Annotated in this window: 42 protein-coding genes, 4 tRNA genes and 9 pseudogenes (1 of these 55 running past the window's edge); 35 read left to right on the forward strand and 20 right to left on the reverse strand. The window is 43.2% G+C overall.

The window, feature by feature from the left end; translation table 11 throughout:
* From G7Y90_RS06595 to G7Y90_RS06635, 9 genes and pseudogenes are all read left to right on the forward strand, one after another.
* Positions 1-455: the final stretch of an FHA domain-containing protein gene (locus tag G7Y90_RS06595; protein WP_250163723.1), read on the forward strand. 700 nt of this gene lie to the left of the window's left edge; 455 of the gene's 1155 nt are visible here — the last part of the coding sequence; the start codon falls outside the window, past its left edge; its stop codon occupies positions 453-455.
* Between the two features lie 214 nt (positions 456-669).
* Positions 670-2164, forward strand: a pseudogene (gene trpE, locus G7Y90_RS06600) (anthranilate synthase component I).
* 176 nt (positions 2165-2340) lie between these two features.
* Positions 2341-2416 (forward strand) — tRNA-Thr (locus G7Y90_RS06605).
* Positions 2417-2483: 67 nt separating this feature from the next.
* Positions 2484-2567, forward strand: a tRNA-Tyr gene (locus tag G7Y90_RS06610).
* 84 nt (positions 2568-2651) lie between these two features.
* A tRNA-Gly gene (locus G7Y90_RS06615) sits at positions 2652-2725 on the forward strand.
* 117 nt (positions 2726-2842) lie between these two features.
* Positions 2843-2917 (forward strand) — tRNA-Thr (locus G7Y90_RS06620).
* Between the two features lie 517 nt (positions 2918-3434).
* Positions 3435-4610, forward strand: a pseudogene (tuf, locus tag G7Y90_RS06625) (elongation factor Tu).
* A 186-nt stretch (positions 4611-4796) separates the two neighbouring features.
* Positions 4797-4940 carry a hypothetical protein gene (locus G7Y90_RS06630; RefSeq protein ID WP_250163724.1) on the forward strand — a complete coding sequence of 48 codons (144 nt, stop codon included), beginning with the start codon at positions 4797-4799 and terminating at the stop codon, positions 4938-4940.
* A 6-nt stretch (positions 4941-4946) separates the two neighbouring features.
* On the forward strand, positions 4947-5150 hold the full coding sequence (locus G7Y90_RS06635) for a GNAT family N-acetyltransferase (RefSeq protein ID WP_250163725.1): 204 nt from the start codon (positions 4947-4949) through the stop codon (positions 5148-5150).
* A gap of 193 nt (positions 5151-5343) precedes the next feature.
* On the opposite strand, the gene G7Y90_RS06640 is transcribed toward G7Y90_RS06635, so the two are convergent.
* The 3 genes from G7Y90_RS06640 to trxB form a co-directional block, all read right to left on the reverse strand.
* The gene (locus G7Y90_RS06640; RefSeq protein ID WP_045447676.1) at positions 5344-5778 is read right to left on the reverse strand and encodes a MerR family transcriptional regulator; all 435 of its coding nucleotides are present in this window, start codon (positions 5776-5778) and stop codon (positions 5344-5346) included.
* Positions 5779-5874: 96 nt separating this feature from the next.
* Entirely contained in the window at positions 5875-6684 is an 810-nt protein-coding gene (gene aat, locus G7Y90_RS06645; RefSeq protein WP_250163726.1) for a leucyl/phenylalanyl-tRNA--protein transferase, read from the reverse strand.
* Positions 6685-7707: a thioredoxin-disulfide reductase gene (gene trxB, locus G7Y90_RS06650; RefSeq protein WP_045456114.1), complete on the reverse strand. Its 1023-nt coding sequence runs from the start codon at positions 7705-7707 to the stop codon at positions 6685-6687.
* A 587-nt stretch (positions 7708-8294) separates the two neighbouring features.
* On the opposite strand from trxB, the gene G7Y90_RS06655 reads away from it, so the two are divergent.
* The 5 genes and pseudogenes from G7Y90_RS06655 to G7Y90_RS06675 all read left to right on the forward strand — a co-directional run bounded on the left by G7Y90_RS06655 (position 8295) and on the right by G7Y90_RS06675 (position 13368).
* Positions 8295-9530: a DNA translocase FtsK 4TM domain-containing protein gene (locus G7Y90_RS06655; RefSeq protein ID WP_250163727.1), complete on the forward strand. Its 1236-nt coding sequence runs from the start codon at positions 8295-8297 to the stop codon at positions 9528-9530.
* On the forward strand, positions 9503-9856 hold the full coding sequence (locus tag G7Y90_RS06660) for a hypothetical protein (RefSeq protein WP_250163728.1): 354 nt from the start codon (positions 9503-9505) through the stop codon (positions 9854-9856). Before G7Y90_RS06655 ends, G7Y90_RS06660 begins: the two co-directional genes overlap by 28 nt.
* A 211-nt stretch (positions 9857-10067) precedes the next feature.
* Positions 10068-11663: pseudogene (locus G7Y90_RS06665) on the forward strand (DNA translocase FtsK); the annotation flags it as partial.
* A 215-nt stretch (positions 11664-11878) separates the two neighbouring features.
* Positions 11879-12880, forward strand: coding sequence for an amidase (locus G7Y90_RS06670; protein ID WP_250163729.1), 1002 nt, complete (start codon positions 11879-11881; stop codon positions 12878-12880).
* 17 nt (positions 12881-12897) lie between these two features.
* A complete protein-coding gene (locus tag G7Y90_RS06675; RefSeq protein WP_250163730.1) occupies positions 12898-13368 on the forward strand; it encodes an amidase family protein in 471 nt (156 codons plus the stop codon).
* Between the two features lie 97 nt (positions 13369-13465).
* Here the strand turns inward: G7Y90_RS06675 and G7Y90_RS06680 are convergent.
* The 9 genes and pseudogenes from G7Y90_RS06680 to dapC all read right to left on the reverse strand — a co-directional run.
* A pseudogene (locus tag G7Y90_RS06680) lies at positions 13466-14291 on the reverse strand (DODA-type extradiol aromatic ring-opening family dioxygenase); the annotation flags it as partial.
* Between the two features lie 141 nt (positions 14292-14432).
* Positions 14433-14904 (reverse strand): annotated as a pseudogene (gene rlmH / locus G7Y90_RS06685) (23S rRNA (pseudouridine(1915)-N(3))-methyltransferase RlmH).
* 129 nt (positions 14905-15033) lie between these two features.
* Entirely contained in the window at positions 15034-15582 is a 549-nt protein-coding gene (locus tag G7Y90_RS06690) for a DUF421 domain-containing protein (protein WP_201553054.1), read from the reverse strand.
* Between the two features lie 147 nt (positions 15583-15729).
* Entirely contained in the window at positions 15730-16245 is a 516-nt protein-coding gene (locus tag G7Y90_RS06695) for an ABZJ_00895 family protein (protein ID WP_250163731.1), read from the reverse strand.
* A gap of 43 nt (positions 16246-16288) precedes the next feature.
* Positions 16289-16747: a D-alanyl-D-alanine carboxypeptidase gene (locus G7Y90_RS06700; RefSeq protein WP_250163732.1), complete on the reverse strand. Its 459-nt coding sequence runs from the start codon at positions 16745-16747 to the stop codon at positions 16289-16291.
* A 119-nt stretch (positions 16748-16866) separates the two neighbouring features.
* Complete coding sequence (locus G7Y90_RS06705; protein WP_250163733.1) at positions 16867-18306, reverse strand: D-alanyl-D-alanine carboxypeptidase; 1440 nt, start codon at positions 18304-18306, stop codon at positions 16867-16869.
* 119 nt (positions 18307-18425) lie between these two features.
* Positions 18426-19031, reverse strand: a complete 606-nt coding sequence (locus G7Y90_RS06710; protein ID WP_201553060.1) for a 3'-5' exonuclease — start codon at positions 19029-19031, stop codon at positions 18426-18428.
* 34 nt (positions 19032-19065) lie between these two features.
* Positions 19066-21006, reverse strand: coding sequence for a DUF294 nucleotidyltransferase-like domain-containing protein (locus G7Y90_RS06715; protein ID WP_250163734.1), 1941 nt, complete (start codon positions 21004-21006; stop codon positions 19066-19068).
* Positions 21007-21163: 157 nt separating this feature from the next.
* Entirely contained in the window at positions 21164-22432 is a 1269-nt protein-coding gene (gene dapC, locus G7Y90_RS06720) for a succinyldiaminopimelate transaminase (protein ID WP_201553079.1), read from the reverse strand.
* Positions 22433-22689: 257 nt separating this feature from the next.
* Here dapC and G7Y90_RS06725 point away from each other — a divergent pair, with 257 nt between their 5' ends.
* The gene (locus tag G7Y90_RS06725; RefSeq protein ID WP_193007864.1) at positions 22690-23361 is read left to right on the forward strand and encodes a hypothetical protein; all 672 of its coding nucleotides are present in this window, start codon (positions 22690-22692) and stop codon (positions 23359-23361) included.
* Positions 23362-23466: 105 nt separating this feature from the next.
* Here the strand turns inward: G7Y90_RS06725 and glnD are convergent.
* Positions 23467-26227: pseudogene (glnD, locus tag G7Y90_RS06730) on the reverse strand ([protein-PII] uridylyltransferase).
* A gap of 214 nt (positions 26228-26441) precedes the next feature.
* Positions 26442-27231 (reverse strand): annotated as a pseudogene (map, locus tag G7Y90_RS06735) (type I methionyl aminopeptidase).
* Positions 27232-27541: 310 nt separating this feature from the next.
* On the opposite strand from map, the gene G7Y90_RS06740 reads away from it, so the two are divergent.
* The 15 genes and pseudogenes from G7Y90_RS06740 (at position 27542) to G7Y90_RS06810 (ending at position 44462) form a co-directional block, all read left to right on the forward strand.
* Complete coding sequence (locus G7Y90_RS06740; RefSeq protein ID WP_201553099.1) at positions 27542-28618, forward strand: esterase/lipase family protein; 1077 nt, start codon at positions 27542-27544, stop codon at positions 28616-28618.
* A gap of 74 nt (positions 28619-28692) precedes the next feature.
* Positions 28693-29805 (forward strand): lipase secretion chaperone, encoded by a 1113-nt coding sequence (locus G7Y90_RS06745; RefSeq protein WP_201553102.1) that lies wholly within the window; start codon positions 28693-28695, stop codon positions 29803-29805.
* A gap of 311 nt (positions 29806-30116) precedes the next feature.
* Complete coding sequence (locus tag G7Y90_RS06750) at positions 30117-30605, forward strand: META domain-containing protein (RefSeq protein WP_055125201.1); 489 nt, start codon at positions 30117-30119, stop codon at positions 30603-30605.
* 252 nt (positions 30606-30857) lie between these two features.
* Complete coding sequence (locus G7Y90_RS06755; RefSeq protein ID WP_250163735.1) at positions 30858-31862, forward strand: beta-propeller domain-containing protein; 1005 nt, start codon at positions 30858-30860, stop codon at positions 31860-31862.
* 180 nt (positions 31863-32042) lie between these two features.
* Positions 32043-32708, forward strand: a complete 666-nt coding sequence (locus G7Y90_RS06760; protein WP_250163736.1) for an OB-fold-containig protein — start codon at positions 32043-32045, stop codon at positions 32706-32708.
* Positions 32709-32925: 217 nt separating this feature from the next.
* A complete protein-coding gene (locus G7Y90_RS06765; RefSeq protein WP_250163737.1) occupies positions 32926-34206 on the forward strand; it encodes a flotillin family protein in 1281 nt (426 codons plus the stop codon).
* Positions 34207-34240: 34 nt separating this feature from the next.
* Entirely contained in the window at positions 34241-34390 is a 150-nt protein-coding gene (locus G7Y90_RS06770) for a hypothetical protein (RefSeq protein WP_250163738.1), read from the forward strand.
* Positions 34391-34465: 75 nt separating this feature from the next.
* Entirely contained in the window at positions 34466-34999 is a 534-nt protein-coding gene (locus G7Y90_RS06775) for a hypothetical protein (protein ID WP_250163739.1), read from the forward strand.
* Positions 35000-35592: 593 nt separating this feature from the next.
* Positions 35593-37460 (forward strand): annotated as a pseudogene (locus tag G7Y90_RS06780) (DNA repair ATPase); the annotation flags it as partial.
* 2478 nt (positions 37461-39938) lie between these two features.
* Complete coding sequence (locus G7Y90_RS06785) at positions 39939-41183, forward strand: hypothetical protein (RefSeq protein ID WP_250163947.1); 1245 nt, start codon at positions 39939-39941, stop codon at positions 41181-41183.
* A gap of 56 nt (positions 41184-41239) precedes the next feature.
* Positions 41240-41548: a hypothetical protein gene (locus tag G7Y90_RS06790; protein ID WP_250163740.1), complete on the forward strand. Its 309-nt coding sequence runs from the start codon at positions 41240-41242 to the stop codon at positions 41546-41548.
* 312 nt (positions 41549-41860) lie between these two features.
* Positions 41861-42037 carry a DUF2256 domain-containing protein gene (locus G7Y90_RS06795; protein ID WP_250163741.1) on the forward strand — a complete coding sequence of 59 codons (177 nt, stop codon included), beginning with the start codon at positions 41861-41863 and terminating at the stop codon, positions 42035-42037.
* 44 nt (positions 42038-42081) lie between these two features.
* On the forward strand, positions 42082-42228 hold the full coding sequence (locus G7Y90_RS06800; protein ID WP_201553123.1) for a DUF2256 domain-containing protein: 147 nt from the start codon (positions 42082-42084) through the stop codon (positions 42226-42228).
* Between the two features lie 40 nt (positions 42229-42268).
* Positions 42269-44083: an ATP-dependent nuclease gene (locus tag G7Y90_RS06805; protein WP_201553126.1), complete on the forward strand. Its 1815-nt coding sequence runs from the start codon at positions 42269-42271 to the stop codon at positions 44081-44083.
* Positions 44067-44462 (forward strand): UvrD-helicase domain-containing protein, encoded by a 396-nt coding sequence (locus G7Y90_RS06810; protein ID WP_250163742.1) that lies wholly within the window; start codon positions 44067-44069, stop codon positions 44460-44462. The genes G7Y90_RS06805 and G7Y90_RS06810 overlap by 17 nt, the downstream gene beginning before the upstream one ends.
* On the opposite strand, the gene G7Y90_RS06815 is transcribed toward G7Y90_RS06810, so the two are convergent.
* Complete coding sequence (locus G7Y90_RS06815; RefSeq protein ID WP_502937406.1) at positions 44463-44915, reverse strand: IS630 family transposase; 453 nt, start codon at positions 44913-44915, stop codon at positions 44463-44465.
* Positions 44882-45232 (reverse strand): IS630 transposase-related protein, encoded by a 351-nt coding sequence (locus G7Y90_RS06820; RefSeq protein ID WP_250163743.1) that lies wholly within the window; start codon positions 45230-45232, stop codon positions 44882-44884. Before G7Y90_RS06820 ends, G7Y90_RS06815 begins: the two co-directional genes overlap by 34 nt.
* A gap of 278 nt (positions 45233-45510) precedes the next feature.
* Between G7Y90_RS06820 and G7Y90_RS18915 the strand changes: the two genes are divergently transcribed.
* Entirely contained in the window at positions 45511-45807 is a 297-nt protein-coding gene (locus G7Y90_RS18915) for a UvrD-helicase domain-containing protein (RefSeq protein ID WP_502937407.1), read from the forward strand.
* Here G7Y90_RS18915 and G7Y90_RS06825 read toward each other — a convergent pair whose 3' ends face one another.
* Both G7Y90_RS06825 and G7Y90_RS06830 read right to left on the reverse strand, forming a co-directional pair.
* A complete protein-coding gene (locus G7Y90_RS06825) occupies positions 45808-46332 on the reverse strand; it encodes an IS630 family transposase (RefSeq protein ID WP_201541007.1) in 525 nt (174 codons plus the stop codon).
* On the reverse strand, positions 46307-46657 hold the full coding sequence (locus G7Y90_RS06830) for an IS630 transposase-related protein (RefSeq protein WP_201541006.1): 351 nt from the start codon (positions 46655-46657) through the stop codon (positions 46307-46309). The genes G7Y90_RS06825 and G7Y90_RS06830 overlap by 26 nt, the downstream gene beginning before the upstream one ends.
* Before the next feature lie 489 nt (positions 46658-47146).
* Here G7Y90_RS06830 and G7Y90_RS06835 point away from each other — a divergent pair, with 489 nt between their 5' ends.
* Complete coding sequence (locus tag G7Y90_RS06835) at positions 47147-47848, forward strand: hypothetical protein (protein ID WP_250163744.1); 702 nt, start codon at positions 47147-47149, stop codon at positions 47846-47848.
* A 96-nt stretch (positions 47849-47944) separates the two neighbouring features.
* Here G7Y90_RS06835 and metH read toward each other — a convergent pair.
* Positions 47945-51624: pseudogene (gene metH / locus G7Y90_RS06840) on the reverse strand (methionine synthase).
* Positions 51625-52288: 664 nt separating this feature from the next.
* Here metH and G7Y90_RS06845 point away from each other — a divergent pair.
* The 3 genes from G7Y90_RS06845 (at position 52289) to G7Y90_RS06855 (ending at position 54943) form a co-directional block, all read left to right on the forward strand.
* A complete protein-coding gene (locus G7Y90_RS06845; RefSeq protein WP_045447723.1) occupies positions 52289-52843 on the forward strand; it encodes a fasciclin domain-containing protein in 555 nt (184 codons plus the stop codon).
* Between the two features lie 356 nt (positions 52844-53199).
* Positions 53200-54150 carry a fasciclin domain-containing protein gene (locus G7Y90_RS06850; RefSeq protein ID WP_250163745.1) on the forward strand — a complete coding sequence of 317 codons (951 nt, stop codon included), beginning with the start codon at positions 53200-53202 and terminating at the stop codon, positions 54148-54150.
* A 187-nt stretch (positions 54151-54337) separates the two neighbouring features.
* Positions 54338-54943, forward strand: coding sequence for a fasciclin domain-containing protein (locus tag G7Y90_RS06855; protein WP_250163746.1), 606 nt, complete (start codon positions 54338-54340; stop codon positions 54941-54943).
* Positions 54944-55301: 358 nt separating this feature from the next.
* Here G7Y90_RS06855 and G7Y90_RS06860 read toward each other — a convergent pair whose 3' ends face one another.
* Entirely contained in the window at positions 55302-56846 is a 1545-nt protein-coding gene (locus G7Y90_RS06860) for an alanine/glycine:cation symporter family protein (protein ID WP_250163747.1), read from the reverse strand.
* Positions 56847-57671: the final 825 nt, after the last annotated feature.

The following is a 57671-nucleotide window of genomic DNA, read 5'->3' on the forward strand; positions in this document are numbered from 1 at the left end:
TGTCTAACACAACTGAAGCGGCACCAGTCGCTGCTGCAACTGTAGCAGATGCACAACCTGCTGTAAGTCAGCCAGAAGCCGTCACAGCGACAGAGGTGGCATCGACAGCACCTGCGCATGATACGTCATTAGTAGAGCAGTCAGCTGTACATGAAAAGCCAGCAGTTGAATCAGAGCATGACAAAACGACTAAAACTGCTCTACAAGAAGAAGCAGATCCCGACATTCTACGAGCCAAGCAGGCGGCAACCGCACAGTTTTCTGGCACTGCCAATCTAGGTCAATCTCGTGATCTTGGCACAGAAGGTAATAATGCGATGGATCAGGCTATCAGTAATCCAGCCAATGCAGGACAGGCAGAGAAAAAACCAAGCGGTGGTTGGTTCATTTGGGTGTTTATTGCCATCATCATTATTGCGTTAGCATTGTGGTTATTTAACATGGGCGGTGCGTAACCAAGTACTGACCAGTGCATTTGACATGCTCTAACCCAAGCGGGCTTTGGTATAATTGTTAGCCAACTGTTAGCTACTATCGGCTAATAATCCGGCAACCCTCACGAATATGTCACTTTGATAGCGTCAACATTCAATAGAGTGTTGACGCTATATTTTATTTAACAGTCTGCTGTTTTATCTTTTGCCAATGTTTTGTTAAGAGAGCATTATTATGATGAACTTTGAAGAATATCAAGCTTTTAAAGACCGTGGCTTTAGTCATGCTCCACTGATAAAAAAACGTCTAATGGATGCACAGACACCAGTATCTGTATTTTCTAAAGTACGTGATTTAAACGGCTCTGCATATTTATTTGAGTCTGTCGTAGGCGGGGAGCGTTGGGCTCGATATTCGATGATTGGTTTAGGTAGTGATCTCATTTTGCAGTATGCCGATGGTAATATGACCGTCAAAAAAAATGACCATACCGATGTCGATGCAGTCGCTGACCCGTTTGACTATATTCGTCAGCTAATGGCGCAGTATAAGATGCCAACAGTCGAGGATATTGCAACGCTACCGAGCTTTAGCGGCGGCTTAGTAGGTTACTTTGGCTATGACATGGTGAGGGTTATCGAGCCAAGCGGGGTTTATCAATGCCCCCAATCCGATGACAATGCCGGATATGTGGCTGATGCTATCAATGAGCGTGATTGTTTTTGACAGTTTAGAAAATACGTTATCTATCATCGTTTATGCTGATTGTCACACTGAAGATGGTTATAGCAATGCCATCCGCGAGCTAGAAAAAATTGAAGAAAAACTGGCAGAAATGCCAAATCTGAGCGCACCCGTAATGCCGACGCCGACATTTACCTCACAAACAGGCGCGCAGAAATATTGTCATGATGTCAATAAAATAAAGGATTACATTTTAGCAGGCGATGTCATGCAAGTCGTTCCTGCGCAGCGTTTGACGGCCGATTATACTGGCGACTCATTAGCAGTTTATCGTGCCCTACGATTTTTAAATCCATCGCCTTATTTATTCTTGGTACATGGTTACACCCTCGATGATCACAAGCGTTTCGACATTATTGGGGCATCCCCTGAGATATTATCACGTATCGAAAATGGTAAAGTGACGGTACGACCATTGGCGGGTACTCGTAGACGCGGACAAGATGAAGCGGAAGATTTAGCGCTTGAAGAAGAGCTGCTGAGTGATAAAAAAGAGATCGCCGAGCACTTGATGCTTATCGATTTGGGTCGTAATGATATTGGCCGCGTTTGTGAATATGGCAGTGTCAAAGTCACCGAAAAGATGTTTGTCGAGCGTTATTCGCAAGTGATGCACATTGCTTCTAATGTTGAAGGGACGATATTGCCCAATAAGGATGCGTTGGATGTTTTTTGTGCGACGTTCCCCGCTGGTACGCTATCAGGTGCGCCCAAAATACGCGCAATGCAAATCATTGACGAGATAGAGCCAGTCCGCCGAACGGTATTTGGCGGCTCAGTCGGTTATCTGGGCTGGCATGGCAACATGGATAACGCCATTGCTATTCGTACTGCTGTGATGCGCCGTGGTAAAATTCATATCCAAGCGGGTGCTGGGGTTGTTGCTGATTCTATTCCAGAAGCAGAGTGGGAAGAGACCAACAAAAAAGCATTGGCGTTGGTCAAAGCGGTAAAGATGGCGTGTAATGGTTTACGGATTCGCTAGGGACTCCAGTCATAAAACACAGTATGCGGTTATTGTGGAAAAACAGCCTATTTTTTTATTTAAAAAAATCATTACAATCAATTAGTTTATTTTTTATTGAAATAATCAAAAAAGGCAAAAAAGGGCTTGCGTCTTTCAAAAAATTTGATAGAATAGCCACCACTTTAAGAGAACAAGCCGACTTAGCTCAGTTGGTAGAGCAACTGACTTGTAATCAGTAGGTCGCCAGTTCGATCCCGGCAGTCGGCACCATCTCTCTTAAAGTAGCTTTTTATGAATCTGTCTTAAACTAAAGCCATTTTTGTTTAAAGCAACCTAAGGTGGGATTGGGGAGCGGTCAAACCCAACAGACTGTAAATCTGTCGCGAAAGCTTCGAAGGTTCGAATCCTTCTCCCACCACCATACTTTTTTAAGTTTGTCATAGCGCCAAGCATACTCTTTATACTTAATGACTCTCGATTAGAGTCCTCTTGAATAAGAGTAATTGCGGGTGTGGTATAATGGTAACACCTTAGCCTTCCAAGCTAATGACGCGGGTTCGATTCCCGCCACCCGCTCCATATACAACATCGCAAAGATTATCAATAAATCATCACGACAGTCAGTTTTAGTATTGCTGTATCGTGATATTTTTTTTAGTAAATCCATAAGTTGTTTTTTGTGGTTATTAAAAACATGCTCATATAGCTCAGCGGTAGAGCACTCCCTTGGTAAGGGAGAGGTCTTGAGTTCAATTCTCAATATGAGCTCCATTTTGTTTAAACCTCTTGTGTTTGCTTTGCCATCTTTAAACAGTTCGTGTCGATATCGAAATTACAAATATTGAAAATTATAAATTACAGTGTAGCAAATAATATTTAAGGGTGACACTGAGGTGTTGCCTTTTAGTGCTGTCAATTTATCAAGCTATCAATACATGAGTAATTATCTAAAAGTATCTAAGACAAAATTATTTAAGATAAAAGTATCTAGGTTCGGCAGGCTCCAATATTATTAATGATTTACACTAAGATAAAGTAGTGCAACAGCGATAATGTAATATCCTGCAATGTTCACTAGATTAAAAAATACGTATAATGCTTAAACCTATGTGTGCAGCATTGAAATGCATGATCTGAGCACATATATACAGTCGTAAAGTGATCAAACAGTTTTAGTAGATAAGCCATAGCGTCAACGGTTTGATGGTTCTGTATGCATCATGAGCCGTCAAACAGCTATTCACGATCTTTGATTGATAAAGATTCACCAAAAAAAGAGGAAATACCCATGGCAAAGGCCAAGTTTGAACGCGTAAAGCCACACGTCAACGTCGGTACAATCGGACACGTTGACCACGGTAAAACAACCCTAACAGCTGCCATCGCAACTGTAGCAGCAATCACCTCTGGGCGAAGCAAAGACTACGCGTCTATTGACACAGCACCAGAAGAAAAAGCACGTGGCATCACCATCAAACTCACAGTAGAATATGACACCCCAGCACGTCACTACGCTCACGTCGATTGCCCAGGTCACGCCGATTATGTTAAAAACATGATCTGGTGCCGCTCAAATGGACGGCGCAATCCTAGTCGTATCAGCAACTGACGGCCCAATGCCACAAAACCCGTGAGCACATCTTGCTTTCACGTCAGGTTGGCGTACCGTACATCATCGTATTCATGAACAAATGTGATGTTGTTGATGACGAAGAATGCTAGAACTCGTAGAAATGGAAGTTCGTGAACTTCTTAATGACTACGACTTCCCAGGTGATGATACAATCATCCATGGTTCAGCGACTGAAGCCCTAAAAGGCTCACAAGAAAAGTACGGCCAACCAGCGGTTGTAGAACTTCTTAACGTTCTTGACACCTACATCCCAGAGCCAGAGCGTGACGTTGACAAAGCATTCCTAATGCCAATCGAAGACGTATTCTCAATCTCAGGCCGTGGTACTGTGTAACAGGTCGTGTTGAATCTGGTATCGTACGCGTAGGCGACGAAATCGAAATCGTCGGTATCCGTGACACTCAAAAAACCACCTGTACTGGTGTAGAGATGTTCCGTAAACTGCTTGACGAAGGTCGTGCAGGCGAAAACTGTGGCGTACTACTACGTGGTACTAAGCGTGAAGACGTCCAACGTGGCCAAGTACTCGCTAAGCCAGGTTCAATCACGCCGCACACCAAGTTTGACGTGAAGTATATGTTGAGCAAAGAAGAGGGTGGTCGTCACACACCATTCCTAAACGGCTATCGTCCACAGTTCTACTTCCGTACTACTGACGTAACTGGCGCAATCCAATTACAAGACGGTACTGAAATGGTAATGCCTGGTGATAACGTTGAGATGGGCGTAGAGCTTATCCACCCAATCGCTATGGACAAAGGTCTTCGCTTCGCAATTCGTGAAGGCGGCCGTACTGTAGGCGCTGGTGTTGTTGCTAACGTACTAAACTAATCTATCAGTCTCAGTAATGAGATTGTAAGTTAGTCAAAAAAAAGCCATCCTTGTTTAAGGGTGGCTTTTTTTGGTTACAAAACAGATAACGGCATAATCAATATTATAATGATAAATATTTGAAATACAGTAAGTGCTATTGTATTTGGGTTTGTATAAATAATAGTAAAAGGATACATAATGTTGATGATAAAGATTTTATCAACCCAAAGTGTAGATTTTGAGCAAGTGCTGCAAGCAGTAGCGGATATTGAAGCCATCGTTCAACCGCAAGATGCTTGGGGCTATCAGACATTGGTGGAATCACTCAAGATAGCATGCATCTGCTGATCGTTTATGAGCAAAAAGACAATATTAATTAATACTACTGTGACAGGCTATTGTTTATATCAAGTGATTTTTGAACAAGCGGAGATTTTACGTATTGGCACTCATCCTGATTATCAACGTCAAGGTATTGCCTCACAAATTTTTGCCAGATTGAATACAGAATTGAGAAAGCATCAGGTGGAGAGCCTTTTATTAGGTGCGCGCAGATAATACGCCTGCGATAGCCTTATATGAGCAGCAAGAATTTGCTCTCATTCATAAGCGTAAAGGGTATTACCAAACTCCCCATCAACCAGCTATTGATGCCCTGATTATGCAGCGCCTGTACGTCCGAGAATAATGAATGGTATCGAATGGAGCCAAATAAACCCGCAGAATAGTAGATGGGTCGGCACTTTTATCATTATTGGGTGGGTATTTTCTTTTTACAGATTTCAATATTGAGTTTATAGTCATTATCTACTTTCATACGCTCAAGAACATCGATGCGTTCGCTTAATAGTTCTACCATGAGGCTGATATTGGCTTGCTGTTTTTGTATTTGCGCCAATTTTTGCTGAGTAAGCATCAGTTGTAAATCAACATCCAATTGACCATCGTAATAATCATTCAAGCTGTCTCTGATTTCAGTGAGTGTAAAGCCAATCGCTTGCGCACTTTTGATTAGCTCAATACGTTCGATACATTCTGGATGAAACTCGGTATATAAACGCGAGCCTGCCTGACGCTTACGAGATTTTAGCAAGCCCAGTTGGTCATAATGACGAACGGTATCTTTGGTTGTTTGAGCTTTTGTTGCCAGTGTTCCAATCAGTAAGAACGATGTGTCGGGTGCCATGATAACCTCGTCGGTAGGTAGCAGTTGATAAGGTACGAGTTAATAAAGTAGCGATTAACAAACAGACATAAGCTATCAATCACTTAGTCATCGTATTTATTTTAAGATAAGCTGCCAAGGTTCTATGGTATCAAGTAACGATACGGCGAGTGGTTTATGAGAGTTATTTTGCCATTTGACAGTGCTATTAGCCGTTAACAGATCCAATTGAGTCAAAAAGTCAGCACGCGGTAGCGTGGTTGCACCCAAGCTCATCAAATGCTCATTTGGTAGCTGACAGTCGACCAGCGCCACATGGCTTTGTTCACATAAGCGCATTAAACCCCAAAATGCGAACTTTGAGGCGTTAGAGGCGATATGAAACATCGATTCGCCAAAGTAAATGCTACCTATTTTTAGACCATAAAGCCCGCCAATGAGTTGCCCTTTATCATTCCAAACTTCAATGCTATGTGCAAATCCTTGTGCATGCAGTTCGGTATAAGCCTCAATCATTTCTTCATGAATCCAAGTATGTTCGCCCTCGGGCTGTTCATTATTGAGGCGATCACTGCGCGGTAAACTACAGGCATGAATAACGTCATCAAAAGCTTGATTCAGGGTTAATTGCCAACGCTCGCGGATGGCTTGCTTACGCAGCGACTTGCTTGGCTTATAATTGGTTGGCACCATCACACAGCGCGGCTCTGGGCACCACCATGCAATTGGTTCATCTTCATTAAACCAAGGAAACAGACCTTGCGCGTAAGCAGAAATTAATGTTTCGGCTGCCAAATCTCCTCCGACAGCGACGATGCCAATGCCGTCAGGATCAACCGTTAAAGGGTCAGGAAAGTCATAACGCCCAAGACTTTTTAAGGTCTCAGGCGTGATGTGCTCATTGTTGTATTGAGAGAAATTACCCATTTAGGCTTCTTTATCAGCAGTCAATGTTGACGCATAAGTATGGTCAGCGGCTGTGGCTTCGCCAATCGCATCCAAGTATTTTTCAGCATCTAGCGCGGCCATACAACCCGTACCAGCAGAAGTAATTGCTTGACGATAGACATGGTCTGCGACATCACCTGCGGCAAATACACCTTCGATGCTGGTTTGTGTGGCATTGCCGTCTAAGCCGCTTTTGACAATAAGATAGCCGTCTTTCATATCCAGCTGACCTTTAAATAAGTCTGTATTCGGCTTATGACCAATCGCGACAAACATGCCAAACACGTCTAACTGTTTGGTGCTGCCATCAATCATAGATTCGATGATTACGCCATTGACGCCCATGTCATCGCCGACGACTTCTTTGACTTTATGATTCCACTCGATTTTAATATTACCGTTTTTGACTTTTTCAAACAGTTTATCTTGGAGGATTTTTTCAGAGCGTAAGCTATCACGGCGATGCACCAAGGTCACTTCAGCAGCGATATTTGATAAATATAGGGCTTCTTCAACAGCAGTATTACCACCACCGATGACGGCAACTTTTTGGTCTTTATAAAAGAAACCATCACAAGTTGCACACGCTGATACGCCTAGGCCACGGAATTTGGTTTCTGATTCCAGTCCTAAATATTGTGCTGATGCACCAGTCGAGATAATAAGCGCATCACAAGTGTAGCTACCATTATTACCCGTCAGCTCAAAAGGTCGCACGTTTAAATTGACTTCATTGATATGGTCATAAACCAATTCAGTACCAAAGCGCTCGGCATGGGCTTTCATGCGATCCATCAATGCAGGACCTGTTAAGTCATGCGCATCGCCCGGCCAGTTATCGACTTCAGTGGTGGTGGTTAACTGTCCACCTACTTCCATGCCCGTGACCATGACAGGTTTGAGGTTGGCACGTGCTGCATACACAGCCGCTGCATAACCAGCAGGGCCTGAGCCTAGGATAATGAGTTTTTCGTGACGTGGAGCAGTATTGTCAGTTGCCATGAGTTATTCCTTGCTAAATATAGATGTTAAAGATACGAGTGAGCAATATAATAAAAACAGTCTTCAAAATTGATGCTAATGGGATTTTCTAATCGCTGCGTGATAATAACATAAGGGCATTGGACGAAAAGTACAAGTTTGCTAAAACAAACACAGGTATGATTACAATCAAAGTATATTTTTCTTGAAATACTATGGTTAGAAACCGCTGGTATTTTATAGGACTTACCTAAATGACTGTCCTTGTTCTGTTCGTTATATTTTGCGAGTGACATAAGTTTTTGTTTAAACCGTATGATTTTTATCTAAACCGTATACAGACTGATTTTATTGCACGCTTTCTTTGTAAGACGGTCGCCACTATCCCTATGTATTTGTTATTATAAGAAGTTATGCCAAGTGTACCAAAGGCAAAAAGAAGGCTGTTGTATATCGCTTTTATAATAGACAATGTTTTCTGTACACTTCGCTAAGTGCGTCTGTATCAGCACTTTATATCCAACCCTTTATCAGCGCTTTATGTCAGCATGATTAGGCTTAGTCATGTATTGGCAACCATTTAGTATTAATAACAAGGCAGATCTTACGTGATATCAGCACCGCTTATTGAGTATTTAAAAAAGGGAATATTTACCCTCCTTGGGTTAATACTGGCCGTCTATCTATTTGTCATTTTGATGACATATACCAGTAACGATCCCAGTTGGTCGCATATCAGTAGCGATATGACCACGATTAATAATGTAGGCGGCGAATCGGGTGCTTGGTTATCTGACTTGCTTTATAGCTTCTTTGGTTTTGGTGCATGGTGGCTGCTGGCGTTTGTGGTTTATGAGTCTATCCTTATTTGGTGGGACAACAAGCCAACGTTTTGGCTGATGCGAGTGGTTGCTTATGTGTTTTTATTATTAAGTGCCAGTGCGTTGTTTGCACAATTGGTGGCGTTAGTACAGCAATTGACCAATCCAGGAACGCTAGGGCTGGAAAGCGTGGCTGGTGGCATTATTGGGTTTGAATTACAGGCGCGTTTGGCACAGCTTTTATCGCAGTGGGGGAGTGTGATTTTCTTGACGGCATTCGTCATTATTACCGCGACTTTTGCTTTTAATATTCATTGGCTAGCGATTTATGAGAAGGTTAAGGCGCTATCGTGGCTGGGCTCAGGGGTGAAGCATCAGGGTAGGATGCACGATAGCGTGTCAACCACGCCAGAAAATATCAATGCCAAGCAAAATGATGAAAACATAGCCAACAGTAACGCGAAAAAAGACGCAGCCGATCACGAGCAGCTGCCATTTGAGTTACAAGTTGCTGGCAATGCTCAAGCCGTAGACAACAGTGGTCGGTTCAGCAATGTGTTGTCAGAGTTTTTGGCAACGTCAGGGTTGGCTGAGAGCGTTAAAGCTTCTGTAGTTGCCGCAACACAAGCGGCGATGCCTAATTCAGCTGCTAAATCTAGTCGTGAGAATAGTGAACCTGTTCCTGTCTCAGTAGAGACACCTAGCAATACTGTTCAAAATCTAGCAAGTCATACGAATACATCGACGCCGTCAAGTCCTGCCATGACTACTATCCGTAAAGTCGAGCCAAGCTTTGCTTGGAATGACGCCAATACTGTCGATGACTTGTTAGCTAGCGAGCAAATGGCTTATCACGCTAATAATATGAACACTTCTGATTCAGCTGCTACTACTTTTGTATCTGCTGATAGCAATACTGAGTCGTTAGAGACTGTGGTACCAGACTCTACAGCGATATCAGCCGTAGAGATGTCCGAAGCTCAATCAACAAGAACTTGCCGTCAACAGCTCAGCCATCAATAAATGAGCTGGTATACGGTGAGACGGCTGACGAAACGGATAATGAGCCTAAATCGTTCGAGTTAGAGGATAACGTGGAGGCCGTTGATATACTGGCCGATGCATGGTTGGCAGAGCATGCTGATGTCTCAACATCTACAGTCATGCAGCCTACAGAAATAGGGCAACCTGCAGGAACAGTACAAGTAGACGATATGGGCGAGCTGCCCAAAGCAGTAGTCACAGCGCCTGAGACAGACTCATCTAATAGCGAAATGAACGACTTTACTGATAGATGGGTTGATGAAGAGCCTGAACTGTCACGATTTCGAGCCTTCTTCTGTACCTAATGAAGCGAGTATCGCCAAAGCAGTAGACGTGGTTGAACCAGTTGCTGATATGACGCCGACCAATACGCCACCGTCTAATCCTAAACTGCCGCCTACGGTAGTAGAAACCCGCGTCACAGCATCAGCTATTGAACCAATGGTTGCGCCTAAACCAACGGTAAGTTTTGCGGTACCTGAGGGCGATAGTAGCAATCATATCACTGACATGATGCCAGAGGATGATAGCGCTGAGGATGTCAATGCGCCCGTTATGCCAGATATTAGTGATGATGCCGCCTTCAGTCAAAAATCACGTTCGATGCAAACGGCTGCCTATCGTAGTAGCCTAACGCCTATTCCAGAGATTTCTATTTTGGATAAGCCAGACCCTGATCGTAAGCCCAGTTATACCGTCGCCGAGCTTGAGCAATTATCAGAGTTACTAGAGATTAAGTTACAAGAATTTAATGTAAAGGCGAATGTGGTCAACGCCATTCCGGGTCCTGTTGTCACCCGCTTTGAAGTCGAGCTTGCTGCTGGTGTAAAAGCCAGTAAGGTTACCGGTATTTCACGTGATTTGGCGCGCTCGTTATCGATGGCGTCTTTGCGTGTGGTTGAAGTGATTCCGGGTAAGCCGTATATCGGTATCGAAGTACCCAATAAGCAGCGCGAAATGGTACGTTTGATTGAGCTACTGAATACCGAAAAATTCCAAGATCCCAAAGCTCAAATCAGCATGGCGATGGGTAAGGATATCGGTGGTAATGCCATCATTACTGACCTTGCACGCGCGCCGCATATGTTGGTTGCTGGTACTACAGGTTCGGGTAAATCGGTATTGGTCAACTCGATGCTATTATCGATGCTACTCAAATATACGCCAAATGAGCTGCGTCTCATTTTGATTGATCCAAAGCAGCTTGAGCTTGCCAACTATAATGATATCCCGCATCTATTAACACCAGTCGTCACCGATATGACTGAAGCGGCCAGTGCTTTGTCATGGTGCGTGGCAGAGATGGAACGTCGCTATCAACTGATGAGTTTGCTCAAAGTGCGTAAGCTTAATGAGTTTAATAAAAAAGTCATTGCTGCTGAAAAATCGGGCAATCCGATGCTTGATCCTTTGTGGCGACCTAATGACAGCATGAGTATCAGCCAAGCACCGAAGCTAAAAACCTTGCCGATGATTGTCATTGTCGCGGATGAGTTTGCCGATATGATTATGCAGGTTGGTAAACAAGCCGAAGAGCTTATCACCCGTCTTGCACAAAAATCACGCGCAGCAGGGATTCATTTAATGCTGGCTACCCAGCGTCCATCGGTCGATGTAATTACTGGCTTGATTAAAGCCAATATTCCTGTGCGGGCGGCACTACGAGTGAACTCAAAAGTAGATTCGCGGACGATTCTGGACAGTGGCGGTGCCGAAGACATGCTGGGTAATGGTGATATGCTCTTTCTAGGACCTGGGCAAATTGAGCCAGATCGTGTGCATGGTGCCTATGTCAGCGATGAAGAGGTCAACCGTGTTTGTGACGCGTGGCGCGAACGCGGTGCGCCTGATTATATTGATAATATGGCAGGCAACTTTGAACTGTCTAGTCCTAGTGGCGGTGGTAGTACGGCGAATGCATCTGGTGAGGATGACGATCTTTATAACGATGCTGTGGCCTTTATTATGGAGACGCGAAAAGTTTCTGCTTCTAGTATCCAGCGTAAATTTAGCATCGGCTATAACCGTGCCGCACGTATCGTAGATTCCATGGAGGACGCGGGGTTGGTCAGCTCAATGGGCAAAAGCGGTAAGCGTGAGCTATTAATGTAGCGTTTAGACTTTATTAGACAATAAAAAAGACGAGTCACAGAAGTGGTTCGTCTTTTTTATCGGAAAAATATGATAACGCTCATGTCTGAATGACCAATCAGTTTTTTTATCAATTATCAGCACTCGTTTTTTATACTAAACTGACCTTTGTTGATAGCATAAATATCACTCAATTTTCAGAAATTTTAGGTTTATTACTCAGCAAGGACGCTACTATGTTTAAAGAATATACCCAATATGATGCCATAGCATTGGCGGCATTGGTCAATGCAGGTGAAGTCAGCGCTAAAGAGTTGTTAGATGCTGCCGTCTATCAAGCCAATACACTCAATCCCAAATTAAACGCCATCATCCATCGTTTTGATGACCGTGCTTATCATGCTGCACAGGCGGGATTACCCTCAGGTATATTCAATAGTGTGCCTTATCTGCTCAAAGATTTGTCATTTAGCTTTGCCGATGAGCCAATCACGATGGGCAGTCGTAGTGTTAATATCATCTCTGAGAGCGACAGTGAAATCGTCAAGCGAATGAAAGCCACAGGTGTGAATACCTTTGGCAAGACCAATACGCCAGAATTTGGTTTAATCATTACCACTGAACCAAAAGCCCATGGTGCGACTCATAACCCTTTCAAAAAAGGTTACAGCTCTGGCGGTTCATCGGGCGGTAGTGCAGCATCAGTAGCGAGCGGTATCGTACCGATGGCGGGCGCGGGTGATGGTGGTGGCTCGATACGCTTCCCTGCTGCTTGGTGCGGCGCGTTTGGACTCAAACCCAGCCGTGGTCGTAACCCGATAGGCCCTAAATTCGGGGAAGGCTGGGAAGGTGCAGTCGCAGATCACGTGATTACCCGCAGCGTACGTGACAGTGCCGCGATGCTCGACGCTACAAATGGCGCAGAGATTGGTGCGCCTTATGTCATCGCGCCACCTGATGGCACATTTTTGCAAGCTGCGATGCGCGCACCAAGGCAATTAACCATTGCCTTGCATCAACAGCCATTGATTGCCAATACTGTGGTGGATAAAGAAGTGTTAGCCGTATTAGAGCAAACGGCTAAGCAGCTAGAAGCCATGGGTCATCGCGTCATACCCGCTGAGCCGAATATCAATATCGAGCAGTTTTGGCATGACTTTATGGTGGTGGTCTGCACCCATACCGCTTTTACCATAATATTGAGCGTGACTTTGGGGCAGAACATATCAAAAACCTAGAGCCACAAACCTACAATATGGCATTGCTGGGTCGCTCATTATCAGCCGTTGATTTGGCGCATGCTAAGCATGGTTGGCATCACAGTCAGTATCAAACTGGCTTGCTACTTGAAACCTATGATATGATTTTATGTCCGACCGTGCCGACACCTTCAGTTAAGCATGGTGTATTGCCACCAAGTGTTATGGATGAAATGCTCATGCGTAGCGCAGGATTGCTCAATAAGGGCATCGATATGGGTAAGTATGCCTTTAGCTCAGGTATGATCGAAAAGCTTAGTCAGCCTGTGCTGGGCAAAATGGCCTTTACACTACTGGGTAATATCACGGGATTGCCAGCGATGTCATTACCGGTAGGAATGAGTAAAAAAGGTTTGCCAATTGGGATGCAGCTGATTGGGCGTATGAATGATGAAGCGACATTATTCAGTGTGGCAGGGGAGATGGAGCGAGCAGGGTTGTTTACCAAGGCAGCCTTTGAGAAGTAAGTTTGCATTCTATCGATTAAGTAATGATTACTCAATCAAATCGATAAATATCCATGCCCAAGCTATGATGCGCCATGCTTTGATGGACAACTGAGACACGCTGACCTGTACCTAAGGCAAAAAACAATGGCAACAGATGCTCGTCACTCGGATGAATATCTTTATAGTCAGGATATTGCTGCCAATCTAAAGCACTAGGAATGTCTGTTTTGAGCTGTTGTAGCAGCCATTGCTTAAATGCTTTAGCCGTTTGGTCAACACTATCTGCTTGCCAGCGTAATGCTTGCAGATTATGGGTAATGTTACCTGAACCAATGATAAGTATTTGCTCTTCACGTAGGCGCGCTAGCTGCGCACCCAATTGATAACAGGCGATACTGTCATAATGCTGCGGTAGAGAAACCTGTACGATAGGTATCTCAGCCTCTGGATATAAGTGGCTGAGCGGTGCCCACCCCATGATCGCAAGCCCGCACCGGATTGACGCTACAAGTAATACCGCGTGCAGTGAGCTGCTGGGCAAGGGATTCAGCAAGTGCTGGCTGACCAGATGCAGGGTATTGAAGCTCATATAGCTCAGGTGGAAAACCTGAAAAATCGTGCCAAGTCTTAGGTTGCGGATTACTGCTCATTTCGAGTTTGGCGGATTGCCAATGCGCTGACATAATCAGGATGGCACGTGGCTTTGGTAAGTTTTGCCCAATACGTGCCAGTGCACTGGTCGTGGCAGATTGCTCAACAGCAAGCGTGGGTGCGCCATGCGAGATAAACAATGCTGGTAGCTTAGCCACATTTGACCCTAAAGCAGATACATCTGTCCAAACGCTAGTCGCCGTAATAGGCGTTGACGAATGAGAGTACGAGTCATCAGGCTGATGAATTGAATGAGGGGCGTTAGGTGTCGCATGTTTTGGATATTTCATGTAGCGTTTATTAGGGCGCGCCGCGATTTTTCAATCGCTTCTATCATTGATATTGTTGCCCATAAACTATCAGCACAGAATATCGGCAAAAAATATTAGCACAGAGTATAGCAGTGTTTAATGACTGCTTAATTACCACGATTAAGGATGATTGTTGTTGATACTCATCGCGCGATACAATTGTTCCATTAGCACAACACGTACCAACGGATGCGGTAATGTCAGCGCTGATAGTGACAATTTTACATCGGCTTTGGCTATACTTCTGGCGATACGCCGTCTGCACCGCCGATCACCAGTGCATATCATCGCCTTGCTGCATGCCATCAGCTAATTTATCAGCCAGTCCTTCTGTGGAAATCATTTTACCTTTGACATCCAATACCCATAGTTGCTCACGCCCTGAGGCATTGTGAGCGGCTAATATTGCCTGTCCTTCTTGCTCACGGTATTGTGCCAAATTGGCATCAGACGGGTTTTTTGCACGCTTTGCGGCAGCAATTTCCACGATTTCTGTGCTGAGCATAGGCTGGATACGCTTAAAATACTCATCGAACCCCGTCTGTACCCATTTAGGCATTTTATTACCGACGGTTAAAATCCTTACTTTCATAGCCAGTACCACTTTAATTTTAGTCATTAGTAAAATGTAACAAAAAAATTTTACGCTTAAGTGAACGTAACAAACAAGATTCTACGAAGCTTTTTTTATGCTTTACTAATCTTGGATAAACAATAGGTCTTACATCAAAGGCTGTATGGTTTGTGAGGCAGTATCTTCTGTATTTTGGTCATTATTGCTAGCATCAGTTGGGCTAGGTTTTGGAATAATAGTAAGCTTGGCATCCGATTCAAAAACGATGGCTTCAATATCATCAAAGCTATTCATGCCTTCGGAGCGCATCGCACATTCAATCTCTTGACGAGTCAGCCGCTCAGCGCGCATGGCATCTGGCAAAAACTGCCCCTGATAAAAAACAATACGCGGCTCTGACAAAATAAAACTGCTAAATTGCGGTGAGATAGAGGCGTATTTCGTAACTAAAAACTGCAATAAATAAAGTACTAAAATCGATGAAACTCCTTCGACAAAAGGAATGTCTTTGAGCAAAATAGTACTGGCACCAAGTGAACCGATCATCACGGTGACGATCCAATCAAAATTATTGAGCTGCGAGGTGGAGCGTTTACCTGAGACTTTGGTCACCAGTACGATCAACACATAAACCATGACTGTCGTCAAAACGATGCGTCCAAGCTTGTCTATATTGTCAAAAAAAACCATGTCCATGATAAATGCTCCTATTAAAATATAAAACCGTTAATCACCCACAATCATTCAAAAGGTTACTCATTAAAGTTAGCCTAACGGATTTTATGTATTAATAGGAAGAAAAATTTGTAGCACCTTGTAGAAATTCGGCTGAGGTTTCCTCGCTCACATAGTTTTGCGTTTAGGGTCAAGCAGGCGATTGATCGCCCAAAGACTGATGCGAACACTGACCAGTGTCAGCACCAATATCATCACCAGCGATGAGACCAATGGCAATGGTTGCTGGACGGCCATCTCCAGTAGAACTTCGCGATTTACCGCATCAAACAACCAAAACCATATGGCTAAGAAGTAAATGACAGTCAGTAGCCCGACCACCGCGACGCCGCCAAACATTAAGCGATTGATTTCACCGCTATTCAATGCGCGCTGCTGATGTTTGACAAATTTATGAACCGCGATATAAGCGCCGATAATGATAGACAATACCGTTACTAGTTGCGAATTCACAGCAAGCTTGGTTTGAATCATCATAAATATTGCGCTGGCAAGCGTATAGCCTATCGCGAAATATCCTATATATTGTGCCAATTTAGGCTGCGCTGACTCATGGTTTTTCGGCAGCGGCTCGCCACCTGAATGAGTCTTGGATTTATTGAGATTGGTTGTCTTGCGTGACATAAGTGAACCTTTATAAAGGTGAAAAATAGGATGTGAAAAACACTTAATGCTGCGCCGTCCAATCAAGCATCGCATCTAGCACGGGTCTGGCTGTATAAGCGTTATGTGCTTGCTCACTATTGATGAGTCCAACCACGACATAATCCTGTCCTGACAATCCTTTGACATAGCCTGCCATCGAGGTGACGTTGTTTAAGGTACCTGTTTTTATCCACGCACGACCAATGGCTGCTGATTCTGGTAGGCGTTCACTATGAGCGGTAATGGTGCCACTGACGCCAGCGATACCTAACGAGTTGACGTAAGCGTCAAAACTTGGATGGCTATAAGCATAAGTTAATAGCTCGCTTAGGTTGGCGGCTGTTATGGTGCAGTCGCGGCAGAGTCCTGAACCATTGGTCAAATAGGGCGGCGGTGTGCTTAGATTGGTCTGCCACCATTGATTAATAGTCTGTAATGCGACAGGATAGCTCGTCGCAGTCGGCTTGCCAAATTGATACAAGCTATGTGAATGATTAATAGCTTTATCGAGTGTTTTTTATCAACTTTGTCATAAACACCAATCGATAACGCCACTTGCTCAGTCATCACATTGTTTGAAAAGTGATTGATATCGTAAATCTACTGCGTCAAATTCAACGATGGGTAGCTGACAATAGGCAACGGTGATATAGGAAGTGCTGTCAGACCATGCGTTAATTTGGTGCTTTTCGTTGTAGTGTAAGGTGCTTCTTGAGTGATGACACTACCACTCAGCGTATTGCCTAGCTCTTGCCATTTTGCGGCAATAACGCGTGCGGCAAAATCTTTGGCATCAGGATAAGCCACATAAAAAGCATGCTCTTGGCAGCTGTTTGGCAAATGAGTATTTAACACCAATTGTTTTGCTTGCCACTCAGGTGCGAGACTATAACGCGCTTGCCCACAGGCCGCCGAACGTGTATTTATGATGCTGGGCAAATCATAATTTGCTAATTTTGGTGTATAAGTCAGATTTGCTTGGACATTGTTTAACGGATAGCTTTTGATACCGATGGTACTAAAATTCACCAAAAAACCATCGGGACTGGCGTTATAAGGACGCAGTGGCGAGTTATCAAAGGCAGCAGGGTCTTTACTGACATTTTTAAAGACGCCACTGTCAATGATAATGTCACCGTCGATATGACGGATGCCTGACGACTGTACTTTATAAAGGAGCTGTTTTAAACGCTCGTGAGTCATTTTTGGATCGCCGCTGCCTTGGATAATCAAATCGCCATGCAGACGGTCGCCGATGACAAGGCCTGTATGATAGACACGGGTATGCCAGACAAAATCAGCGCCTAGGGTGTCTAAAGCAATAAAGCTGGGAACGAGTTTCATGGTGCTGGCAGGCGTGCGAGCGATATCAGCTTGATGGTTCAGTAATGGTGAAAATGAAATTTTTATGGAGGTATTATCAGTACTGATGTCACCAGTTTTATTATTACTGTTACTGGTGTTGTTGTCGTTAATGACAGCTGTTTTTGCCTTATCACCCAATATCGTCGGGATGCTTTCTAAGCTTTGATAAGTGTAAGGGTCATCGGTGTAAGCATGCAGTTTTTTCTCATGCTTTTCAATGGTACGCTGCTCAATAGTAATCAGCGTACTCTGTTGGCGCACATGGTTATTACTGGCTTTGTTATTATTATTTTGCGTGGTTTTTTGAGAGTTACTTTTTATATTAGCATTTATATTGGCAGTCGGTTTTGGCTGAAGAGCGGGTTTAGGTGAGCGGTGCGTGCTGCTGCTATCAATAACCTGAATGGGAGCGGGCAGGTGACTGGCATTTTTATCACCGACTGGTGTGACGATAATACTAATATCAGCTTCTGTTAAATCGGCTCGTGATAATGCTGCTTCGATGGCTTTTGGTAGTGCTGCTTGTGCATGGATGGGCAATAGTGTCGCCGTTGCTAATAACGCCATGATAGGTACGTATTTAGCAGGCGGCTTCGACAGTCGCAGATAACGAGAAAAAGGAAGTAATTTGGCAGTAAAAGCAGAGGAATGACGGAGTTTAGAGGTGGGTCGCATGAGCATCTTTCATCAGGTAGCAAAAACAGCCTATGGTAACATGAGTTGCCGTTTTCGCGTAGATGGTAGGCGTGGTTGAAAACCTGTTTTTATCTGAATGTTCAAACTACGGACGCACGCTAGCGCACATGTAAAAATGCCATGGCAGTCATGATCGCATCGTTATAAGCATCATGGGCGCCTAGCTCGGGTATATTATAATGCGCTAAAATATTGGTCAGATGCTGCGCTTGGCTAGATAGTCCTTGGGTTTGACCACTCCTGCGCCGACTATATAAATGGCGCAAATCTATGATTTCGTTGGGCAGCGCTGTGCCCATATAGCGTTTGACCAGAGGGTTTAAAAACGCTGTGTCTAAACTCGTACAAAATCCCACAATCGGGCGATTGCCTATAAATGGCAACAACAGCGCCAGCATCTCATCGTAGCTCATACCATGCTCAACGTCGGCAGTACGTAGACCGTGAATCACAATGGTGTCACGGTCTGGCATCACAGGTGGTCTGCATACGATATGCATGCCATTGCCAGTGTCGATTGTATTGTCATTGATATGAATCGCGGCGACAGACAGTAAATGGTGATTTTTTGGATTGAGTCCCGTCATTTCACAGTCAATCGCTACCCACTGCTTAGCCAAAGGCTTGGTAAACATCGATGCCAATTCTGGACGCTGTAGCTGCGTTTTTTGCCAAGCGCAGGATAACTGTGTTAGCCAACTCATAGTTGTCGCTCATCCATTTATGCGATTGTTTTACTTATGCGAGTTCTAGTTGATAATGCTGACGTAGCTGGTTTTTAAAGCTTTTAACAACGGCCAAACACTCTTTTAATAAGTCGCGCTCAAGCGCGGTCAAGGTCATTGGGTTGACTTGCCGTGCATGTTTATCATCGGTTGATAGGGCGACGGATAGGCGCTGTGCCATAAAAAACTCCAAGGCCTCTAATAGAGTATCTGCGCGCTCTTGGGTCAAGGCGCGCGCTTGTACCAAAGCTTTAAGACGATTTTTACTACTGGGCAGCTCTAAGATATCGTTTTCTAATGCCAAGGTACGAATACCATGAACCAGTGGAAAGATACCGGCTTTCTTTAGATCAATGTCTTCTGACCCGGATTTACCACCGAGCAAAGGCACGAACTTTTGCCACCACTGATTGACATCACCGAACTGTAGCGCGGCGCGCGCGAACTGGCGTACAAACATAGGGTCTGACTGCCTGTGGGCAACCTTTAAATGTTGACGCACCTGAGTCAATAATGACTCATCTCCGCAGACATATTCGCCATCGAGTATGGCGGACAAGTAAATACCATGCATGGGATCCGTATTTCTAAACCATAAACCAATCTGGGCATTAAACTGTTTTAGCGGCTGTCGCCACATAGGGTTGGTCATCATGATATTACCATCGCACAGTGGATAACCGAGGTCTGCTAAATGCTGATTAAAAGTATCCGCAAATTGTGCCAGATCAGGGTGAGTATAGCCGTCACGTAAGATGAGCGCATTGTCTTGGTCAGTACGCATGATTTGCTCACCGCGCCCCTCGGAGCCCATCACGATCAGGCAGGTATTTGTCATGACCTCATCAGGCACGATAAGTTGCCAGAGCTTGGTAAATACCTGTGCATTCAAGGTCTGTACCATGCGGCTGATATTACCGATTTTGACACCGTTTTGATGTTGTGCGCGAATGTAACGACCGATAAGCTCGACGGCAGTATCTAAGCTCGATAAGTCTTTTGCCTGCTCGATTTGGATACTAATGAGCTGTGAATGATGACCAATATGCGCAAGCATATCGCTTTGTCCCAATATACCGACGACATCCCCATTTTGATCAATCACTGGTAGCCGATGGATGCGATAGCGGGTCATGGTCAATAATGCATCGCCAATCTCATCACTGGCTTTGATGGTACGCAGGTTAAAATTAGCATAGCGCTGGCATGGGGTAGTGGCTGGATCTTGCTGGTCACTCACGGCGCGGCAAATGTCGGTATCGGTCAAAATGCCCAATAGATGACCAGTACCAAATCGCACCTCTCCCTCGTTTTTTAGGTGGTCTAAGGGTTGCACCAGTACGTGTTTTAGCCCCGCTTTCGTCATGATAGACGCGGCTTCGTACAAGCTGTTATTAGCGTTGACGATATGGACTGGCAATAGATTGACATCAATGACGGGCTGCAACATGATTTGCTGCACTTCTTGTTGGTCATTGTAGCTGGCAGAGACTATGGGTTTAGTATTGCGGCGCTGCTGTAATGCTTTTAGCCGTTCGGGCAATTTGTCTGACAGCATTTGGCGCACTAGATGATTTTGGGCGCTTATTTTATCGACTGCGCTACCAGCGACTTGGAGCAACAAGGTATCATCCTCAGCGGCTCGAAACTGATAGGTCTGCAGCGCTTTAGTATTAAGGCTATTTTCAGTCAATGATTCAGGCAGACGACGGCTGTCGAACCAATCGTTATTATTGAGATGGTCGGAGTGGTTACTACCCAAGTAAGAGGCAACAAACTCACCATCAAGCAATTGCTCAATCTGCCCTTTAACCACATACAGATATTGCAACTCTTCGGCAGTTAGATGCTCATTTTTGGCAAGGTAGCGGATTTGAGTGTTTTTTCTGATGCTTTGGCGTTCAGCCAGACTCAATACGTCAAAGGGCGGCTGGGTAAAATCAAGATGGGGCATGGCATCATCCTTGATGGCATATTGAGTAAAAGATAATTGATGATAAAATACACTTTACTATAGCATTATTAAAGCAAAAAACCTCTAACAACCACAGTAATATTGTGGCTATTAGAGGTTGCTGTTTTTTTGAAAATTTTACGTATAAAGCGACTGCTTATGCGCCTAGTAATTTCCGAATACGGTTTATTGCTTCGCGGCTCTCATCAACACTCGCAACAAGCGCAATGCGCACATAGCCTTGCCCAGGGTTTTTGCCATCAATATCACGTGACAGATAGCGCCCTGCTAGTGCGTGAATATTGGCCTGCTCATACAGTGCTTTGACAAACCGCTCATCATCCCCATTGAACGGCTCAGGGACCTTTATCCAAAAGTAAAATCCAGCCTCAGGCATTCGTAACTCTAGTAGTTCACCAAGCTCAGACATCCACAAGGCAAACTTTTCTTGATACAGAGCGCGATTGTGTGCCACATGCTTTTCATCTTGCCATGCAGCGATCGAGGCGAGCTGATGTGGTATCGGCATCGCACAGCCTTGATAAGTACGATATTGCAGGTAAGCTTGTAAAATATTGGCATCACCTGCCACAAACCCTGAGCGCAAACCAGGCAGATTTGAACGCTTAGATAAAGAGTGAAAGACAATACAGTTTTTGAAATCATGACGACCGAGGGCAGCGCAGGCTTGCAATAGTCCAATCGGTGCCGTATCAAAATACAGCTCGCTATAGCACTCGTCACTGGCAATAATAAAATCGTACTGATCTGACAGACGAATGAGATACTCCCAATCATCCATCGTCATGACTGAGCCCGTCGGATTGTTCGGACTACAAACAAACAGCAACTGCGTGCGCGCCCAAACGTCTTTTGGTACGGCGCGATAGTTACCTTTAAAGTCATCGTCCAGTGTGCAAGGCACAAAATAAGGCTCGGCTTGCGCCAGTATCGCTGCACCCTCATATATTTGGTAAAAAGGGTTGGGCATGACTATTGTAGGAGCAGTCGTAGGAACAGTCGTAGGAGAAACGGCAGATAACGGGTCAGAGCCAGACAGCGGACTACTCTCTGTATCGCTTACTTTATGATCAACGACTGCTTGTACCAGACTAAAAATAGCCTCGCGTGTGCCCATTACTGGCAATACTTGCGTATTGGCATCGACATGGTTCAAAAAGAAGCGTTTTTCTAGCCAATGCGCGATGGTTTGGCGCAGCTCAAACATGCCATTAGTCGTTGGATAACGACTTATTTTGTCCAAATTTTCACGTAGTACGTCCAGCACGAACGCTGGTGGCTCATGTTTTGGTTCACCAATACCGAGCTTGATTTCACTGTAGTCATGGGCTGGCACACTGTTAGCAAGCAATGTTGCCATCTTTGCAAAAGGGTAAGGATGCAGGTACGTTAAGTTGTGATTCATAAGTAGGGTAACTATAATAGACAATTAATAATAAAGTTATAAAGAAAAATTACATTTAAGCAGTGTAGCACTTCTCTTATTTTTTGTCTTTTACTTCTCATGCTCAAGCTGCTTAGCTATTTAACCATAAATTATAATAACTAATGAAGCCGTCACAGATTTAAAAATCCTAAAAAAAGCTTATCAATTGATAACTTATAACAATACAAAAAACTGCTGTCAGCCCTAATGATAGATTATGGTGAGGATAATTTGATATGCCTAGTATCTCAAAAACTAATGATCTTAACGCGACAGGCATTCAAGATGAAAATTTTGATGATGCGCAACAGCGAGCCAAATTCTACGAGCTATTAAAACAGCGGGAGCAAAGCTGGTGGCAAGCTCGCCAGCAATTAATTAGCCATAAAGAACGAAAAATGTTTTGGTACGGTGAAAACAGCTTGATGATGTGGTTACTGTGGCAACTGGTCAGTTACGTGATCGTTGCGATGGTGCTGATGTTGCTTAGCAATCAGCTCGGTATTTTACTACCCTTATGGCAATATATTGCCTTATTTGTCTTACAGACAGTGATTTTTGTGGCCATGCTCGCGTCCAAAAGTCGAATGGCAGACAGCTTGCAACGTAAAATCGATAAAGATGAGTTGATGCGTGAAGAGGCACTGAATGAGATGATTATCTTAGCAGAGGACAGCCTTTATCCCGATGTGCATGCCAAATCGCCTATTTCTCTAAGACAAATCTATGAGTGTTTTGGCAGAGATTTTCATTTAGCAAGTTTGCATTGTTTGCTACAAAAAGAGGTCAACGCTGGGCGCTTAATACTGACGCAAAAACAGATTGAAGCAGAGATTCTGCCACCAGATCTTGCGGATGATGAGCTCAATGAGCACGCTAGCGAAATGATATATAAAAGCACCTTATAAAGGTGCTTTTGATATTAACGGGTTAAAAAATACAAAGCATGCCATCAATGAATGGATGATACACGCCGAGTATTTATCTTAGACTTATCTTGTAAGCCCATTTGTTCAATCACATTTGCTGTAAGCAGCAGGCTGCTCTCTTTGCATACTGAGACTTGCCATCAAAGCGGATCGTAGCGCTTCAAGTCTAGCAGCAGATAGCGGTTCATCATTTTGATCGCTGATATAAAACATATCTTCTGCACGTTCGCCCAAAGTGGTGATACGCGCCGCATGTACCTCAATTTTCTCCTGCAAAAATACCTGTCCTACTCTTGCCAATAGTCCCGGCTGATCAAGGGTTTCCAAGCTCATAATATGCTGATCAGAAGCCTCGTTAAACTCAAAATTAATCACCGTGGTTACTTCAAAATGTCTAAGCTGACGCGGTATGCGCTTATTGGTAAGTTTCAGTAATGTCGGGTCTTTAAAAGCATTGATTAAGCGCTGTTTGAGCTCTTGTTGACTGTCCTCATCGACCAATAATGTGCCACTGGGATCGAGCAGTACATAGGAGTCCAAAGCAAAATCGCGGGTAGCAGTAATGATACGGGCGTCTAAAACATCCAAGTTCATTTGATCGAATACAGCCATGGTGACTGCAAACAGGTTCGTCTGATCTTGGGTATAAACAAAGACCTGTACCGCATCAAGGGCCAACTCACGATGCTCACGCAGTACCACCAATGGCGGGCTATCCGCATTAGAAGCAAGACCAATCGGCGGATGGTTCAAAATGGCCTCGGTATGCCATAAGATGTCTTCAGGAATTTCTCTCAAGAAATATTCATCACCCAAATCATCCCATAGCCTCAAGACTTCATCACGATTCATGTGTTGATTGTTGACATTATCGAGCATCGCTAAGGCTTGGGTACGTGTGGCACTGATCATATCTTGGCGGTTAGTAGGTGCATCGATATCAGCGCGCAAAATGCGCCGAGTTTGTGAGTATAACTGTTTCATTAATGTGGCACGCCAGCTGTTCCACAACTGTGGATTGGTCGCATTCATATCCGCAACAGTGAGCACATATAAATGATTGAGGTGGGTGACATTACCGACTAAATTGGCAAAAATAGTGACCACTTCTGGATCTGAGATGTCTTTTTTCTGAGCAGTCATCGACATCAATAAATGATAGCGAGTGAGCCAACCGACCAAGTTGGCATCTGCCAGACTCATACCATGCGCCAAACAAAATTCAGTCGACTCAGTTTGTCCAAGCTCACTATGGTTGCCACCGCGACCTTTGGCAATATCATGAAACATGGCGGCCAGTACCAAGATTTCCTTGCGCTCGATACGTTGAAAGATAGAGCTAACCAGTGGGAAATCTTCATAAAACCGTGGGTCGGTGAAGCGATGCAAAATCCGAATCAAAAATAAGGTATGCGCATCAACCGTATAACGGTGAAATAAATCATATTGCATCAGACCGGTCACTTGGGCGAACGCAGGAATGTAGCTGCCTAAGACGCCATAGCGATTCATGGCACGCAGGCGATGAAACAGATAATTCTGCTCTTTTAAATTGGCTAAGAAGAGCGCTTGGTGAGCGGGGTTATCACGGTAGATTTGATCGATGCCACGCGCGGCGATTTTTAGCGCACGCAACGTATGAGTGCGCACGTTTTTGATACCGTACTGACCCATCAGTAAAAACATCTCTAAGATGCATCAGGATGCTGGGCAAAAACCCGATGATGCGCCATGGCGATTTGGTCACCAACTTGGTTAAAGCGCGCATTGATTGGCTGCTTTTTTGGACGCTCATCATCAGGCAACTGCGGCTCTATAATCGTCTCGTAATAGTGATTGGTCAGCATCTCAGACAGCGTCGATATCTGCATGGCACAGCGATAATAGTCGCGCATAAAACGCTCGACGGCGGCATTTGGTTGATCGTCTGGCTGCGTCTCATAACCCATCAACTGGGCAATTTCACGCTGATAATCAAACAGCAGCTTGTTTTCGTTGCGACCAGTCAATACATGCAGATAATGACGTATTTGCCATAAATAACCTTCTGCAAAGTTCAGCTCATCGAACTCTTTTTCAGTCAAAAAGTTTTGTTGTACTAAGTCATAAAGCTTACCCACTCGAAAATAGCGTTTGGTCACCCAGCCGATGATATGAATGTCGCGTAGACCACCAGGGGCGGTTTTTATATTGGGTTCAAGGTTGTACTCGGTGGCATTGTGCTGTAAATATCGCGCTTTCGCTTCTGCGATTTTTACTTCAAAAAACTCACGTGGCGACCACTGTTTATTGACAATTTGAACGGGCACATCCTGTAAAGCCTCATTACCAATTAATAGCCGAGCTTCTAGCTGGGCACTGGCAATGGTGTGATCGAGCGACGCCTCTAAAGCGTCATTAACACTACGTACCGAGAGAGCAGGCTCTAATCCGATATCCCACAATAGAGCCACCAACCGATCTATTTTCCCACTGGCATCAGCACCAATCTCATCAGGGAGAGCAATAAAATGTCGATGTCTGAATAAAGCGACAGCTCGCCGCGACCATAACCGCCTGTGGCAAATAAAGCCAAATCTGTCTTATCCAGCTCAAACCAGTTGAACAAGGCAATCAGCAATTCGTCAATCGCACCAGAGCGTGCCGCGACCAATTGACGAATATTGACACCGCGTTCAAGTGCACGGTTAATATCCTGATTAATTTGAGTCAACCAGTGAGGAATACCCAGTAGCGACTTTTCAGTGACAGGGGTGTCCGCTAGCAGTGACGCGTTTGTCGCTATATCCTTTGATAATAGAGGTAAAGGTGTCAGATCGATAGAAGCGACATCACAAGTAAACATGAGTGTTATCCCGTTAAGAGTTTAAAAATAAAACGTTTCAGCTGAAAAGCGTAGAATCACCAGTGTGCTGGTAGCTGACAAAAGCCACAAATAGAAGTTACCAATATAAGTTATTAAGTCATCAGAGTATAAAGATAAAAAGCGGGTGAGCACAATACTCAATATGACCTAATTATTGGCCAAAAAAAAGACCGCCTAGGCGATTTTTTTGATATTACTGGGTCAAAAAACTCAAATCTTCTTCAGGGCGAGTGGTAAACACCTCACAGCCATTATCGGTCACGACCATCGTATGCTCCCACTGTGCTGACAGCTTACGGTCTTTAGTAATCGCCGTCCATTCGTCAGGCAAAATCTTGGTTTGCCATGTACCTTGGTTAATCATCGGTTCGATGGTAAAGGTCATGCCTGTTTTTAGCTCAAAGCCTGTGCCTTTTTTGCCATAGTGCATGACTTGCGGCTCATGGTGAAACTCATTACTAATGCCGTGACCACAGAACTCGCGAACGATACTGAAACGTTCAGGCTCGACCACTGCTTGGATAGCAGCACCGACATCACCTAGACGCGCACCGTTTTTGACGACACTCATACCAGCATATAGGGCGTCTTGTGCCACTTTGCAGATACGCTGTGCCATGATAGAGCCGTTACCAACGATCCACATTTTTGAGGTATCGCCATAGTAGCCATTTTATCACGGTCACATCGATATTGATGATGTCACCATCTTTGAGTAGCTTGTTTTCGGCTGGGATACCATGACAAACCACATGGTTAATCGAGGTACAAATTGATTTTGGGAAGCCATTGTAGTTAAGCGGTGCAGGAATAGCCTGTTGCACATTAACAATATAGTCATGGGCGATTTGGTTAAGTGCCTCGGTACTGATGCCAACTCGAACGTGCTCATCGAGCATGACAAGGACATCACTGGCAAGTTTACCGGCCACGCGCATTTTTTCTATGGCTTCTGGGGACTGGATAAGGGATTTTTTAGTCATCATTATATTACTTATAGTTATGGAATTAATGGCTTGAATTATAACATAAATGAAGACGCCGCTGTTTTACGTTAAGTGATAGTGAATCTATCATTATTATTGATAATAATTGCTTTACAGCGAAGTAGGGGCAGTTGTGACCCTCTAGTCACGATAATATATTCATATTTTGACAATTTAGTTGAATGTTACAGAAGATATAAGTAATGTAATTTTGCATGCTAAAGGAATTAGCAGCAATCTTTGCCGCTTCTGCTGTCGTATTTGAGAGGTAAAGATAACCCACATTAATGATAACAAGGACGTTATTATGACGCTAAAAACTTCTCTAGCTTCGGCTTTCACGCCCAGCGCATTTCTCCCCTCACTTGGTGTTATCGGTGCCGGTGTACTCTTAATGGCTCTACAAACCACCTCGGCTCAAGCTGCTGGTCAATACTATAATTGCGCCAATTCAACCGGATGTAAGCTGGTCAGCAACAAATACTGGACGTCAAATCATACTGATACAAAATACCCAATTGTTATGGCACATGGTCTTGGCGGCTTCACTAACTTGTTTGGGATTATCGACTACTTCAATGGCATTCCTCAAGAGTTGATGAAAGGCGGCTCAGAGGTATATACCACCAAAACGTCAGCCGTCAATAACAGTGAGATTCGCGGAGAGCAGCTGCTACAACAAGTCAAAACCATCACTGCCATTTCAGGTGAGCCTAAAGTCAATTTATTTGGACACAGTCAAGGCGGTATAGATATCCGCTATGTCGCTGGCGTCGCGCCAAAATATGTCGCATCAGTCACGGCAGTCTCAAGCCCAGAACAAGGGTCAAAAACGGCAGATTTTGTCAAAAACACCCTCGAGCCAAACAACACCACAGGTAATCCATCCAATGTCACAACACAGCTAGTCTCAGGCGTGTTCAATTTGATTGGTGGCTTTACAGACGTTGGCTCAGGTATCAGTTTTAAAGAGATACAAGAGCAAGATGGCTGGCAAGCGCTCGTGGCTCTATCAACCGATGGTGCTGCTAAGTTCAATGCCAAATTTCCTGCGGCAATGCCAAAAAACTATTGTGGTCAGCCGACCAGTACTGCTGTCAATGGCATTAAATACTATTCGTTCAGCGGGGTTGGGCAAATAACAAGCGCACTGGATCCTAGTGATTATTTATTGGCAGCAACGAGCGTACCGTTTGCAGGCGAGTCTAATGATGGGTTGGTGTCTGCTTGCTCAAGTCGTCTTGGTTATGTGATTCGGGATAATTATAGAATGAACCATTTGGATTCAGCCGATCAAGTATTGGGTCTGACGGCATGGGGCGATTCTGAGCCAAAATCTATCTATCGTACTCAGGTCAATCGTCTTAAAAACGCTAACCTTTAATAATGTAAGCTTTTAAGAACATACGCTTTTAAAAACATAAGCCTTTAAGCTGACTTATAAAAGAACCCTTATTTATGTCGAATAATCGCCGCCCAGCCTATCTACCAATAGTTATAATCGCCGTGGTTAGCATAGCCATAACGGCGGCGGTGATTATGTGGTTCAAACCTGATAATACACGTATGGCTACAGCGCAACCAGTATCCAGTGCCCTCACTAGTGAGGCTGATGCTACTCTATCAACTGCGCTGGATAATGGCCAAGTAGTGCAAACAACAGCCGACCAAAACCAATCTCTATTTGTCACTGGATTGGAGCGTTTGCCGCGCTCATTACAAGGCACGCAAATTGACGGCGAAATCATTATTGACGAAAATAAGCAGTTGGTCGTCACTGAAGGTCTACGGCGTCTATTCGATTATTTTTTGTCGGCGCTGGGTGAAGAAGATGAAGCGGTTATTTATGCCCGTGTTGAAAGCTATATTCGTCACCACACGCCAGAGCCAGCCGCTAGTCAAGCGGTCGCTATATTTGACCAATATATTACCTATCTTAAAGCCATTTCTGAAATAGAACAACGTTATGGCAATCTGCAATTACAAGCGGCAAAAAGCGGTGAGCTGGATCTAAATATCGTCGCTCAGCAAAAGCAAGATGTAGCCAAGTTGCGTCAGCAGTATTTTACTAAAGAAATCATTACCGCCTTCTTTGGTGCAGAAGAGGAGTATGATGATTATAGTATGGAGATGGTCAGAATCAACCAAAACCAGCAGCTAACGGATGTGCAAAAAGAGGCAACACGGCAGAACTATATAAGCCGTATGCCGGATAATGCGCTCAAAGCCGGTATCACCCAGCAAGCCAACCTGAACGAGCTGATGAATCGCACAAAACAGATGCAAGCAAAAGGGGCAACGGCTCAGGAATTGTATAACATGCGTCGTGATCTGGTAGGTGCTCCAGCCGCCGCACGCCTCGCGCAAGTCGATGCAGAAGATGCTAACTTTGCTCAACGTTTCGACCAATATCAAGCTCAAAAACAGCACTTATTGAGTCAAAGTGCAGATAAAACGCAAGCACAAACCCAAATCAATCAAATCGAACAGCAGCTATTTAGTGAGGCTGAACGCAAACGTTTGGTAGGCTATGCTGCTTTGCAACAACAGAACCTCGCCAATCTGGAGTAATGCCTAACATAAATAAGTAAAACGGTAATTTTGACGAGAAATTGTCGGCTTTTAGAGTATATTCGAGAAGTTATATAAAAAGTGTTAGCAGTTAATGTACTGTCTAACAATAGAGGTTAGCAAAAAGACTATAGAGCGCAACAAAAACAGGGTAATCATACACTCAATCTATAATGACAGTTAAGCTCCAGTTGTGCATAATGACCGCATTATTGAGAGTAATGAATAAAACAGTAAATTAATCATAATAAAAACGAATGTTTAGGATAAGAGTTATTTTTTATTCTAAAAAAACCACTATAGGAGCTTATATGAAAAACATGACTAAAATGATGATGGCAGCGACACTTGCGGTAGGTACGTTGGCTGCTGGTTGCCAAACCACCCCTAGCGTAACAGCGCCAGTGACTCAACCAATTACTTCTAATACGCTACAAGCATATGATTGGCAGCTCGTTGACGCAAAACGCAGCAATGGCGATAAGGTTAGCCAATTGTTCTTTGATCCAGCGAAGCCGTTGACGCTAAAGTTCTTCAAAGATAGTGGCAGTGACCGTGTGACCTTTATGAACACCTGTAATAACATGGGCGCTGACTACAAGGTTGTGAATGGCAATGTCGTATTAGGCAACGTTTTATCTACTATGATGGCATGCCCTGAGCCACAAGCAAGTTTTGATACTGCGACTTTAGCGACCGTGCAAGGTAAATATAGCATCAGTAAAAATGCCAATAACACGCCTATCTTGACCATTACCAATAGTAATCAAGTTGCCCATTTCAAAGCCGTTTCTAAATAATTCAATCATTATAGATGGTTTTTAAATAGTATTTGCTAAAAGCTTTTTTTTATAAAAGTCAGATGTAGTTTTAAAAATGCCTCACTATCTAGTGGGGTTTTTTTGTCCAAAATTTGGCATGGTTTACGCTACACTGTCATTTGCTATTAAGTAAAGTCTTTAGGCTAGGATATTTTAATGCACTCAATCTTTTAGCCTTGATTGTCAAGATTCTCAGTACGCAATAATCAATACTTTATTGGACGTTATTTTATGTCAAAAATGCTTGTATCAAAATCATCCGTCAATATAAGAACGATAAGTAATATCACCGCACTAACGACTTTTATTCTGTTGACGGGTTGTCAGACCTTGCCTAGTACGATGTCTAAAACGATGCAAGCACCTGCTAATAATATGAGTGCGAGCAATCCACTAACGGCACGAATGTCAGCGATAGATCGGCAAGGGCGCATTGCCTATGTCGAGGAGCAAGGAATCGGAGCTGCAAAGATATCGACGCTTTATAGCATTCGTCCTGATGGTAGTGATCGTCAGTTAATCGATCAGCTTAATGGTTATATTTATGCGCCAGCCTGGTCAGCTGATGGGCAACTGCTGGCATATAGTAAACAAGCGCCGCGCCAGCATCCTAAGATTTATATCTATGATCGCAAAAGCAACATCCGCAACCTTGTGGTAAATGCTGAAGGCAGCAATATGTCAGCGTCGTTCTCACCTGATGGGCAAAAACTCCTATATAGCTCAACTGTCGGCGGCAATTCTGATATCTATGAGATACGTCTGAGTGACGGTAAGACCACACAGCTCACTACGTTACCGAGCACGGAAGTACAGCCAAGTTACGCCAGTGATGGGCAAAGTTTTGTTTATACCAGTGATAAAGTCCGCGCTGGACGTCCACGTATCTATCGCTATAACTTCGAGACTGCTAGTGCCGCGCCTGTGCTAACAAGTGGCTATGTCGCCAGTCCGCAACTGAGCTTGGACGGTCAGCGCATGGCATATCTCAATGGTCGTAAGGCTGCGGTGATGACGCTGGCTACAGGGCAAGTTATCAATCTAGCAGAGACTGGACTGGATGAACCAGCACGTCTTTCACCATCTGCACAGTATGCTGTCTATCCGACAAAGCTTTCACAAGTGGGCGGTCAAAATGGCGGCAGCTTGGTCATTCATTCATTATCTGGTAATACAAGCTATGCGATCGGCAGTAAGGTGGGCGGAGTCGTGCGCTCGCCGATATGGGGACGCTAAAGGCAAAACCTATGTATTATGTAATGGAATGTATATAATCCTTGATAAAGCAACATAAGTTGATTTTAAAAATGTAAACTTGGCAGCATTAATTCGAGTGAGCATCATCCACATAATACCAATTTGCATAACCAAGTCATTGAGCTAATAGATTGGGTGAGCAAAAGGAGAACACGCGCAATGCAGGAAGCTTTTTTAGTCTTTATCACTAAAATCAGTTTATATCCTACGATTATTTTTACGGGGCTTGTGATGTTCGTCACTTTATATTGGGTTGTGTCTTTACTCGGCATGGCAGATATGGATAGCGTAGACCTTGGTGAGTCAGGCGGTGATGCTGATGTCTCTACCTTATCATCGACTGGTTTTTTCACCGGTCTCATGCTCAAATTTGGTCTTTACGGTGTCCCTTTAATCATCATACTAAGCTTAATTAGCTTGATCGGTTGGTTGCTCAGCTATTTATATACCAGCTTTTTACACCAATATTTCGATTCTGGCGTTCTGTATTATTTATTCGGTACAGGGGCGCTCATTTTCGTATTGGTCGTATCCATGTGGTTGACAGGCATTATTATTTCGCCGATTCGCAAAAATATCGCCAAAATTCCTAAACGTAATTCGTCTAATAATGTGGGTAAGATCGCTGTTGTGCGTACGCTTAGTGTCACAGATAAGCATGGCGAAGCAGAGCTAAATGATGGCGGTGCAGGATTGATATTAAAGATTCGTTCAGATATTGATGATAATTTATTAAAACAAGGCGATAGAGTGATGTTGGTCGAGTATTTAAAGGATGCCAATACCTATCGAGTTGCTGTCGTCGAAGATAAAAAAATATTGTAAAAATATGAATAAAATTATGCATTTTTAGAAGTAGCATAAATCGTTTTAAATTTGGTTATAGTCGGTTCAATGTAGTTCAGATATCAGAATGGTGCGTGACAGGGCTATAAAGCGCACATGCTGTAAACAGTGCTATGAATAGTAGAGTTAGCAGGCTTGATAGCGTATCTGATTTATATTGAATGGATTATGGAATGTTTTAATTAAAGGAATGGATATGGACACACTCATTATCGTCGGCGTGGTTGTAGTGCTGGCGTTTGTTTTTATGATGGTCGCACTATTGATGCTCAAGGCCTTTTACTTTAAGGTCGAGCAGGGCAAAGCACTCATTATTAACGGTGTGAGTAAAATTGCCGTACGTTTTGATGGTGGTTTTGTTTGGCCAGTCATCAACAAAAAAGAATTGATGCGCATATCGCTCATCACCTTAGAAGTGGACAGACGCGGTAAAGAAGGTTTGATTTGCGCAGACAACATGCGTGCTGATATCACCGTGGCATTTTATTTACGCGTCAATGAAACCGAAGAGGATGTGCTAAAAGTCGCTAAATCGGTTGGTGTAGAGCGCGCGTCAGACAAAGTCGCTGTCAACGAGCTGTTTAATGCTAAGTTCTCAGAAGCCTTAAAAACAGTTGGTAAGCAGATTGATTTTGTCAAACTGTTTGAAAACCGCAGCGAGTTTCGCGACAGTATCGTTCAAGAAATTGGTAACGATCTGAATGGCTATGTCTTAGAAGATGTGGCGATTGATTATTTAGAGCAAACGCCAAAAGCGTCATTAGATTCAAGCAATATCTTAGATGCTGAAGGTATCAAAAAGATTACTCAATTAACGGCTTTTCAGAACGTCATTACCAACGAGCTCGAGCGTGATGAAGAGCTGGCAGTTAAGAAAAAGAATGTCGAAACCAGAGAGGCAATGCTAGAGCTAGAGCGTCAACAAGCCGATGCCGAAGCCAAACAGCAACGTGAAATCTCGTCAGTGATTGCACGTGAGACTGCTGAGACCCGCAAAATTGAAGAAGAAGAGCGTAAAAAATCTGAAACGGCTGTTATCTCGGTTGAGCAAGATTTGGCCATTCAGCGTGAGAATCAGCAGCGTGAAATCGAAGTAGCAGGACAAAATCGTCTGCGTGCAGTCGTCATCGAAGAAGAAAAAGTGACGCGTGCTCGTGATTTAGAAATTGTCTCTCGTGAGCGTGAAGTTGATCTGCAACGTATCGAAGCCGAACGTGCGATTGAGCTTGAGAAAAAAGAAATCGCCAACGTCATTCGTGAACGTATCGCAGTGGACAAAACCGTTGCGCAAGAAGAAGAGCGTATCAAAGAAGTCCGCGAAATCAGTGAAGCTCAGCGTTCTAAGCAAACACGCGTCCTAGCAGCTGAAGCCGATGCGGAAGAAATCAAAGTACGTCAGGTGAAAAAAGCCGAAGCAAGAGCTGTCTGCCAAGCACAAAGCCGTCGAAATCACCACGCTTGCCGCTGCCAATCTTGAAGCATCCGCCAAAGATGCAGAAGCCAAAATTAAAATGGCCGAAGGTACTAAAGCAGAAGAGTCAGCACATGGCTTCGCTGAAGCGGCTATCCAAGAAGTCAAAGCGGCTTCTTTGGAAAAAGAAGGCATTGCGAAAGCCAATGTTATCAAAGCGACTGGACAAGCTGAAACAAGCAGATCGTGAAAAAGGCATGGCAGATGCTGAGGTTATCGCGGCTCGTGGTGAATCTAAGGCAAAAAGCTGGAACGTGATATCGGTATGGTGAGCAGAAATATCGCGGCTCGCGGTGAAGCTACTGCCAGAGCTGAGCGTGAAAAAGGCATGGCAGATGCTCAAGTCATCGCGGCTCGCGGTGAGTCAAATGCTAAAGCAGAGCGTGAAGTTGGATTGGCAAAAGCCGAAGTTACTCGTGCACATTTCCAAGCCGAAGCAGATGGTCTGGTCGAGAAATTCAATGCCATGGGTAGCATGAGCAAAGAGGCACGTGAGCACGAAGAGTTCCGCATGAGCCTTGAGACAGCATTGCAAGAAGCGCTTGCCTCGATTGATGCTGGTAAAGAGATTGCGAAAGAAAATGCTGAAGTATTGGCTGTGGCGTTACAGAAAGCCAAAATCGATATTGTTGGCGGTGAAGCGCATTTCTTTGATAACTTTGCCAAGTCATTGTCTATCGGTAAAGCCATTGATGGCCTAGCAGGTAAGTCAGACACATTGAGCGGTATCATCAATGGTGTGATGGCCAGTCAAGCAATGAAATCAAACCAGAAAAATGATGATAAAACGACTTATTAATAAGGTCTAAATGCCTAGTATTAATGGGCAAGTATTAGTGAGCAAGTTTTTATCTAACAGTATGAATGAGTAATATTTTCTAAAATAAAGTATCTGTCGTGTAGGCGGCAGATTTTTTTGGCTAACTCAGGGTGATTCAGAATGACGAATCATGATGAGTTGGTTAATCTAAAAAAATAGCAGTGACGACTTGTTTTTTTAGATTAGCCAAGTGCTTCTTTACTTTCAATGATTCTTTATTGCCCAAAATTCTCTTATAGTGGATTCAGTTTAAAAGAGATACAAGGCAACCGAGTGCAGATGTATATGTGATACTTCAAGCGAGGTTAACGCTGTAGCTCTTTTATAAAGGATTGACTATATTATGTAAAAACAGAAACGGACGAGCAACGATGGCGGATACGCAAACTTCAAAGAACTCAGATAGCAACGATAAAAATAACGCTAATCAAGCCAACCAAACCGATCAGGCAGTCGCTTCAGGCAATGCTTATGAGCTCATCAAAAAACGTCTGACCGAACAAGGCAGCCGCTTAGAGCAGCAGACGGCAACGCTAAATAATGCGCGTCTCGAAGAGTTTGGCAGCACCCAAATGCAAGTCATTGCTCGCACTCGTATTCGCACCGAGTACAACTGTGTGGCACAAGACATGGTGCAGGTTGGTGATTATCTGCTATTTGGCTATAACGTCTTTATGGGGCTTAAACGTGCGAGTAATATCAAGGATGTATTGTCGTTATATCGTCTGAACGAGCCAGTTGGTAATGAAGAAGAGTATCAGCTCGAAGAGGTCGATTTAAAAGGGACTTTTTTGGCTCAAGACGCCTTTGTCCAAGACTTCAATGAGCTGTATCGATACTACAAGCAAACGCGCCTGATTCAAATAACAGTTAAAGACAGCAAGTTACTGTTAGCGTTTCAGATTGGTGAGCGCATCACCGATATTCGAGTGTTCCGTTTTGCGTTAGATTTTAGCCAAGGCACACCAGAGTCGGCGCAAGTCGCTTATGTGGACAATCGAGGCGAGCGTGACATTGAACTGCCGCCTGCTTATGATTTCGACTGGATTGAGACCACACGCGATCAAATGGTGAATGGCAAATACCCGCATATGAATATCTAGACACGATATTTGTGGAAACGGTCGGTGGTGATTTGACCATTAAGATTGAGGACAATACGCAGTCCGGTCAGGGTATTTATAGCGAACCAGTCAATGACCGTACTCAGTCGCTGACGGATGCTGAGATTGCTTATGCCAAAGTCGGTAGTCTAATACTGCTCAAAATATTGCCTTATCGCGAAGAGGATTACCGTTATTTCGTTTATAACACCTTGACCGAAGCAGTGCTGCGACTGGATGCGATTGGTCAATCATGCGTTCAGCTACCAGAAGACCACGGCATCATGTTTCCGGGTGGTTATTATCTACAGACGGGTGAGTATAAGCTGTTCGAGGCCAATAACGTTGGCGCTACTGACTTACGGTTTAAGCGTAAAATTGTATCGCCAAATGGTGAAGATGTTTTATTCTTATTTTACGACAGAGACTTGGGCGTCACGGGGCTGTTCCCTTATAACCTGATTAAAAAGCAATTGGCAAACCCTATCTATTGCAACGGTATGGCCTTGGCTGAGAATGGTCGCTTGGTGTTGTTTAGTGACCAAAGCGAGCCATCTCGTATTCACCCAATGCAGATATGGCACACGCCTTATGCCTCGCATGAGTATGTGAGTGAGCTGCCAGAGAGCACGAGTTTTTATGGCAAGATTGGCAATAAAGAATTGGTGCGCGGTATCTCCGACCTTTATAGCATTACTCGCCTGATTGATAATCAAAGCGTGTCACAGAAGCTCTATGAAGAGCTTACCAATAATACTAGCCGACTCTTTGACAGCTATTATTGGTTGTCTGAGCCTGAGCTGAGCGAAGTCGCCAGCAGTATTAAAGAAGTGACGGCCACGGCTGAACTGGTGATTGATGAGTTCGCTAAAGTACAAAGTATCCAAAAGCAAACCCAAACTGCGCTAGCCGATGCTGATACGCAGCAAAGTGAGATTTTGCGGCAGATACGCGTCACTAGCTTTGAGTCTGGCAGTGATTATGTCGATCAGTTGTCAGCGTTAAGACGCCAAAAAGGTCGCTTAGTCAGCTTGGAAGAGTTGCGTTATCTGGATGCTGACAAGCTACAAGCATTACAGACACAGTTAGAAGAAGCCGAAAGCGAGCTCGCTGAAAAGACTGTGCTGTTTTTAAGTGGTGAAGAGGCGCTATCAAGCTACGAAGGCATATTGGTCGATGTCAGTGAGCGTTTGAACACTGCTGAAACCAATGCCGAGCTAAAACCTGTACTAGAAAAAATCGACGAGACAGCGCAAGGGTTAGATTTATTAACCGAGTTGCTAGGCACGTTGGATGTGGCTGATGCTACGGTGCGTACGCAAATTATCGATGATATATCGACCATTTATGCGAGCCTAAACCAGAGCAAAGCCAAACTCAATCATAAGCGCAAAAATCTAGGCTCAGCGGAGGCCGTTGCACAATTTGGTGCGCAGTTTAAGCTATTCGGGCAATCGATTGCCAATGCGTTATCTATTGCCAATACCCCTGAGAAATCAGATGAGCAAATGGCTAAGCTATTGGTGCAGCTAGAAGAATTAGAAAGTCAGTTCGCTGATCCAGAGACCAATAGTGGCGATCAGTTTTTAGCCGATATCATCAGTAAACGTGAAGAGATTTACGAGACCTTCGAAAATCATAAGCAGCAATTGCTCGATGCCCGTAACCGTAAAGCGCAAAACTTGGGTGATGGCGCGCTGCGAATGCTTGAGAGTATTAAAAAACGCACGCAAAGTACTGGCGTCACAGGCTTTACAGAGGAAGAGGCGCTAAATACGTATTTTGCGGCTGATGGTCTGGTACAAAAAGTCCGTAACATCGCAAAAGAGCTGCAAGCGATGGGCTTTAGTGTAAAAGCTGATGACATCGATGCCCGTCTAAAAGCCATCCAAATCGAGAGTTATAAGAGTCTAAAAGACAAGTCGGATTTGTTTGAAGATGGCGGTCAGATTATTAAACTGGGCAAGCACCGTTTTTCGGTTAATACTCAGCCACTTGATTTGACTTTATTAAGCCGTCAGCAGTCAGATGGCAACCGTGTTTTAAATCTACATCTAACGGGCACAGACTATTATGAAGTGCTTAATAACACTGAGCTGAACGCCTTGCGCCCGTATTGGGACATGAATATCGCCTCTGAGTCCGATGCCGTTTACCGCGCCGAGTACTTGGCGTATAGCATTATTGAAAGTGCTAAAAATAGCCAAGATGGCTTGACCGAAGCACGTCTATATCAAGCATACGATGCAACTGTTATTACTCTAGACATTAATGGCGATATTGATAACGACAGCCCCTTGTCCAAACTGGTCAAAGCTTACGCCACCCCTCGCTATCAGCTCGGCTATGACAAAGGCATTCATGACCATGATGCCACGCTATTATTGATGCAAATACTGCCGACTTTGCGCGAGGCAGGGTTGTTGATTTATACCCCGCAAGTACGTGCCTTGGCGCAATTATTCTATTGGCAGCTCAATATCGTACAAGCGCTGGGCTTAGACAGCTTACGTCAGTTCGGTTATGACGCTTGGTTAAATGAGTCCGTGCTGACGCGCGCGAGCAACTGGACGGATAGAGCCGCGACCGCCGAGCAACTGCGCCGTGCATTGGGTAGTGATACCGCTAAGTCTCTATTGGTCGAAGATATGAGCCAAGTGATGCGTGACTTTGTCGCCGCTCATAATGATGACAGTCTTAGCGCTGATAACGGTGCTAGCATCGATAAAGGTAGTAGCGTTGATAACGGCGCTAATATCTTCAAACCAAGCTATGTCCAGCTTGCTTGCGAATATTTGGTTAGCGTGATGGGGCAGTCGGTTGAAACCAATGCAGGTGCATATAACACAATAAACTGGCAAACCAGCCAACAAGCGCAGCAGTTGTGTGAACAGCTAAGCCAAACGCTAAATAGTGCCTCAGGTAGCATGCAAGCGACGGCCAGTTTTGACCAACTACAGTCTTCAATTGGCAAGCTTGGCTTTCAACCCAAATCAGCCTATGAGCTATTGGCAACATGGTTCCATGCATTGCTTGATAAAACCTACGCTAGTACAGCATTGGCTAATGCAGCCGATGATTGCACCAATAAAGACGGCGAACTCAGTGAGGCACAGCTTGCTGAAATTGAAGAAAAAGACGCGTTACGTAAGCAGCAATTAGAAAGTGGCCGTCATTATGTGCCGGAGGCGATTGCAGTTTTACTTACTCAATTGAACGATGCCCAACGTGAAGCCTTGGTGCAACGATTGATTGATTCAGGTGCTAGCTTTGATAAAGGATTGGGTAGTAAAAAAATAGATAATCAAGGCGCAAGTGGAACACCGTCAGCTTTGTCATTTTCATCAGCCACCTCATCGACTCTGTCATCGATCACGTCATTGACCAGTATTAATAATCCGCTCAATCAAGTGCAAAGCTTTGAGCGTAGTACGGGCAAGGTATCGCTTGAGATTCAGGTGAATAACTTGCTGGGTGAGCATGCGCGTATTCATCAGCAGACCTTAACCTTTGCCGTTGATGACTTCTTGAATCGTCTGCATCATCATGATACCCAAGTCATCCCTGCCTATAGACGTTATCTGGCCATGCGCTCAGAGATATTACATGACTCAAAAGAGACGTTGCGACTGGACGAGTTTATGCCACGTCCATTGTCTTCATTTGTGCGTAACCGTCTGATTAATGAGAGCTATCTGCCACTCATCGGTGACAACCTCGCCAAACAGATGGGCACGGTCGGTGAGGATAAGCGTACCGATTTGATGGGTATTCTCATGATGATATCGCCACCAGGGTATGGTAAAACCACCTTGATGGAGTACGTGGCGAACCGTCTGGGCCTTATCTTTATGAAGATTAATTGTCCATCACTCGGTCATGATGTGACGTCTTTAGATCCCGAAAAAGCGCCCAATGCTACCGCACGAGAAGAGCTGAATAAAATCAACTTAGCTTTTGAGATGGGCAATAATGTCATGCTTTATCTCGATGATATTCAGCATACCCATGCGGAATTTTTACAGAAGTTTATCTCACTCGGTGATGGTACGCGCCGTATCGATGGTGTTTGGCAAGGTAAAACCAAAACCTATGATATGCGTGGCAAAAAGTTCTGCGTGGTCATGGCAGGTAACCCATATACCGAGAGCGGCGAAGCCTTCAAAGTGCCAGACATGCTCGCCAACCGTGCCGATATCTACAACTTAGGTGATATCATGAGCGGCATGGAAGAAGTGTTTGCGCTCAGTTATATCGAAAACTCTCTAACTTCTAATACTGTCCTCGCGCCACTGGCCAACCGCGACCTAGCGGATGTCCATCGTCTCATCAAAATGGCGAAAGCGGACAATGCGAATCTTGCACAAGCCCAAAGCGGTGATTTGACGTATCCGTATAGTACCTCAGAGATTAATGAGATTGTCGCGATCTTGCGTCATATGTTTAGGGTGCAAGAGGTCATTCTAGACGTCAACCAAGCCTATATTGCCTCGGCCTCGCAAGATGACAAGTACCGCGTTGAGCCGATATTTAAGCTGCAAGGTAGTTATCGTAATATGAATAAAATGACCGAAAAGCTGTCGGCGGTCATGAATGAGAGTGAGCTAAATCAGCTGATAGATGATCACTATCTGGGCGAGTCACAGCTATTGACTCAAGGCGCAGAGAGTAACTTGCTCAAGCTTGGTGAGATGCGCGGTGTCTTGACCGAAGCAGAAATGCAGCGTTGGGCGCAAATCAAAGCCGACTTCTTGCGTAACAAAGCCATGGGCGGTGAAGATGGTGACACGGGCGCGCGTATCGTTGCCCAATTGGTCGATTTGGCCAGTGGCTTCAATGCCATCAGTAGCCAGTTTGAGACATACTTAACGAAAAATGATCCAGAACAAATCGCTCGCTTACGAGAAGCAGGGCAACAAGCGCAGCTCGATGCGCAGTTAAACGGCCAATTAGAAGCACAGAAAATCCTTGCCGATAGTGTCATTAATAATGCCAAAGTTGTCAGCGACAGTATCGATAATGGCTTTGAGAAAAGTCTGAATCAGCTGATGCAAATATAAAGCATGATCACAATGCTGAAAAGGCAGAAGGCGAGTATCTCAAGCAAAACCAAGAGGTGCAAAAAGCACTGATGGTGCAGCTGGTCAACGCCGTTGAACAACTGGCACAGAAAATGGCGGATAGCCTGTCTAATAGTTTAACTGAAAGCCTGATTAAAAATGAAGAGCATCAAACCGTAGATAGCGATGCGCCTGATATCACTCAGCAGACCGCGCTTATAGCAAACGCATTAAAAGAAGCGCTTGCACCGCTGACGATGCGTATGGATGAGAAATTACTTATTGATAGCAGTACCGATCAATCAGGCAAGCTCATCGTTAATAGTCTCAACAGACTTAATAAAATCTTTGATGATTATGACTAATTACTACTGATTAATAGCTGACGATTAGTCACTACTGGTTAACAGCTATGATTGATGGCTAACGATTAAGCGTTAATGCTTAATTATTAACGCTCATGAGCCATGCTGATGACTTGCACTTATGAACATCACTTATGAATAGCACTATAAATAGGGCTTATGATTAAGAGACAGTGGTAATATAGTCGGCAACAGCTACTTTGGATACAATGACGGCGAGTAAAGTTGCTACAAACAGTAGGTTGAGCAAGCCTAACACCGTATCCGATGATAGTGAATCGACTATAGATTAAACAAACCAATGAGAAAGTTATGGCGCACAAAAAGAAGAACGTCCGCAAAAAACTCTGCCCTGTCTGCGAGCGCGAGTTTAGTTGGACTAAGAAGCTGGATAAAAACTGGGAGAGCATGGTCTATTGCTCCGACCAATGCCGACGGGTGAAAAGTATGAAGGGCTGGATCATCAAAAAGAAGCTAGGTAGGCAGTAAACGTTAACCATAGATATGAGACATACGGAACAAGGGAGCAGACGATGGCACATAAAAAGGTAAACCTACCGCAAAAAACCTGCCCCGTCTGTCAGCGCCCGTTTACGTGGCGTAAAAAATGGGAGAAGGATTGGGAGCAGGTGATTTATTGTTCGGAGCGGTGTCGGCGGGGTAAGGGTAAAGTAGAATAAACAGAACATTGAACAATTTTAATATACATCAGGGACGAGTATGCATCTATCAAATATAAAGTTATGGAATTATCGTAAATTTGGTTCAAAAACTTTTGAACTTTCTAAGCCAAGTCTCAATCTTGAATTTACCAAAGGGCTTAATGTTATTATTGGTGAAAATGATTCAGGTAAGACTGCAATTGTCGATGCTATTAAACTGGTCTTAAAAACGCACAGTTATGATTACATTCGAGTGGAAGATGAAGATTTTTTCCAAGACTCTTTAAGATTCAGGATTGAGCTTAAGTTTTCAAATTTATTAGACGAAGAAGCTGCACATTTCACAGAGTGGTTGGGTTGGGATACAGACAATGGTGGAAAAGTAACTCCGTATCTAAAACTTATATATGACGTTCGCCGAATAAAAGAGAGAGTGCTACCTTCTGATGTTAGAGCAGGCGCAGATGATGAGGGTTATCCATTAACAGCCGAAGCAAGAGATTACTTGAAAGCTACTTATTTAAAACCATTGAGAGACGCTAAAAACGAGTTAGTAGCAAAGAGAAACTCCCGATTAGCTCAAGTCCTTTTAGGAGATGTGGCATTTAAAGGAAAAGAAGACAACCATGAATTACTCAGTTTGTTCAAACAACTTAACAGTAGTATGACTGAATATTTTGAAGGTAATTTGCAAGTCAATAGTCCTGTGCCCACTAGTAGTTCAACAGTTCCGCAAGATGGTAAAAAAATAAAAGACAATATCGATAAGTATGTACAGAACTTTTACGGTGCACATGCTGAAACCGAGTTTTTCGCAAGTGAGAATACTTTAAAAAGCATTCTCGAAAAATTGACCCTTGGGCTTAAAAATGAAATTAATCTTGGTTTAGGAACGCTAAATCGTCTATTTATGGCGACTGAATTATTACATTTGAATAAGCAAAACTGGACAGGTTTACGTCTTGGTTTGATTGAGGAATTAGAAGCTCATCTTCATCCTCAGGCTCAAATGCAAGTAGTAGAATACTTACAGAAACAAGATGATATTCAACTGATTCTTACTTCTCATAGTCCTAATTTAGTATCTAAACTCAAATTGCAAAATCTTATTGTTTGTTATGGCGGAAACGCTTTTCCTATGGGAAGTAATCACACTAAGCTCGAAAAAGATAATTATAAATTTTTAGAGAAGTTTCTAGATACAACAAAAGCTAATTTATTTTTTGCAAAAGGAGTTATTTTTGTTGAAGGTTGGTCTGAGGAAATATTACTACCTAGCCTTGCTAAGCTTATAGGTATAGACCTAACAGCGCAGGGTATTTCAATTGTTAATATTGGGAATATCGGTTTTGAACACTATATTCGTATATATTTACGCGAAAATGAACCACATATGAAAATACCTGTTGCCGTGGTTACTGATCTTGATATACAGGTCTATGAAAGAACTGAAAATAATTTTAATAAATTAGATGAAAAATTGATCGAGTCTCAGATTATAACTAAAAAGACCGAAATGGAAGATAAGAATAGAAATAATATTAAATATTTCATTGCACCATCATGGACTCTAGAATATTCGTTATTGAAATCGACAACCTTAAAGAAAGAGTTTAAACAAACGCTGAAAGATTCCCACACAAAAACTAATTGGGATAATGACTATGAATTAGAGCTTGCAAGAAAGCTTATTAATGGTGGACTGCATAAAACAGATGTTGCTTGTAGATTAGCTAGTGTAATAGATGAAGATTTGGATAAAATCGAAAGTGAACGTGAAATTGAACTAGATCAAAACGATGATTACATAGGATATTTACTTGATGCCATCCGCTATGTAGCAGGAGTAAGCGATAATGCTGATAACGGATGAAGATATAAATTACGCAGAAAAGCTATTACTAGTAGATGGTCAGTCTTTCGATGAAGAACGTAGAGACTTTATCAAAAATATGCAAACGATAGACTTGCAAGCAGTCCCTGGAAGTGGGAAAACAACTGCATTACTAGCTAAGTTAGTAATACTAGAAACTAAGTTACCGCTTGAAGGTGGTGTTGGTATATTGGTGTTGTCCCATACAAATGCTGCTATTGATGAAATTAAACATCGAATTCAAAGCTATTGTCCAAAATTATTCGCTTACCCTAATTTCATAGGTACGATCCAAAGTTTTGTGGATACGTTTTTAGCAATTCCTTATTATAGTAATATATTTAAAAGAAAAATAAGTAGATTAGACAATGAGATATAGTCAGTTCACAATAAAATAAATACAGCCCATATCCTGAAATAGCTTAGGCAGATTATTCTCCATCCACCCTTGGCGTAGAAACTTAGCTTGAGCCCATTTCTTTTCAATGGGGTTTAGATCAGGACTGTAGGGTGGCAGCCATAGAATACGATGACCGTGCCTGTTCAGTAGTTTTTGAATACGCTTGCTCTTATGAAAGCGGGCATTATCCATAACGATCACGCATTTAGTCTTGAGACTTGGAATTAGCGTGAACTTGCACCAGTCATAAAATATATGGCTGTTGATATTTTGTTCAAAGTAATCAAGCGCAAACAGCATCTTTTTATACAAAGCACCGATGACATTAGTGCGCTTTTTTGCTTGCCAGTTGAAGCTGTCGATACAGGGTTTGCCTATCGGTGAGTATCCGTAAGGTCTTATAGTTTCAGCCTCAAAGCCGCTTTCATCCATATACACAATGGGATAGCCTTGCTGTGTAAAGCTATCAAGCTTACTCTGATACGACGCTCTTTTTCAGGCAGGCTTTTGGATGCTCTAAGGTCTTTTTTTTGACTGATACCTAGGCGTTTTAAAGCATTGTGCATGCCGGTCTTACTACAGTTGAATCGCCTAGCTCGCTCATATAAATAGTCATCTGGATGTTGTTCAACGTCTTTTAAGAGTGCTTCATTCGGTATTTTAGTCGGTGGTTTATTCCGGGTTTGTTTGATACTTGAATCTTTGAGCCAGCGCTGTAATGCGGTTTTGCTAATATTATAAAAGTACAAGCCTGACGGATACTCATGTCTTTGTTTTTGACACTTTTAATCACTTGTGCTCGAAAATCTGCTGAATAGGTCATTTGTTATTCTGCCATTTCGCTTGTTTTAAAACGATTGTATCTTATTTAAAAAGAACTGACTATATATGAAGAGTTTGCTTTAAGAAGATATTCCAAACTAAAAAATATAAATTATAGTACTTTTAATTGGTTAAAGAGAAAGAATGATCCGGAGAAATATTTTTAAATCTTAGGTTTGATAAAGATTTAAATTTAGTTGAAGGTTTGCATGGAAATGTATGTCTACAAAATAAGAATGAAAAAAGTTCCCAATCTTATCTGTGCCTTAGAGATATTAAAATAGATATTCTTAGGTCAGGCTGTTTGCATTTTGATGATGCCTACATAATTGCAGAAGACGCAATTATGTCGACTGGAATATTAGAAATACTCCAAAAGCGCTTTCCTTTCGTCTTTGTTGATGAAATGCAGGATATGGGACAACACCAATACGAGCTAATAGAGAAATTATTTCATCGAAATAATTGTGACTGTATCTTACAGAGAGTTGGAGACATATAGTCAGTTCAAAACAAAAGTGTTATGTCTAGGACAAACATCATAAAATAATTTGGATAAGTCATTTTCCATCCACCCTTGGCGTAGAAACTTCACTTGAGCCCATTTTTTCTCAATAGGGTTCAAGTCTGGGCTGTACGGCGGCAGCCATAGGATACGATGACCATGCCTGTTCAGTAATTTTTGGATACGTCTACTTTTATGAAACCGAGCGTTATCCATGACAATCACGCATTTGGTTTTAAGGCTTGGGATTAGGGTGTGTTTGCACCAATCGTAGAATATGCCGCTGTTAATGTTGTGTTCAAAGTAATCCAGTGCAAATAGCATCTTTTCATATAGAGCCCCAATGACGTTGGTTCGCTTTTTACCTTGCCAGTTGTAGCTGTCGATACAGGGTTTGCCTATCGGTGCATAACCATGAGGACGAATGGTCTGGCTTTCAAAACCGCTTTCGTCCATATACACAATGGGATAACCTTGCTGTTTAAAGTTATCAAGCTTACTCTGATACGCCGCTCTTTTTATTGGACATGCTTTTGGATGCTCTAAGGTCTTTTTTTTGACTGATGCCTAGGCGTTTTAAAGCCTCACAAATGGCTGGGGCAGTACAGTTGAACCGTCTTGCTCTCTCATAGTGATAGTCATCAGGGTAACGCTCAACGTCTTTGCGTAGTGCATCATCCGGTATTTTTGATGGCGTAACATTGCGAGTGCTCTTACTATGCAGCCGTTTCTTCCACTTTTGAATAGTGGTTGGACTAATGTCATAAAAAGAGGCTGCCTCGGCAAAGGTCATGCCATCTGCTAAGCTTTTAAGAACTTGTTTGCGATAATCTAGTGAGTAAGTCATGATAATTGAGTATATCTGTTGAGATGTTTTATCTTATAACATTTTATACTTAATGCACTATAAATCAAGCTATATACAATTTGGGAAAATCAGATGCTAACTCTATATGGCAACAAAGAGAACCAACGTTACCTTTAGCAAACAGCCATAGACTTAGTCCAAATATTTCAAATATAGTTAATCGTTTAGCTGTAAACGCTGTTGATTATGCGGTTCAGGGTAATAATCACAGTGCACTCCTAAGGCCTCATATTCTATGTTTTAATAATGAGACTATAAGAAGGTTATTCCTTTTTTCTCACGTTTGGTGCATCAATATTATAACGAGGAAAAGTTGCCCAACTTTGGTAGAAAGCCTATTAAGGCAATTGCATGGAGTGTCAATTGGAAAGAAGATGAAGCAAGTCGGAATGATATTTCTAGGTTAAGATTAGAAGATTATTTTACTTCATTTGATGTTAATACGAATAGTCCAAAAATTGACTATAAGTGCCTAAAAGAGTATCTGACCCATCATCTAAAAGATACGAATACTCTAGCACCTATCAGAAAAATATATTGAACGCTTTTATCAAAATACTAAGAATAGAAAATATAAAAGATAATAGTCCAAATAACTCAATGTTTTATACAAAACGTAAATTACTTAACAAGATAAAAGATGAAAACGAAGAGCTTTATGCTAAATTTAAGCTTAAGCTTTACCAGTGGTCTGTTGGCGTGGTCAAAGGTGATATTGATGATGTATTGGTAAACATACAGTCTTTTGTCCCAGAGCTATTAGAGTTTTTTGAATGTTCGGTTAATAAGTGTCAGCGATTCATTACAGATGAAGATATTAGAGAGGTTGAAGGTATTGAAATTATAGCGCAATCGAATAGTTATTATGAAGATGGATTTGAAATCGATATTACAAGTGTGCATTCTGCAAAGGGACAAACCCATTGTGCCACTTTATATCTAGAGTCTTACTATCACGGCTATGAAGCTAAAAAGCTTAAAAATTTTTTCCTTGGGGGAGAAATAGATTTAAGTAAGAGTAGGCAGGTTGAGGCATCTAAAATGATGTATGTAGGTTTTTCACGCCCAATGGATTTGCTATGTTTCGCTGTTCATGAAGATAGATTAAATGATTTGAGAGAAAGTCTTGGAAACGACTGGGAAATTATTAATATGTTTAGCGAGAGCTAGAATTAGATATACATATTTGTTATTTTGCTAGTCTATCATTTAAAAAAGCGGGCTTTCAAATAGAAGCCCGCTTTTCTGTTGTTTAATAAAACACTCCTACAAATTCGGATTTAACCACTTCTCAGCAGTCTTCATATCCCAGCCTTTACGCTCAGCATAACTCTCTAACTGATCACGGCTTATCTTACCGACGTTGAAATACTCACTGTCAGGATGCGAGTAATAGAATCCGCTGACCGATGACGCAGGCCACATCGCATAGCTTTCGGTTAGCGTTGTACCAATCGCATCTACCGTACCGAGCCAATCAAACAATTTGCCTTTTTCGGTATGCTCAGGGCAGGCAGGGTAGCCAGGCGCAGGGCGGATACCCACGTATTTCTCTTTGATCATCTCATCATTAGTGAGTGATTCAGTCGGTTGATAGCCCCAATACTCTTTACGGATGAGCTCATGCAGATGCTCAGCAAAGGCTTCAGCTAAGCGATCAGACAATGCCTGCACCATGATGGCATTATAGTCATCACCTGCTGCTTTGTACTTTTCAGCCAGTGCTTCTGTACCGACGATAGAGACGGTAAAGCCGCCCAAGTGGTCAGTGTGGGTGTTAGATGGTGAGATAAAGTCTGCCAAGCTAAAGTTAGGCTTGCCGCTGGCCTTGTCGCTTTGCTGACGTAAGTGCTCGAATTGATATTCTGCTGCGCCGCCTTTAGTAGTACGGTCATAGACAGTAACGGTATCGGCACCCGTACGGCGAGCTGGCATAAGTTTGAACACCCCTTTGGCGACGATTAATTTTTCATCAATCATCTTTTGCATCAGCTCATTGGCATTATCGAACAAATCGCGTGCCGCTTCGCCGACTACATCATCTTGCAATATTTTCGGATACTTACCGACCAGACCCCAAGAGATAAAGAATGGTGTCCAGTCGATATAAGGCAGCAAGTTAGCGATTGGATAGTCATCAAATATCACTTGCCCCAGCTTATTGGGGACTGGTGGCACATAGTTTTCCCAATCATACTGAAAGCCAATTTTGACCGATTCGGCATACGTGACCTTCGCCGCCTTTGGTTGACGCTTAGCAAGGCGTTCACGTACCTTGACATACTCTTCGCGAGTTTCATCGATAAGCGCTTGACGGTATTCTTTGGAGAGCAGTTTAGTGACTACACCGACTGAGCGTGAGGCATCAGATACATAGATGACGGCATCATTTTGGTATTGTGGCTCGACTTTGACCGCGGTATGCGCTTTGGAGGTCGTTGCACCGCCAATCATCAAGGGTAGCGTCATGCCGCGCTCTTGCATTTGCTTGGCGACATAGACCATCTCATCGAGACTTGGGGTAATCAGACCTGATAAGCCAATGATATCGACTTCTTCTGCGATAGCGGTATCGAGGATTTTTTCACACGGCACCATGACACCCAGATCAACAATATCATAGCCATTACAGCCCAGCACCACGCCGACGATGTTTTTACCGATATCATGGACATCGCCTTTGACGGTCGCCATGAGGATTTTGCCTTTCTTTTCACCCTCGACTTTTTCTGCTTCGATATACGGATTTAGCCATGCAACGGATTGTTTCATCACTCGCGCAGATTTCACCACTTGTGGTAAAAACATTTTACCGGCACCAAATAAGTCGCCGACGATGTTCATCCCGTCCATCAATGGCCCTTCGATGACTTCTAGCGGCTTGGGGTATTTCTCCCATGCTTCTTTGGTATCGGCCTCTATAATAGTGATGCCTTTGACCAGTGCATGGGCGATGCGTTCTTCTACCGTGCCTTCGCGCCAGCTCATATCAACGGTGCTGTCTTTTTTCTTGCCACCGTTTTGGTAGTTTTCAGCCACAGTCATCAGACGTTCGGTGGCGTCTTGACCGCTCTCACCTTGGTTGCGGTTGAGCATCACATCTTCGATAGCGTCGCGTGCTTCCTTTGGAATATCATCATACAGCTCAAGCATGGCAGGGTTGACGATACCCATCGTCAGACCATTCTGAATCGCATGATAGAGGAATACGGAGTTGATGGCTTCACGGATAGGGTTACCACGGAAACTAAACGACACGTTAGAGACACCACCCGATACCATCGCATTGGGCAAGTTATCGGTAATCCATTTGGTGGCGTTGATAAAGTCCGCACCATAATTATTGTGCTCAGTGATACCAGTGGCAACGGCAAAAATGTTCGGGTCAAAATAATGTCTTCTGATGGGAAACCAACTTCATTGACCAACACATCATAGCTGCGCTGACAAATCTGAATCTTACGCTCGTAAGTATCGGCTTGACCGTCTTCATCAAATGCCATGACGATAACGGCGGCACCGTAGCGCATACAGAGCTTGGCACGCTCAACGAATTCAGTATGACCTTCTTTTAATGAGATAGAGTTGACAACGGACTTGCCTTGGATACGCTTAAGACCTTCTTCGATGATGTCCCATTTAGACGAGTCAATCATCAGCGGTACGCGGCTGATATCAGGTTCACCAGACACCAAGTTGACGAAATGAATCATCGCTTGCTTGGAGTCGAGCATGCCCTCATCCATATTGATATCGACGATTTGCGCGCCGCCTTCGACCTGATCTCGCGCCACATCGAGTGCTTCGGTATAGGCTTCGGTTTTGATCAAGCGTAAAAACTTTTTAGAGCCTGTCACGTTGGTACGTTCACCCACGTTGACAAACAAGCTATCAGAATTAATAGTAAATGGCTCAAGACCTGACAAACGGCAGGCAGGTGGGATATCTGGAATGACGCGCGGTGGATAATTTGCCACCATTTTAGCGATTCGACGGATATGCTCAGGCGTCGTACCACAACAGCCACCCACGATGTTTAAAATACCCGCTTTGGCAAAACTTTCGAGTAGGGCAGCGGTTTGTTCAGCTGTTTCATCATATTCACCAAACTCGTTGGGCAGACCTGCGTTTGGATGCGCTGACACATAGGTATTAGCAATGTTCGACAGCGTTTGGATATGCGGACGCAGTGCATCAGCGCCTAATGCGCAGTTAAAGCCAACCGATAATGGCTTGGCATGGCGAATTGAGTTATAAAAGGCTTCGGCGGTTTGACCTGATAGCGTTCGACCTGAGGCATCGGTAATGGTGCCCGAAATCATAATCGGTAATTCAAAACCAATGTCATCAAACACGCCGGTAATGGCAAAGATTGCTGCTTTGGCATTGAGCGTATCAAAAATTGTTTCGATGAGGATGAGATCAACACCACCTTCTATCAGGCATAAAGTTGCTTCACGGTAATTTAGTACCAATTCGTCAAAGGTAATGTTACGAAAAGCTGGGTCATTGACGTCAGGTGATAGCGAGCACGTGCGTGAGGTTGGTCCCACAACACCAGCGACAAAACGCGGTTTCTCAGGCGTTTTTGCCGTAAATTCATCCGCCGCTTGACGGGCAATCTTGGCTGCTGTCTTATTCAGCTCAGGCACTAGATACTGCATATCGTAGTCAGCCATCGACAGACGCGTACCGTTAAAGGTATTGGTCTCGATGATATCGGCACCAGCTAGCAGATGATCGTGATGAATGTCTTTAATCATGTGCGGCTGTGTCAGTACCAATAAATCATTGTTACCGCGTACGTCTTGATTGATATCGGCAAAACGCTCACCACGATAATCCGCTTCTTCTAATTTATAGGTCTGAATCTGTGTACCCATCGCCCCATCTAACATCAAGATGCGTGACGCCATTTGCTCGGTGATACGGGCACGTGCCGTCAATTGCTGTTCTTTATAAGGAAACACGGCAGGTGGCGTTAAAATAAAGTCATCAGCGGATGATGGACTAGAAGTAGGAAGATTGAGAAGTCATCGTTTGAGTCATAGGAGCGCTGCTTATATCGTCAATGTTATAAAAGGGGAAGTAATAAGAATAATAAATAGCGTGCAACATTCATAAAAAGCGTGGGCAAATCCGCATTATTCTAGCATGAAAATCATACCTCACGTGGGACAGTACTTATTCCTCTTTGGCAATATGCTAGACAAAAAATCTGCCTGTTGATTGAGGGAGCATGATGTTCAAAGTTTATGCCATTAAGCGATTAGGAACAAATGAATATCATTTCGCTTAAAGATTACATAAAGCTTTGTTTCTATAAATGAAAGCACAACGATTGTGCTTAAAAGTCAGACAGAGTTTACACCTGTACTACAAAAAGTTGCGTAAAGAGGAATTGATAAAGCTTGGTTATATGTTAATTTAATTTCAGAAGGATTGATGTTTCATAAGCAATACTTACTAGTAAATGTTAATAGTTGTATTCAATGACACTTGGCATTTATCAATATTATTAGCGCCAGTATTTGCTATAAGGGAAGACGATCTAATCTGCAAGACAGTTATAGAACAGTCAATAAATACTTAATCATTAAGGATAATGTTATGAAGCTTACTAAAATTGCTACCATCGGTACATTAGCACTCTCAATCGCTGGTTTAAGTGCTTGTAATAATATGATGCCAAGCAAAAGCGCAGCGATGAAAGCACCTATGCACAGTCAATCTATGGCAAAAATGAATGTGGTACAAGTTGCCCAAAGTAATCCTGACTTCTCGCTACTGGTCGAAGCCGTCGTAGCGGCAGATTTGGCGGGTGCTTTGTCTAACCCGAATGCAAACTATACAATATTTGCGCCGACCAATGCCGCATTTGTACAAGTTCTGCAAGAAACAGGCATGAGCAAAGCACAACTATTTGCCAACAAGCCACTATTGACTAAGATTTTAGGCTATCACGTGATTAACGGTGCTGCGCCAGTGTATGCGAAAGACGTTAAACCGGGCAATATTACTATGTTCAGTAAAGATACTCTGATGGTCACCAATCAGGGCAAATTGATGGACGAAAATGGTCGTACTACCAATATTATAAAAACCGATATTGCTGCGAATAACGGCGTAGTACATGTTATCGATAGAGTATTACTGCCCAAATAAGATAGATTTCAAAATTACAGCTAAAGAATTATATCCCTATTACTTTGTATGATGAAGCTGGTATGAGTACCAGCTACCGTCTTTGATGACATGACTATTAAATACACGCTATTTTAATTGCCAACGGTCTTAGATGAAGCTTTTCTAAATGAAATTGCTGGCATTTAGAATGTTTGAGATATTTTTTAAGCGTGTCATCATTATTGTTTAACACTACGACAATGAACGACAGTCATCTTTGTTTCTTGTTGAAAGCTTTGATCATTTAACAATTTCAATCATTCGACTTTAATCATTCGACGGATGCTACTGAAAAAGTAGATGGTTCATCTGAACTCATACATAAGGATATACTCATGCTAAAAAGAACCCTATTATCTCTGGCGCTTGCCATGACCGTTCTGCCGCTAGCCGCTTGTAATGACGATGACAATGATTTTTCAGTTGTTGTAGAAGCGCCAACACAAAATATTGCAGAAATTGCTGCTGAAAATAAAGATCTAACCATTCTTAATGCTGCGTTAAAGGCATCTGGACTTGATAAAGTTTTGATGTCATCAGAGGACGAATTTACTGTATTTGCACCTACTGATGCTGCATTTGCTGAATTATTGGAAGAGCTCGATGTGACATCAGAAGAGTTATTGGCTGACAAAGAGCTATTAACCATGGTCTTAACTTATCATGTTATCCCCAATATGACAGTCAAAGCTGCTGACATTCCTTATGGCGACAGTATCGAAACGGTCAATGGTCAAGCGTTCTCTATTAGTGATGCCAATGTCATTATGGATGCAAGTGGGGATACCTCTAAAATTATCAAAACAGATGTATTGGCCACTAATGGCGTCATTCACCTCATTGACGACGTATTGCTACCTACTGACAAGTCTATAGTCGATCTAGCCGTTGCCACAGAGGATCTCAGTATCCTCAAAGAGGCGGTGGTAGCAGCAGGACTGGCTGACGCCCTCGCCAATGAAGATGCTGACTTTACCGTATTTGCGCCAAACAATGCCGCTTTTGCTAAATTATTAGCTGAACTTAATATAAGTAAAGAACAGCTATTACAAGATAAGCCGCTGTTGACGAAAGTGCTCACCTATCATGTGATTAAAGACGACCGCGTCTTTGCCTCTGAAATTATGGCAGGCAGTCAAGAGATGCTGGAAGGCAGCAGCATCACATTTGACGATAAAAAACAAATTACCGATGGGAGAGATCGTACCTCTAATATCGTGACCGCGAATATACAAGCGAACAATGGAGTTGTACACGTGATCGATACAGTGTTGCTACCTAAGTAAGCATTAATCCGAAATTAATCAGTTAAAATTATAGTTATTGGTATAGATAGCAGAGGCGACATTATTACTATTGTTTAGTTGCTATCATTTGCAATAGATAAGTGGTTCGCTGTTATATACATTAACTGGGTTAAGTTATTTGTTAAACGAGTCACTTAACAGACCATCCCTTTATAAGGAAATACTTATGTTGAAGAAAAACTTACTTTCTATCGCTGTCGTTACAGCTGTCATGTCATTAGCCGCTTGTAATGATAAAGAAGCAGCTACTGATCCTGTTGAGCCTGAAGTGACTACTGAAGAAGTGGTTGTAGAGCCCGTTGCCGAAGTTGAGCCAATGACTGAAGCCGATCCAATGGCCGATACTGCTGCGACGCAAAGCATTGCTGAAATAGCAGCTGGCAACGAAAATCTAACGATTCTAACGGCTGCATTACAAGCTGCTGGCTTAGATACAATGATGATGGATGCTGGGACTTATACGGTATTTGCACCAACTGATGATGCATTTGCTCCTGTGTTAGAGAAGCTAGGCGTTACTAAAGAAGAGCTATTAGCCGATACAGATCTACTGAAAAAAGTACTTCCGTATCACGTAGTACCGATGGTCGTTATGGCAGCTGACATTCCTTATGGTACTGATGTTGCTACTGTAAATGGTGCTACTATCAATATTAGCGATGCTAATGTTATCACTGATGCGACTGGTAACACGGCTAATATTACTGGTACAGATATCATGGCAACGAACGGTGTGGTTCACACTATCGATGCAGTATTGATGCCTGAGTAAGTTGTTTCTATAGCCTCTTTATTTATGACTAATTAATTATTTAAATAATAACGTCGAAGAAGCCTAGCTATTGAGCTGGGCTTTTTTGCGTTTGGGGGATACCTAATGCTTACCATAGCATTGATATAAGTCAGTCGCATGAAAACGGTTCAATGTAATGGAGAGTAAGATAAATAGCTTCTCATTGGTTCACACTAATGCAAGTTTAAAGAGTAATGATGACTTATGTAAGATATCTATTGAAGGCTTATGAATGCAAAGGTTTGAAACAGAAAAGCCCGAAACGATGGTTTCGGGCTTTTGCTTTGGAGGTTTGAATAACAATTATGTTAAAGAATAGTAGCTACGTTATAGAATATTACTTATGCTCTTTGCGTAGTGGATCTGCTGCCATTCTTTGTTGCTCTTTTAGATGACGCTCTTCCCAATAAGGGGCGTTTTTGATGCCGAATTTTGCAGGATCAAAACTGTAGCGCTCAACACCTGCTTTACGCTGTGCTTCATAGTCTTTTAGCATGGTAAGTGTTGGACGAGCCACAATGAAGATGACCAAAATACCAACGATGTTCAACCAAGCCATAAGCCCAACACCAATATCACCAATAGCCCAAATGTAGCCAGCTGAGTTTAGGCCGCCGTAAGCAACCATCACCATGATTAAGATTTTGACTAAGAATAGACCAGTCTTGTTGGCACTGCGACCGACAAAGCGCGTTAGATAAGCAACGTTCACTTCAGCGATGTAGTAGTAAGCCAAGATAGTGGTGAAGGCAAAGAAGAAGACAGCAATAGCGATAAAGGTGTTACCAAAACCACCATAAACAGATTCCATCGCCATTTGCGTGAATGCAGGGGCGTTGATTTCAGTGGTAGCAGCGACATTCTGTACGATGAACTGACCGTCTGGTAATGTCCCTTGAATGTTGTAAGTACCCATGGTTAGGATCATGAAGGCAGTAGCAGAACATACTAATAGGGTATCGACATATGAGAATGCCTGAACCAAACCCTGCTGTGATGGATGCTCAACTTCAGCAGCAGCAGCAGCATGAGGACCTGTACCTTGACCTGCTTCATTTGAGTAAATACCACGTTTTACGCCCCAACCAATCGCTGCACCAAAACCTGCTTGAGCAGTAAAGGCATCGCTAACGATTAGACCGAATACTTGTGGAATCATATCAAAGTTAGTAAACATGATGATTAGTGCAAGAACGATATAGCCCAATGCCATAAAAGGAACGGCATACTCGGTAAACGTTGCGATACGCTTGATACCACCAAAAATGATAATACCTAATACCACAAGGATAATGGCTAAGGCTACTAGACGCATTGAGCCAACTTCTAAGGCGCCAATGCTCATAACAGACCCTTCGCCCATTACCTGTGCGAAAGCATTGATAACGCCGTTTGCCTGTACACCTGGTAAAAATATACCACAAGCGAGGATAGATGAGATTGCAAAGAGGATGCCATACCATTTTTGGCCAAGTGCGCGCTCAAAATAGTAAGCTGGGCCACCGCGATATTCGCCAGTGATGACGTCTTTTTCTTTATAAATCTGTGCGAGCGTAGACTCAACATAAGCAGTAGATGCGCCTAAGAAGGCCACGACCCACATCCAAAATACGGCACCTGGGCCACCGAAACCGATAGCCGCAGCTACCCCAGCGATGTTACCCATACCCACGCGTCCTGCGAGTGATACGGCAAGTGCCTGAAATGATGAAATACCTTGATCACTAGATTTACCAGTAAAGAGTAATTTGATCATTTCACCGAACAGACGCACTTGTACGAAGCGCGTCATAATGGAATAAAATAGGCCCGCGCCCAAGCACAGATAGATCAGTGCGGGGCTCCAGATAATTCCGTTTACTAAGTTAACTAAACCTTCCATATGTATATTCCTAGTACTGTCTCAAAGTGGCTCTGTATGCTAGGAGTAAGCTAACTGGTTAACTTACTTATTTAAGTTAAGCAGTTAAATTATCTACATTGACTCATGTATATCCGTTAAGTCTCATACGCGCTTAGCCACTAAGAATGGACTGTAGTTGTCTGTCGTTATCCGCTTGGTTTATCAGTAACATTGACAGTTTGCTTAAGCTTATTACCGACGATATGCGTATCAGCATAGTTGCAAGGCGTAAGCTGTCTCAATTACTGCGACATTTATCTTATCACTTAATATCTGAGATGAATGTTCAGTAGACCGGTGGATAAAACAGGCGGTTATAATATTAAATACTTATCATGCCGATAGCATTCAACTTTTTGTGAGCGGTATCGATTGACTACAGGGTCGGTGTGGCTGATTGAAACGATTAAGCGAATCTCTAATAATTGAGTAATATTTTACATAGAAATCAACAACTCGCTAATACTAATCAAGCCATAAGTCCACTACCAAATGTATTCAAACCGTACGGCTACGTAACTGCAATTTGCCATATTTTTGTCGTAATTACTAGAATTTTCTTTGTACAGAAGCATATATATTCATATTGAGTCAGGAAGATATGACTACAAATAACGATAAAATATCGTATGTTTTGACCATTGTTAGATATCGAATCAATAGATAAAGCCACATCAACTACACAAAAACAGAGCGATCATTAACCGCTTATCTGTCACTCCTCTATACTGGACAAGCTATGCACTAAAGATAATGCCAGTGGTTCGATGATATTTGTGAGGTAGATGTTATCAATGATAGGTA

It is taken from the genome of Psychrobacter sp. WY6, assembly GCF_018448495.1.
Lineage (GTDB): Bacteria > Pseudomonadota > Gammaproteobacteria > Pseudomonadales > Moraxellaceae > Psychrobacter.

Excerpts from the sequence above, each read along its gene's own strand:
- G7Y90_RS06630 (WP_250163724.1), top strand. The coding sequence starts at position 4,797 with ATGATAAAGATTTTATCAACCCAAAGTGTAGATTTTGAGCAAGTGCTG.
- G7Y90_RS06635 (WP_250163725.1), top strand. The coding sequence starts at position 4,947 with ATGAGCAAAAAGACAATATTAATTAATACTACTGTGACAGGCTATTGT.
- G7Y90_RS06640 (WP_045447676.1), bottom strand. The coding sequence starts at position 5,778 with ATGGCACCCGACACATCGTTCTTACTGATTGGAACACTGGCAACAAAA.
- aat (WP_250163726.1), bottom strand. The coding sequence starts at position 6,684 with ATGGGTAATTTCTCTCAATACAACAATGAGCACATCACGCCTGAGACC.
- trxB (WP_045456114.1), bottom strand. The coding sequence starts at position 7,707 with ATGGCAACTGACAATACTGCTCCACGTCACGAAAAACTCATTATCCTA.
- G7Y90_RS06670 (WP_250163729.1), top strand. The coding sequence starts at position 11,879 with ATGTTTAAAGAATATACCCAATATGATGCCATAGCATTGGCGGCATTG.
- G7Y90_RS06675 (WP_250163730.1), top strand. The coding sequence starts at position 12,898 with ATGGCATTGCTGGGTCGCTCATTATCAGCCGTTGATTTGGCGCATGCT.
- G7Y90_RS06690 (WP_201553054.1), bottom strand. The coding sequence starts at position 15,582 with ATGGACATGGTTTTTTTTGACAATATAGACAAGCTTGGACGCATCGTT.
- G7Y90_RS06695 (WP_250163731.1), bottom strand. The coding sequence starts at position 16,245 with ATGTCACGCAAGACAACCAATCTCAATAAATCCAAGACTCATTCAGGT.
- G7Y90_RS06705 (WP_250163733.1), bottom strand. The coding sequence starts at position 18,306 with ATGCGACCCACCTCTAAACTCCGTCATTCCTCTGCTTTTACTGCCAAA.
- G7Y90_RS06710 (WP_201553060.1), bottom strand. The coding sequence starts at position 19,031 with ATGAGTTGGCTAACACAGTTATCCTGCGCTTGGCAAAAAACGCAGCTA.
- G7Y90_RS06715 (WP_250163734.1), bottom strand. The coding sequence starts at position 21,006 with ATGCCCCATCTTGATTTTACCCAGCCGCCCTTTGACGTATTGAGTCTG.
- dapC (WP_201553079.1), bottom strand. The coding sequence starts at position 22,432 with ATGAATCACAACTTAACGTACCTGCATCCTTACCCTTTTGCAAAGATG.
- G7Y90_RS06725 (WP_193007864.1), top strand. The coding sequence starts at position 22,690 with ATGCCTAGTATCTCAAAAACTAATGATCTTAACGCGACAGGCATTCAA.
- G7Y90_RS06740 (WP_201553099.1), top strand. The coding sequence starts at position 27,542 with ATGACGCTAAAAACTTCTCTAGCTTCGGCTTTCACGCCCAGCGCATTT.
- G7Y90_RS06745 (WP_201553102.1), top strand. The coding sequence starts at position 28,693 with ATGTCGAATAATCGCCGCCCAGCCTATCTACCAATAGTTATAATCGCC.
- G7Y90_RS06750 (WP_055125201.1), top strand. The coding sequence starts at position 30,117 with ATGAAAAACATGACTAAAATGATGATGGCAGCGACACTTGCGGTAGGT.
- G7Y90_RS06755 (WP_250163735.1), top strand. The coding sequence starts at position 30,858 with ATGTCAAAAATGCTTGTATCAAAATCATCCGTCAATATAAGAACGATA.
- G7Y90_RS06760 (WP_250163736.1), top strand. The coding sequence starts at position 32,043 with ATGCAGGAAGCTTTTTTAGTCTTTATCACTAAAATCAGTTTATATCCT.
- G7Y90_RS06765 (WP_250163737.1), top strand. The coding sequence starts at position 32,926 with ATGGACACACTCATTATCGTCGGCGTGGTTGTAGTGCTGGCGTTTGTT.
- G7Y90_RS06770 (WP_250163738.1), top strand. The coding sequence starts at position 34,241 with ATGGCCGAAGGTACTAAAGCAGAAGAGTCAGCACATGGCTTCGCTGAA.
- G7Y90_RS06775 (WP_250163739.1), top strand. The coding sequence starts at position 34,466 with ATGGTGAGCAGAAATATCGCGGCTCGCGGTGAAGCTACTGCCAGAGCT.
- G7Y90_RS06785 (WP_250163947.1), top strand. The coding sequence starts at position 39,939 with ATGGAGTACGTGGCGAACCGTCTGGGCCTTATCTTTATGAAGATTAAT.
- G7Y90_RS06795 (WP_250163741.1), top strand. The coding sequence starts at position 41,861 with ATGGCGCACAAAAAGAAGAACGTCCGCAAAAAACTCTGCCCTGTCTGC.
- G7Y90_RS06800 (WP_201553123.1), top strand. The coding sequence starts at position 42,082 with ATGGCACATAAAAAGGTAAACCTACCGCAAAAAACCTGCCCCGTCTGT.
- G7Y90_RS06805 (WP_201553126.1), top strand. The coding sequence starts at position 42,269 with ATGCATCTATCAAATATAAAGTTATGGAATTATCGTAAATTTGGTTCA.
- G7Y90_RS06810 (WP_250163742.1), top strand. The coding sequence starts at position 44,067 with ATGCTGATAACGGATGAAGATATAAATTACGCAGAAAAGCTATTACTA.
- G7Y90_RS06815 (WP_502937406.1), bottom strand. The coding sequence starts at position 44,915 with ATGGATGAAAGCGGCTTTGAGGCTGAAACTATAAGACCTTACGGATAC.
- G7Y90_RS06830 (WP_201541006.1), bottom strand. The coding sequence starts at position 46,657 with ATGACTTACTCACTAGATTATCGCAAACAAGTTCTTAAAAGCTTAGCA.
- G7Y90_RS06845 (WP_045447723.1), top strand. The coding sequence starts at position 52,289 with ATGAAGCTTACTAAAATTGCTACCATCGGTACATTAGCACTCTCAATC.
- G7Y90_RS06850 (WP_250163745.1), top strand. The coding sequence starts at position 53,200 with ATGCTAAAAAGAACCCTATTATCTCTGGCGCTTGCCATGACCGTTCTG.
- G7Y90_RS06855 (WP_250163746.1), top strand. The coding sequence starts at position 54,338 with ATGTTGAAGAAAAACTTACTTTCTATCGCTGTCGTTACAGCTGTCATG.
- G7Y90_RS06860 (WP_250163747.1), bottom strand. The coding sequence starts at position 56,846 with ATGGAAGGTTTAGTTAACTTAGTAAACGGAATTATCTGGAGCCCCGCA.